Raw genomic sequence first — 57,671 nt, 5'->3', positions numbered from 1 at the left:
AGCTGAATAGTCTTTTGCAGTGACCAAAATGATATTGATGTAGGATCAATATCGACAATAAACCTAATGTCTTAAGTGTTTTATTGTTTTTTATGGGTGGCTTATTTAGCATGCTATACAGCAGCCATACTAGCCTAATCATTTGATAAAATCCCTAATATTTTTTAACGACATGATGGGGGAATAATCATATTAAACAGTACGTTGTTCTTTTGTTGAGATTTTATATAGGCTTGTTTTCATCTTAATGCTTGTTTCTTAAAAGTTATTTTAACATTTGTTTTTCACTGTTCAGCCAAGTGTATTATTTTATTATGTTAATCAATTAGATAGCTATTTTTCTTGCCTCATTTATGTGATCAATATGCTGTATTATGTAAACGAATTTTGGGACAATCTTGCCGCATATTACAAAAAAATAGCATTTTTATTACAAATATGGGGTTTATAAATGAAAGGACTAACTAAACTAACGGTGGTTTCACTCGCCGTTGCCGCAGCATTGCCAATGATGGCTAATGCTGATGCATTGATTTCGTCGGACACAGCAGCATTTACTTGTGATGGTGCCACACTGACCAGTATTTACGATGTTCAAGGCGCTGGTGAGTCAAGCCCGTTGATTGCTGATGGCAGTTTTGCATCGGTTAACGAAGTGACAGTAAAAGGAATCGTTACTGCTAGAAGTGACAGCTTATACAAAGGTTTCTTTATTCAAGATGTTGAAGGCGATAACTCGCCTTATACTTCAGACGGTATTTTTGTCTACCTAAACCAAGCTGCGCCAGATACGATTCAACCAGGTACTGAAGTGTGTGTACAAGGTAAGGTAAATGAGTATTACGGCTCAACTCAGATTGACCTAAAAGCAGATCAAAAGTTTGAAGTAGGTGCATTAGGAGATGTTCCCGCAGGTGTTGAGTTTTATGTAGCAGATGGCGAAACCTTAGCACAAGCATTAGAGCGTGTAGAAGGCATGAAAGTGAAGCTGGATGTCGGTAGCGAGATGAAAGTCACTCGTACTTTTAGTTTCGATTATGATTCATACCGAAACAATATGGTGTTGTCACATAAAGCACCATTAATGAAGCCAACCCAAGTGTTTGAACCCAATTCAGCAGAGGCTATTACCTTGGGTGAAGCTAATGCGGTAAACCATTTATTAGTCGAATCTGATTACAAGGCTAACAACGGCGAAGTACCTTACTTCCCAGATTTTAATGCCGAAACGGGTTACATCCGTGTCGGCGACCAGCTAACAAACCTTGAAGGTGTGATTGGCTATAGTTACAACGCATACCGTCTTTTAGCGACTAACACGATTACCGCAGGTGATTTTATTCGTGAAAATGATCGTACTGATGCGCCTACCGTGGCTGACATGGGCGATATTCGAGTCGCTAGCTTTAACGTATTGAACTTTTTTAATGACGTGGTTGGTGGCGATGCAAATCCTACTGACAGCAATCGTGGTGCGACAACAGAAGATGAGATGGTATTGCAGCGTACTAAGATTGTGACAGCGCTAGTTGCCATGAATGCTGATGTTGTTGGCCTGATGGAAATAGCTAACAATGGTTTTGGTGAGCTCAGTGCTATTCAAAACTTGGTTGATGCTCTTAATGCAGAGCTAACTGATGAGCAAGCGTATCGTTTTGTTGAAGTTGAAGATGCCGACAAGTATGAAGGCAAATATATAGGTAGTGATGCTATTACAGTCGGTATGTTATATCGCCCTGATCGCATTACCTTAGAGGGTGCAGCAAAAGTGATTGCTACGCCAGAGCAACATGCCGCAGAAGGTGCTGAGACTCGTGAGCAAGATGGCGTGGTTGAGCAAAGCCCTAGTTATGATAAGTACCAACGTCACAGTCTATTACAAACTTTTACCATTAATGATGAAAAACTGACTGTTGTGGTTAATCACCTGAAATCGAAAGGTTCAGGTTGTATTGAAGAGTGGGCTGATTTTAACGAAGATTCAGAACCTGCTGACATGCAAGGTAAGTGTAATGCGTTCCGCGTATCTGCTGCCAAAGTATTGGGTGATTCACTCAAAGATGTTGATGGTGATTTACTGGTTATTGGTGACTTAAATGCATACGGTAAAGAAGATCCTGTCGCAGTATTAACTGACTATGATGCGTCAACTACTGACCATGTTATCCGCACCGCGTCTTGGACAACTTTAAACGGTAAAGTATACGAACGTGAAGGCAGTGTGATTGATAAAGGTTATGGGTTAATTAACTTAAATACTCAAGCACATGGTGCAACAACATACTCATATAGCTACAGCGGTGAATTAGGTAACTTAGATCATGCCTTAGCCAATGCTAGCTTAGCAGCTAAGTTAGTTGATATTGACGATTGGCACATCAACTCGGTTGAATCTAATTTATTTGAATATGGCAGCAAGTACACTGGTGACTTGGTTAAATCTGAGAATGCATTTTCTGCCTCAGATCACGACCCTGTGATCATTGCATTAAGCTATCCTGCGCCAGTAACACCTGAGCCAACTCCAGAGCCTGTTCAAGACAGTGATGGTGGTAGTTTGGGTTACTTTGCGTTGATGTTATTAGGTGCATTAGGTTTACGCCGTCGTTAATGTTTACCAGTGATTAAAACACTAATAAAAAAGATGACTGTAAGGTCATCTTTTTTTATTGAGTCAGTGATAAGTGTCATGAACAGGTAAAATTACCGGCTAAATAGCACTTATTAATTCGTGACGCAGTGGCTTACATTTTCCATGTTAGCGTCGCGCTGTAATTGGCTGGCGCACCGTAATAACCTTGGGCCCAATATAAACTGTTGATGTATTTCTCATCGCCGACGTTATTGGCATTAACTGCTAGGCCTAAATTTTCGCTGATTTGATACTTCGCCATTAAATCGATAACTGCATATGCATCTTGTTCAGTAATGATTTCAGCACCTGCATTATCAAAACCGACAGCTACCACGCCTTGATCGCGTGAGATATCGTCTTGCCAACGCATGTTCATACCAACAGAGAATCCTTCAATGGTTTCAAAGTCATAGGTAGCTGCAAATTTGAATAACTTACTCGGAGTATAAGCCGTAACCGTATCATCACCTTCGATATCAAAATCGGTATAACCAATGCTGACATTGAGTCCTGAATAAATCTCACCCGCAATATCGATTTCATAACCTTTGCTGCTAATACCTTCTGAACCATAATAACGCTTCAATTCTATCGGCAGATCCGCTGTGGCAGGATCAGGCAGAGCAATATTGTTTTGAATCACGTCAAAATACGCGAGGCTGGCAATTAGGCGACCATTAAATAGCTCACCTTTAATACCTATTTCGCGGCTTTCACCCGTAATAGGGTCAAGAAACACACCGCTAGTGTCTGGATCTGTTTGTTGAACAAAGGTTTCGGTATAGCTGGTGTAGGCAACTAATTCAGGCGTAAAACGATATACCGCACCTAAATATGGAATAAATTTTTGGTAGTCGGCATCTTGATCAACTTCATAAGAAATCCCTTCGGCTTGCCAGTCGTTGTAGCGACCGCCAACAATGACGTGTAAATCGTCAACAATGCTAAAGCGGCCAGTAAAATAAGCAGCTTGTTGTTTGCGTTCTACATCACTACCACGTAAACCGTCGGTAAAAGTTGGCTTAGGAGTATTACCATCCCAGGTATTGAGATCGGGCATCGCAGGGAAGCCATTACCTGTGGTGTAGTCGTAAAGTGAGCTGTCGGTATAGCTCATTTTTGAGTAATTTACTCCAGCAACAAGCTGATGTTCACGACCAAATAAACTGAAGTTACCATCAATATAAATATCAACTAAGTCGCTTTTGTCATCAAAGTCGTATTCACTTCCATAACCTGTTAAGCCAAGCTCAGTGTCTTTATCTGGTGTGCCATATACATAAAACAACTCGGTGTCTTCATCGGTGCTTTTATGAGAATAAGTGGCACGTAAACGCCAGTCATCATTAAAGTGATGACTAAGCTCTAAAACGGTATTATTTTTGACGACTTGCCAATTTGACCAATCTGCCGAAGTATTGGTTGAACGATCATAATTGGTCGCACTGCCGTCTGAGTAAAATAACGGTAACGCGCCCCAGTTATTACCCGTTGCATCATTATTCATGTAGCTGTGGCTTAATGACAGGCTGGTATCGTCAGAAAGGTTTGCTTCTAAAAACACATAGAAAATATTTTTTTCAGTTTCGTAGCGGTCTAAATACGAATCTTTACTTTGAGTGACCGCAACCGCGCGTGCTGCAAAGGTGTCATTAAGTTGAACTGAACCATCTGCTTCTAAGCGGGTATTATTAAAACTACCATAGGTAGCATTAACTGACAGTTGGTTGTCTGCGGTTGGGCGTTTACGAATAAAGTTGATTGTGGCAGAAGGATTACCTACACCGGTCATTAAGCCGTTTGCACCACGGATCACTTCAATACGGTCATAGATAGCGGTATCTTCGTCGGCATGATTATTACCCGATGTTAGCGGTAAACCAATACCATCGATTTGGAAGTTGGTGATGTCAAAACCACGCGCGGTGTAATAGGTGCGGTCAGTCTCAATGCGCTCAACGTTAACGCCTGTTGCGCTGTCGAGTGCTGAGTTAATGTCGTGCAGTTGGAAGTCTTGTAGTTGGGCATCGGTAATAACTGAAACCGATTGAGGAATATCAATAATATCCAAGTCTAATCGTGATGCGCCACTGGCTGAATGAGCATTATAACCCGCGATATAACTGCCAGTGACTTCGATTGTTTCGATGTTTTCTTTTTTGTTGCTTTCATCAGTGACTGTGTCGGCTGCAACAGCCTGTTGACTGAAGCTAATAGCGCATAATATTGCTAAACTAATTTTATTTAATTTCATGGTGTTATCATCTTTAACTGCTATGAACGAATCCATGTTCTGTGTGTTATGAGTGTTGGTTTTTGAGTTTCAATTATTTAACAGTCAGGATAATACAATCGTTTCAAATGAAAATCATTATCATTTACATTTGTAGGTTTTGTAAATTATCTCAATTGCTGGGAATTTTTTGCTAGGTGATACAGTCGTCGATGATTAATGCGACAAAAAAGATTGTTAAGTTGTGCTGAGGCTATTTTATGGGGAAGGGGATTTTCTCTGCGTTCATGCACATAGCATGTCATTGATCTTGATTAATGAACATAAAAAAAGGCGCCTAAGCGCCTTATTATTAAATCTAATCAGTCTTATACTATTAAATCATACTGTTCACGTAATACGTTAATAATGTCTGCTTTTGGGTTAGTAGGTAATGGAATACTTGCGCCAGTCACTTTTTCTGCAACACCTGTATAAGTCCGCGATACGTTCATCATGGCTTCTAACGGTAAGTCGTTATCACGGGCAAGGACTTCGCGCTCTGGCATTCTGTCTTTGTTTAATAAAATGTCCGCATCGTCGAAATGGTTGAGTAAAAATTGACGGAAACCTTCTTTTGAATTTTCAACAATTTTACCTTCGCGATAAGCTGCGCCATCCCAAATACGCGATGAATCGGGAGTACCCACTTCATCCATGTAAATCAGTTTTGACTGGCCGTTTTTATCGTTAACGTAACCGAACTCAAACTTGGTATCGACAAAGACTTGATCAAGCTTTGCTAGTGCATCTGAAATCACCTTAAAACCTTGCTTGAGCAGTGTTTCATATAGGTCGATATCCTGCGGCTTTTCAAAACCGAAAGCTTGGTAGTTGGCTTCAATGTCGCTGCGGCTAATATTAACGTCATCTTGCGCTGGTACGCCCGGGATACCGGTTAAAATACCTTTAGTTGACGGGGTAATTAGCAACTCAGGCAGTTTTTGATCTTTTTGTAAGCCTTCTGGTAGTGTGATACCGCAAAAAATTCGCTCACCTTTTGAATAAGCGCGCCACATGGAACCAGTAATATACTGACGGCAAATGGCTTCTACTTTTATGGGACGGGCTTTTTGAACTATCCATACAAATGGGTGTGGAATATCTAAAATATGGCTGTCAGCTAAACCATTTTCGGCAAATAAACCAAACCAATGATTTGAAATAGCATTCAGTGCAGCGCCTTTACCAGGAATACCTTGCAAATTACCTTCGCCATGGAAAATACAATCAAAAGCGGAAATTCTGTCGCTGATCACCATAATTGCCAGCGGCGTATTTTCAGGCACATCGTAACCTTTATCACGGATGAGTCGACGGCTATCTGCATCTGTTAACCAATACACACTGCGCACTTTGCCACTGTGGACAGGTTTGTCGGTACGAATAGGTAAATCATTGTTCACGGCAAGAACGGAATCGGCAAGACTCATGCGAGTGTTCCTTAGGTTATATGGCATATAGGTTTTTTATGGCCACTATTTTACCTGCATTAACGGGATTTGCCACGTAAAAAGGAGGTGCTGAAATAGGCTTTTTTGTTCTGCGAACAATCATTGGTTAGTTGAGTAAAATCTTGGTCAAGACTTTGCTCGGTTAATCAGGCAAAATTCAGCCTTAAATAATTATGGACCGATAAAAGTGAATAGTGAACAACAGAGTGCCAATACCCGCATGGGTCTTATCTTTGTATCAATAGCAGTGTTTTTCTGGGGCATTTTGCCTATTGCGCTAAAGTTATCTGGTGGTTTTATTACTCCGGTTACATTAACTTGGTTCCGGTTTGTCATGGCGTTAGGGGTGACGTTATTGATTCAATGGCGACTGGGTGCATTGCGTCAATTTGTTGGGCTTCCGGCATTGATATGGTTGAAGTTACTGTTAGCGGGCGTGTTGCTGATGTGTAACTACGTATCGTTTGTTTATTCGCTGGGGTATTTAGCGCCAGGCACTGCGCAACTCAATTTTCAAACCGCACCATTTTTCTTGGCATTTGGCGGAGTATTGTTTTTTAAAGAGCGCTTTAATGGGTTTCAATTAAGTTGTTTTGCCACCCTTGCATTAGGGATGCTGATGTTTTTCCATCCGCAGCTCGATTTAAATCAAGCAAGTGATCATCAGGTATTGCTTGGTATTATGATTGTGCAGTTTTCGGTGATGTCGTGGACCAGTTATGCTTTATTGCAAAAGTCGGTTAGCCAGTGTTTATCGCCCAGTAATGTGCTGTTGTTTATTTATGCATTAGGGATTGTGGTCATGGCACCATTTAGTCACTTTAGTCAGTTTGAAGCGATGACATTAGATCAATGGTGGATTGTGCTTTTTTGTGGTGCTAACACCTTGATTGCTTATGGCTGCTTTGCTCAAGCTTTACATTATTGGCCTACAGCACAGGTAAGCGCGATGTTATCGTTAACCCCAGTATTGAGTTTTAGTGTGACTGAGCTAGTGGTCTGTTTAGGTTGGTGGAGCGGGGTATTTACCAGCGCTAATATTGATGCGCTGTCATTGATGGGAATAGTGCTGATTGTGTGTGCGGTGTTTGTAGTGCAAATTGTGCCCATGTACCAAAAGCGCAAACAGAAAAAAGCATTCCGAACTGTGTTGTAGTTATTTGAATTGAATGTAAGTTAGTGCAGTGACCGTATGAGTGTTATTGATGCGATTAACTGTGCTGTGCGAGGTAATAAAGCGTTAATCCAAATGTGCCAAAAAATGTGCAGCCAATTATCATCATCCACAGTAATGTTTTATCTTGTTTAGCTGATTGAGCTAGATCCAAAGGTGACGAGCCACCAACTATCTGTAAAATGAAGCCTAAAAAATCCATTTAGGTTGCCTATTGGGTGAGTTAATCCATTAATGGTCAGTGTCGCCAATATTTCCGTAGTAATCAAATTAATTAGTGTTATTTGATTTTATCATTCTTAGCTTATAAATAATGGGTTTAATCAAAAGCGGAAAACAAAAATGGAGCCATTAGGCTCCATTTTTTGTGTCATTCAATTGAATGATTAGCCGTTGTCACGTGGCTTACGTGGACGATCACCTGCAGGGCGATCACCTCGAGGACGGTCACTGCGAGCACGATCGCTACGTGGGCGACGTGGAGCACCTGCGCCACGAGTCGTATCAGCAAATACTTCATCACCAGCTTCACGAATGTTTAAAGGACGACCACATACACGCACTTTTCTTAGGTGCGAAAGGATGTCTTTAGGCATTCCGTCTGGTAAATCAACCGTTGTCACTTGATCGAATAATTGAATTTGACCAATGAAACGGCTATCAATGTTTGCTTCGTTAGCAATTGCGCCAACGATGTTACCTACACCAACACCATTTTCACGACCTACATCGATAACATAACGATTCATTTTCACGTCTGGGTTATCTTTTAAGCCTTCCGCGTCACCAAAACTAGTTGGTGCTGGACGGTTACTACGCTCACTGCGTTCACGACGTGGACGGTCGCTATTACGATCACCTCGGTCACCACGGTCGTTACTACGATCGTCACGAGAATCACGTTGACGCTCGGTAATTGTTGGTAACTGAAGCGGACGCTCTTGTTGTACTTGTTGTAATAATGCAGCAGCCAGTAAGTCAGTATCAACTTCAAGTTGTTGACATAATTCAGCAACGGCATTCTTCATGAAATCTAGATCACCGTTAATGGTTTCTTGGATTTGCTCACCTAAACGAGATAAACGACGCTCTGCAACTGTTTCAGGGCTAGGTACTTTCATTGGCGAAATACGGCTGTTAGTAGCACGTTCGATAGTGCGCAACATACGCATTTCACGATTGGTCACAAACAAGATTGCCATACCAGTACGACCAGCACGACCTGTACGACCTATACGGTGTACATAGGCTTCTGAATCATAAGGAATATCATAGTTTATTACGTGTCCAATACGTTCAACGTCTAGACCACGTGCCGCAACATCAGTTGCGATTAAAATGTCTAATTTACCGCGTTTAAGCTGCTCAACTGCACGCTCACGTGCTTGTTGATTCATGTCACCATGTAATGGTGATGAAGCATAACCACGGGCTTCTAATTTTTCTGCTAATTCAACACAGCTGTTACGAGTACGAACGAAGATGATAATACCTTCAGTATTTTCAACTTCTAAAACACGTACTAACGCTTCTAGTTTATTGTGTTGTGATACTTGCACATAACGTTGGTCGATAGACTCAACAGTTGTCTGGCTAGACGCTATGCTGATATTCACTGGGTTAGTTAAGTGCTTAGCTGCAACGCGCTTAATTTGCTCAGGCATAGTGGCAGAGAATAATGCAAGTTGGCTATCAGAAGGCTTGTGCTCTAATACCCATTCGATATCATCGATGAAGCCCATTTTTAACATTTCATCGGCTTCATCTAATACTAAGGCTTTTAGATTATCTAGCTTTAACGTGCCACGACGCATGTGATCCATTACACGACCTGGAGTACCAACAATCACTTGTGGTCCACGCTTAAGGGCGTTTAATTGTTGTTGCATGCTTTGACCACCGTAAATCGGTAGTACGTGGAAGCCTTTTATGAATTTGGCATAACTGCCAAATGCTTCGGCAACTTGAACCGCTAATTCGCGGGTTGGTGCTAACACTAAAATCTGTGGAGCATTGATTTTCATGTCGATTTTGTTTAGTAAAGGCAGGGCAAACGCGCCTGTTTTACCGGTACCGGTTTGTGCTTGACCGATAATATCTTTACCAGCCATAAGCGGGTCGATACTAGCAGCTTGAATTGGAGTTGGTTTTTCATAACCTAACTCGTCAAGCGAACGCAACAAAGACTCAGACAGGCCGAGTTCGCGGAAAGTTCTTTCAGATGACATTGATTTGTAGCCTTGTGGATGCGCACGAAGTTCGGAAGCTCGTGCTAAAGTTTCACAGACAGAAAATCAACCCCGTGTCGATTTCCCGCGCCGATAAGGGGGCGTATTATAGCAGCAACTCTGTGAGTTGACCACGTAAAAACTGAAAATAAACCTTAATTGGTCTATTCTAGGTTAATATTGGCCTGATTCTTGATTTTTAACATATCTCAATTGATTGAAAAGTGAACATTTGTTGGTGTGGGAAAGGCTATTTAGGAAGCTTGGTCAATTTATCGATACTGAGCATTTGATACACGGTTTCTGCTACTGCGACTATAAAGTCGATATCTAGGGTGTTTATTGTGTCGTCTGGCGTGTGGTATTGCGCATGTGGTGGCACGCCAAAATACACCCAAGCGTAACCCGCTTTATGGAATGGATAATGGTCTGATGCTCTAAGCCAGTCGCTTTTTCTCATTCGTCCACTTAATAAGTTTGTATGATGAGTCTTAATGCATAATTGAGTCTGTTGCATTAATAGAGGCTCAATCGACTCAAAATTTTCAAGATTGTCTTGCCCCTCTAGGTAGATAGCCCTGCGGCGATCAGGATGACCTATCATGTCTAAGTTAACGCTGAGTTCTATGTCCATTTGCGACTGTTGCTGTAATGCTGTCACCAATGCATAGCTACCATATAAACCAGGTTCTTCGGCATCAGTGGCAACAATCATTAAATTAACATCATCTAGTGGCGGAGACTGTTTCCAGCGTTCAGCAATGGCTAGCATGCCAGCAATGCCTGAAGCATTATCATCTGCACCTGGATATATTTTGCTAGCTGTCTGGCCTAAGTGATCATAGTGCGCGGTAATCACTCTCCAGCGATTTGAGTTTTTTTTTGCCGCAATGGTCGCAATGATATTGACCCCAGAAACGGTCGAAAATTGATGTTGAAAACTGAACGGAACTGCAAACGTTGGCTGCCAGGGTTGTAATCCCATCTCTGTAAATCGTTTGATTAAATACTCTCGACTAAGGCGGGCGCCTTCGGTGCCTGTCTTGCGGCCTTGAAATTCAGCGGAACTCAGTGTGGTGATATCTTGAGTGATTTGCTGATGTGCGCTAGACCAATTGGTTATAATATCTGACGAGCATTGGCGAGGTATTTGACTGCAAGCACTGAGTAAGCCGCATACAAAAAACATAACTAACACCTTAAGGTGAGTTTGAGTCGTAAACATAGGGTGTTATCTCCTCTCATTCACCTAAGGTTTGGTATGTGATCTCTGCTTGTTATTTGGCTTTTTTCGCCTTTACCCGTTTGTTGTGTAACGCCAACATCGGCTTTAAGAATCTAGCGGTATGAGACTCTGGGTGCTCTGCTACTTCTTCTGGAGTGCCGGCAGCTAAAATCATCCCGCCACCTGCGCCGCCTTCTGGGCCTAAATCGATAATCCAGTCTGCCGTTTTAATGACATCTAAATTATGCTCAATCACTACCACAGTGTTGCCGTGAGATTTTAAGCGATGTAATACTTCTAACAATAATTGAATGTCAGCAAAGTGCAGCCCGGTTGTTGGTTCATCTAAAATATACAAGGTTTTACCTGTGTCACGTTTAGACAACTCTTTAGCTAATTTCACCCGCTGTGCTTCACCGCCTGATAACGTCGTCGCACTTTGACCTAAACGAATGTACGACAAACCCACATCCATTAAAGTTTGCAGTTTACGGGAAATTGATGGAATCGCATCAAAGTAGCCTCGGGCATCTTCAACCGTCATTTGCAGCACTTCGTGAATGTTTTTACCTTTGTATTTCACTTCTAAGGTTTCGCGGTTATAACGCTTACCTTTACACGAGTCACAAGGCACGTAAACATCTGGCAAAAAGTGCATTTCAACTTTAATTAAGCCATCACCTTGGCAGGCTTCACAACGACCGCCTTTCACGTTAAATGAGAAACGCCCCACTTGGTAACCACGGGTACGCGATTCTTGGGTGCCAGCAAACAGTTCACGTATTGGCGTAAAAATACCTGTATAAGTGGCAGGGTTAGAGCGTGGTGTACGGCCAATAGGGCTTTGGTCAATATCAACCACTTTGTCACAATGATCCATGCCTTCAATACTTTTGTAAGCGGCGGGTTCATCAACTGTGGCGCCATTGAGCATCCGATGGGCTATTTTAAAGAAGGTATCATTAATTAGCGTCGACTTGCCCGAACCAGACACACCAGTCACACAGGTAAACAGTCCAACTGGAATGGTTAAATCAACATCCCTTAAGTTATTGCCTGATGCGCCAAATAATTCAATGACTTTCTTTGGATTAATCGGGGTGCGTTCATCACTAATGTGGATTTGCTTTTTACCAGAAATGTATTGGCCCGTGACCGATTCTTCACAGTTAAGAATATCTTCTAGCGTACCGTCGCAAATCACTTCACCACCATGTACACCAGCACCAGGGCCAATATCAATAATGTGGTCAGCAAGACGGATAGCGTCTTCATCGTGTTCGACCACAATAACGGTATTACCTAAATCACGCAGATGGATTAGGGTTTGTAATAAGCGTTCATTATCGCGTTGATGCAAGCCAATTGATGGCTCATCCAGCACATACATCACGCCCACTAAACCAGCACCAATTTGGCTGGCTAAGCGAATACGTTGCGCCTCGCCACCGGATAAGGTTTCGGCTGAACGCGATAAACTTAAATAATTGAGACCAACATTGACTAAAAAGCCCAAGCGTTGGCTGATTTCTTTTAATATTTTGTCAGCAATTTGTGCGCGTTGGCCTTCAAAGACTACTGTGTCGAAATATTGTTTGGCTTCACCAATCGACCACATTGTTAGCTGCGGTAAATTGAGATCGCCAATAAATACGTTACGGGCTTCTTCTCGTAAGCGCGAGCCACCGCAGCTTTTACAAGGCTGCATATTGATAAATTTAGACAGCTCATCGCGCACCGAGTTACTTTCTGTTTCTCGGTAGCGGCGATCCATATTATTTAAAATGCCTTCAAACGGATGGTTTCGTATCACCACGTCGCCGCGATCATTAATGTATTTAAAGGCGATATTTTGTTTGCCTGATCCATGCATCACAATCTTTTTGATTTTATCGCTAAGTTCTGCAAAAGGTGTTTCTACATCAAACTTATAATGTTCAGCAAGTGAGCTGAGCATTTGGAAATAATAAAAGTTTCGTCTATCCCAGCCTCTAATGGCGCCACCGGCTAATGATAATTCATCATTAGTGACCACTCTTTCTTGGTCAAAAAACTGTTGTACCCCTAAACCGTCACAGGTTTGGCAAGCCCCGGCCGGATTGTTAAACGAAAAAATACGCGGTTCAAGTTCAGCCATTGAATAGCCACAATGCGGACACGCGAAATTAGCCGAGAATATCAGCTCTTCAATACTGTTATCTTCCATGCTGGCAATTTTTGCGATACCACTAGATAGTTCTAATGCGGTTTCAAACGACTCAGCTAAGCGCTGTTTCATGTCTTCGCGTACTTTGAAGCGATCGACAACCACTTCAATAGTATGTTTGATGTGTAAATCTAATGTTGGTGGATCGGTTAAGTCACATACTTCGCCGTCAATTCGAGCGCGGATGTAACCTTGTGCCGATAAGCCTTCAAGCAGTTTAACGTGTTCACCTTTACGGTCATTAACCACTGGCGCAAGCAGCATTTGACGACTGTCTGCCGGTAATGCTAATACTTTATCAACCATTTGGCTGACAGTTTGCGCCGACAACGGCTGATGATGTGTCGGGCAGCGAGGCTCACCCACACGGGCAAACAATAAGCGTAAATAGTCATAAATTTCGGTAATGGTCCCAACCGTAGAACGCGGGTTGTGGGAGGTCGATTTTTGTTCAATAGAAATGGCGGGGCTTAAGCCTTCAATATGATCAACATCGGGTTTTTCCATTAAGCTCAAGAATTGACGCGCATATGCCGACAAGGATTCGACATAGCGACGTTGCCCTTCTGCATACAAGGTATCGAAGGCTAATGATGATTTTCCTGAACCAGATAACCCGGTAATGACAATAAGTTTGTTTCGGGGGATGGTGAGATTGATGTTCTTCAGATTGTGGGTTCGGGCACCGCGTATTTCAATTTTATCCATCTCTTCACTCTATGACTTATGTAAAACAAAACAACAATTAGTATCGCATAGTTTGTTGGGCGACTTCATATCAATTTTGACTATCTTGGCTTTATCCCCAAACTACTTGAACTAAGCATATTCAGCTAGCTTAGGTTTATGATACGCCCAGAACAGGATAAAAGTTTAACATGTGCAGATAAAACATCTTATACCAAAACTGTGATTTCCTTTTGAGCTAATTAATGACGGTGTGGTAATATGCGCAACTTATAATATTGTTGAATAACTTATCAAAGGGCAACAGCATGGCCAGTAATGGACTGTCAGGTATGGAAAAAAAGGTCGCATTTTCGTTAGCCGGTGTGTTTGGTTTACGAATGATGGGACTGTTTATGATAATGCCTGTCTTCGCGCTGTATGGTCAGCATTTAGAAGGCTTTTCACCGTTATGGGTAGGTATTGCTATTGGTGCTTATGGATTAACTCAAGCTTTTTTACAAATTCCTATGGGTATTTTGTCTGACAAATACGGACGTAAACCGATTATTCTCGGTGGCTTAGTCTTATTTGCGATTGGTAGTTTAATTGCCGCATCATCTGATCATATTTACGGCGTAGTATTTGGTCGTGCAGTTCAGGGAATGGGGGCCATTGCCGCGGCTGTATTAGCGCTTGCTGCCGATTTAACCCGAGACGAGCAACGCACTAAAGTCATGGCGATTATCGGCATGTGTATTGGTTTTTCATTTGCATTGTCATTATTGGTCGGGCCGATAGTGGCACAGTATCTGGGGTTAACAGGACTCTTTTTGCTAACCGCAGTATTGGCGGTATTAGGCATGTTGATTGTGCAGTTTTTTGTCCCCAACCCAATTAGCCAAGCGCCTAAAGGCGATACGGTAGCCACACCAACAAAACTAAAACGTATGTTGTTAGACCCACAATTATTTCGCTTAGATGCTGGCATTTTTATTCTGCATTTGGTGTTAACTGCGGTGTTTGTTGCATTGCCGCTAGATTTGGTTGATGCCGGTTTAGCAAAAGAAGAACATTGGATGTTGTATTTCCCAGCTTTTGTAGGCGCGTTTTTCTTAATGGTGCCGCTAATTATCATTGGGGTTAAACGTAACAACACTAAAACCATGTTCCAAATATCATTGGTGATAATGATGCTATCGCTTGGGATGATGGGGTTTTATGCTAATAACATTTGGGTACTCAGTGCTGCCGTAGTGTTATTTTTCACTGGGTTTAACTATCTTGAAGCATCATTGCCGAGTTTGATTGCTAAGTTTTGTCCTGTCGGTGACAAAGGTTCGGCTATGGGTGTGTATTCAACTAGTCAGTTTTTAGGCGCATTCTGTGGCGGCATGTTAGGCGGCGGAGCTTATCAACTCGTCGGCGCATCAGGGGTGTTTTTTGTTGCTCTTGGATTAATGTGTGTGTGGTTACTTTTGACCATCGGCATGCAAAAACCTGTGTTATTAAAAAGCTATACCCTTGAAGCAACTATAAAAGATAAATCCGATGCGCAAAATATGGCCAGCAAACTTTCACAGTTAATTGGTGTCGTTGAAGCCATTGTGGTGCTCGAAGAGAAAGTGGCTTATTTAAAGGTCGATGATAAATTCAATTTAAGCGAAGCGCGAGCTGTGTTAGGCTCTGTGAATTAGATCGTTTTGATCACGCTTAGTATTCAGATAAAGTAAATAGACAAAAATTTCAGGAGATTTCGATGGCCAGTCGTGGTGTGAACAAAGTAATTTTGGTAGGTAATTTAGGTAAAGATCCTGAAGTTCGTTATATGCCAAACGGCAATGCTGTCGCTAACTTTACCGTAGCGACAAGTGAATCGTGGAAAGACCAGCAAGGTCAAACACAAGAGCGTACCGAGTGGCACAATATTGTGATGTATCGTCGCCTTGCAGAAATTGCTGGCGAGTACTTAAAGAAAGGCTCTAAAGTTTATTTAGAAGGCAAATTGCAAACCAGTAAGTGGCAAGATCAGACTACCGGTCAAGACCGTTATAAAACTGAAATCAACGCTATGGAAATGCAAATGTTAGACAGCCGCAACTCAGGCGATAATGCCGGTGGTGGTCAATATCAAGGACAAAATGCAGGGCAACAACAGTCTCGTCCCGCACCAGCTGCTCAAGCTCGTCCGCCGCAAGCGCAATATAATCAAACTGCGCCAGCCGCAGGTAATGCTGCTTACCAAGCACAGCCAAATGCTGGCCAACAAGGTGGTTATCAGCAACAAGCTGCGCCTGCGCAACAAACTGCACCAGCATATGCACCAAAGCCTGCCGCTGCACCACAGGGTAATTTTCAACCACAAAATGCCCCAGCACAGCGTCCAGCACCACAGCCACAACAAAACTTCACTCCAGATTTAGATGAAGGCTGGGATGACGATATTCCTTTCTAATTCACAGTAAAAGTACAAATGTTAATTTTGATGATTTAAATCAATAATAAAAATCACTAAAGCCCTAATTTATTAGGGCTTTTTGTTTTCAAAACGCTAACGAATTATTGCTAGCGGCGTCATATGTTTGGATAGATAATGAGAGCTGAACTAAAATCGAAAATTATTGAAATATGTGATAGAAAAATCGCGCTGAAAGGCGATAACGTTGGTTTATCTTTTTATGCCTTCTTTGCCAATAAAAATGACACTCCAGAACTATTGATGGAAGTGGCGACATGGTGGATTCAAACTCATCAGTTAGATCATTTTGTTAAGGCACATGAAATAAAATAAATGATGATTGATGGTGTGTAATTAACGCTAATGTTCCTTAGGCGGCGAATGAGCTGTGACCAAGCGAGTATTTTAAAATAGATTTAGTCTATTTTTGACGCCACTTCGTATCTACACGTTATTAGTCATATCACCTGGAAATCTGTGACGTCGTATTGAGATCATTTTATGTAAAAATTTAGTTGATTTTATTATGGTATACGTCATTTTTGAACGTTCAATCAAAATTGTGTTAAGGCTTTTCATTGCTTTAATGATATATTTTGACCCTTGGGCACTGTTAAAATAGTAAATGCTAGGTTGAATACCGATATGGCGAGTACAAATTTTTCAAATAGAAGCTGGAGGAAAGGGTGAACATAACTGGTCGACTATTAATTATTGTGGCCACTCTGCTATGTTTTAGTGGATGTGCGAGTACTTCCACGCCAGGTGACCCATTCGAATCTGTTAATCGAAAAAGCTGGGATTTTAATTACAAGATCATGGATAAGCATGTAGTAAAACCCGCAGCAAAAGGTTATGAAAAAATCCCTCAGCCTGTTCGAAAAGGTGTGTCTAATCTGCTATCGAATTTAAGCGAGCCTCTTTACGCGGTAAATAACCTCCTACAGTGGAAAGTCACCGACAGTGGCAGCAGTATTTTACGTTTTGTGGTCAACTCAACAATTGGTCTAGTGGGTATTTTTGATCCTGCTACCGATATGGGGTTACCACAGAAACAAGAGACCTTTGCACAAACCTTTGGTGCTTGGGGTGTCGGTAATGGGCCTTTTGTTATGTGGCCTGTTTATGGTGCCAGTACTGCGCGTAATACGGTGGGGGATTTTGTCGATGTTTTTGTCTATCCTTTGTCACTGCTTACGTTTGAACAAAGGTTAGGTAAATTTACGCTTGAAGGTTTAGATAGCCGGATTGAATTTCAGCAATATGAGCCCATGTTAAATGGTTCGTTAGATCCATATGGTTATGTAAAAGATGTCTATCTGCAAAGAGATGCATACTTGGTCAGTGACGGTAAAGTAAAGAAAACTGAAGCTGATACCTTTGATGAAGAGTTCGATAATGAACTACTAGATGATGAACTCTTAGATGACGAACTCATAGACGCTGAGCCGCTAGACGATCACACTCTAGACGATCAAACTTTAGACGTTAAACCATTAAGTGATAAAAAAAGTGACAACAAAAAAATAGACAATAAAACTGATATCAAGAGAACGGACTAGCCAATGTCAAACATCAAAACGTTTTCATCTTGTACGAGTGAATTAAAAAATATTCGCGGATTTGTAGTAGATGCATGCCACGATTTTCCTTTTAGCGAAGATAAAGTCAATGAAATCGTATTAGCGGTCGATGAAGCTTGTGCCAATGTTATTCGTCATGGTTATCACATGTCGAACAAAGGCTGCTTAGAACTAGAGATAAGCAGTGGTGATGATCATGCGCTATTTGTGATTAAAGATGTGTGTTCGCAGATTACAGGCAAGCAATTAACACCTCCTGAAAACGATTTATGTGAGCCCGGTGGACTAGGCCTTTGCCTCATTTATCATGTGGCTGAAACGGTAAGGTTAATACCCCATAATGGCAAAGGTAATTGGCTAGAACTGATGATAAAATTTGGGTGACATGAAATGAATATTGAAATTGAAAAATATAATAATTACCAAGTGATTAAACTTTATGGCGAAGTTGATTTGAGCAACTCGCGTAATATTAAACTCGACATTATAAAATTAATTAAAAGTAAAAATAACATTATCGTTGATTTTACTCATCTGCAATATATCGACAGCTCTGGTATGGCGTCATTGGTAGAGGCGTTCAACGAAGCCAAAGAAAACGATACTGAATTTCATATTGTTGGCGCTAATGGTTCACCGCTTCAAGTACTGCAATTAACCCGTTTAAACACAGTGTTTAACCTAGCTGACTCAGTTGAAGTTGTGGGTAACAATGGTTAAACCTATTATTACTGTAGAGCATTTATTTGCCCAATATGGTGACACTCATGTACTCAAAGATGTCAATTTAGAGGTCAACACCGGAGAGATTTTGGTGGTAATGGGCGGTTCTGGCTCAGGTAAAAGTACCTTACTCAACCATATGCTTGGGCTTAAAACGCCAAAGTCAGGCACTATCATGATTGATGGTGTGAATATTTTTAAGGCCAAAAATAAGCAATTACGCAACTTGCGTAAAAAAATGGGCGTGGCTTTCCAAGGTGGCGCCCTGCTAAGTTCGTTAAATGTGGCAGATAACGTCAGACTTCCTTTAGAACATAATACGTCATTAGATACCCAAACTATTGATATTATGGTGCGGATGAAGCTTGAACTAATGAATATGGCTGACACGGGTCATCTTATGCCCTCTGAACTATCTGGCGGTATGCTAAAGCGAGCTGGTTTAGCTAGGGCCGTGATTATGGACCCTAAGCTACTGTTCTTTGATGAGCCTTCGGCAGGGCTCGATCCTACTACCGCAGTAGAATTGGATGAGCTTATTTTAACCCTAAGGGATGCCATGAACATGACCATAGTGGTCGTGACTCATGAGCTTGAAAGTGTGTTTAAAATTGCCGATAGAGTGGTGGTTTTATTTGACGGTGAAGTGGTTGCTAACGGCACGGTTGATGAAATTAAAAACTCACCAGATGAACGAATTCAAAACATGATTAATCGTCAACCGAATACCCACAGAGATGATGGTGAGGTTTACTTTAATCGTTTATTAAATAAGGAAAAAAATTAATGGAAACCTTATTTAATTCGATCAGTAAGTTAGGCGCAGCGACGCGGAAAAATATTGATAGCTTAGGCTTAGCGACATTATTTTTATTACGAATTATTAGCAGCTTATTCACTGGGCTGGTGTCATTTAAGCAAGTGATTAAGCAAATATACTTTATTGGTAATCGGTCTTTAATTGTCATTGTTGTGGCTGCATTATTTACCGGTATGGTAGTGGCTTTGCAGTTTTACGATACCTTAGTGCGATTCGGCTCGGTAGATTTATTAGGTTCGGCGGTTGCCTTGAGCCTGATTAAAGAATTAGGTCCGGTGATGACCGCATTAATGGTGATTGCACGAGTAGGCTCTGCCACCTGTTCCGAAATTGGCATTATGCGCAACGAACAACAATTTGATGCGCTTGATTGCATGGCTATTAATAGTTACCGCTATGTCATGTTGCCACGACTACTAGCGGCATTGATTTGTGTGCCTATTTTAACGGCTTTGTTTGACTTGGTGGGTATTGGCGGTGGTTATATTGTTGGTATCCATATCCAAGGCGAAAGTCCTGGTGCATATATTCAAGGGGTATTAGATACGATTAGCTTTAAAGATGTGCTGGTCGGTCAAATAAAGTCGATAGTATTTGGGTTGTTTATTATGTGGATACCTTTATATTACGGCTATTATTTACACCTAAACCAAAAAAATATGGGCGCAGAAGGCGTCAGTAATGGCACCACTCAGGCAGTGGTAATGAGTGCAATTATAATGTTGTTTAGTGACTACATCGTTAGCTCATTAGCGCTATAACTAGAGGTAACAATGAAAAATAATTACGTCAATTTTCTCGTCGGCCTGTTTGTGTTATTCGGGATTGGGGCCTTGGTATTTATGTCTGTTACCATTGGCGGGGCATCGGTTACCAATAGTGGTAAATATACCTTAGTGGCAAAATTTGAAAATTCTTCAGGTTTAAAAGAAGGTGCCTTTGTTGAAATGTCTGGGGTACGCGTTGGATTAATTCAATCAATTAATTACGACCCTAAAGCGTATGAGTCTGTGGTGAAAGTGTCATTAGATAATACGATTACTGTGCCTGATGACTCGGTCGCCTCTATTCGGACATCTGGCATTATCGGTGACAGATTTCTTAAAATATCTAGCGGTGGTTCAGATATTAATATGGAAGATGGTGATGAGTTTATTGATACTGAATCATCTATCAGCATTGAAGAGTTAATTAGCAAATATATGTTTAGTCAGGATAAATAATGAAATCGATAATTTTTTTACTTATGATGTTAGTGATGCCGTCTTTAGCTTTAGCGGCACAAGAACCGACCGAACGCGTTAAATTGGGTGTGGCAGATATCATTGGTATTGCATCAGATAGTGCATTGTCAGTTGAACAGAAAAAACAATCACTCAGTGATGTGATTGAAAAGCATGTAGATATACAAGCCTCGGCACAACGCGTGTTAGGTAAGTACTGGAGACAAGCTAGCGATACTGAAAAACGTCAATTTATGGTGTTATTGAAAGGGGTGTTAGTCGATACTTATATTGTATTGTTAGAACAATATGATCATCAAACGGTTGATTACACCAGCGAAACCATTAAGAAAAAGGTTTATGCATCGGTAGATACTGAAATTCATACCAAAGAAAATATCATTCCGGTTTCTTATCAGCTTTATCAACGTAATAACGAATGGAAAATTTACGATTTTGTTGCTGAAGGTTTATCGATGATCCGCACCTTTAGCAATGATTACCAAAGCACCTTGAAAAAAAGTGGTGTCAGTGGCTTAAACGAAGCCCTTACAGCTAAATTAGCCCAAGGATAAGGTTGCCCTTGAAGATTGATAGAGCGTTAGCTAACAGCATCATTGATGAAACGTTATGGTTTAAAACGAATTTAGCCATCACGTTAAGTGACTATAATTATTACTTAATTAAAAAAAATGGCCAAATAAGCTGTAACTTTTCATCCTTATGCGATGAGCATTACAGCAAGCTCTATAAGCAGTTTCAAACCTTGAGATTACAGCACAACATTGCTGAAATTTTGCCATTAAATGATGATGGCAAGATGTGTTGGGGGCTGCCTTTTGGCACAGAATCGACCTTATATGAGTGTATTATCCTGCTTGATTCACCCTCAGGCCATGAGTCACACCATATTAGCTCACTGTATTTCAAGCTAATGTATCAGTTAAAAAGCTTCCAGTTTTCTGAAGTGTCTTCACAACTCAATGCGGCCCAAGTATGGATCCGCGAAGAGATAGAAGAGATTTCACGCTTGCAACAGTTGATGTTGCCAGACAAAGGTATTGAGCTTAGTTCTGTCAGAATGGCTTATACCTATAAAGCAATGAAAGGTGCGGGTGGTGATTACTTAGACATTGTTGATATTGGCAAAAATCGTCCAGAAGCCCAAGGCGATATAGGAATGATTATTGCCGACGTATCGGGTCATGGCCCTGCTGCTGCAGTAGAAACTGCGATGATTGATGCTATTTTACGTACTTTTGAACCGAAAAATTTAAACAGTAGTTCTTCAGAGGTGCTTAATTATATCAATCAACACTTCTTCACTAAAAAGCCCCGCGGCAGTTTTTTAACCGCCACAGTAATGCGTTATAATTTCAAAGAAAAAGAACTTATTTATGCTAATGCCGGCCATCCTCATGCGTATTTGAAAAAAGCTAATAGGCTTGTAGCCCTAGATCAAGGTGGAATTCCGATTGGGGTGCTGCGTGAGCAAAATTGGGATACTTACCGGGTTAGCGTTGATGTGGGTGATATCTTGTTTGTGTATACAGACGTGGTCATCGAAACACAAAATGCCCACAAAGAATTATTTGGTTTCGATCGCTTAGAAAAAGCAATCAGCGCAGCACCTGATGAACCCGAGGCGATGCTGGAGTTTCTAGAGCAGCAAATGAAACAGTTTTGTGGTTTTTCTGAATTTCAGGATGATTTGACCATGTGCGCTATTCAGTTTATTTAAGATCATTCACTCAATATTTTTTAACGAGTTGAATAGCTAGTGGAATAACGAGTTGGATGATGATATTTCGTTCTGACGAATACGTAATTAAAATGATTGAATAAGATTAATTCTACAGGTTAATAAAAAGCCCTGACCTAATGTTCAGGGCTTTTTTTCTTGAACTATTAAGCGGTTAATGCTTCAGATGGGCCAAAGAATTCATAATGAATTTGGTTTTCTGGTACACCTAAGCTGGTTGCGATGGCCAATGCTGCTTTCATAAAACCAGTAGGACCAAGCAGGTAAAATTCTACATCGCGGTCTGCAGGTAATTGTTCTGCAATGAGTGATGCATCAATAAACCCTGTTGCATGGGGTTGGCAATCTGGTTCTGGTTGGCTGTATATGTACAGTGGCTTAATATGGTTGTGGGCAGTAGCAAGTTGGTCGACATGCTGTTTAAACGCATGGACATCGCTATTAATGGCCGCATGAATAAAGCGAATATCGCGTCCTGAACCAGCTTCAGTATTTAGCATACTAATGGCTGGCGTAATGCCTACACCACCAGTTAATAAAATTAATGGCTTAGTATTTTTACGTAAGATGAAATCACCACTTGGGGCACGTAATTTCACTTTATCGCCTAACTTAATATTGTCATGTAAGTGATTAGATACCACACCATTTGGCTCACGTTTAACGCTAATTCTTAAGTAATCTTTACCGGCAGCATCAGACAAGCTGTAGTTACGACGCATCGATACACCGTCAATATCGTCAAATACTAGGGTTAAAAACTGTCCGGCTTCAAAGCTGGGTAAGCCGTTATCATCAGCGGGTTGGAAGTAAAAAGAGGTAATAACCGAACTTTCATCTACACGTTTCACTAATGTGAAGTCACGCTCGCCGCGCCAGCCACCGGCTTTCTGTTCGTTATCCGTGTAAATTGATTCTTCGGCAGCAATCAAAATGTTGGCTAATTGGCCGTAAGCTTTGGCCCAAGCGTCAATGACTTCGTCTGTTGCTGCATCACCGAGTACGGTTTTAATTGCCTGCAATAAACAGCTGCCAACAGCGTCATATTGTTCAGGCAAAATACCCAATGCCACATGTTTTTGAACAATTTTACTGACAGCTTCACTCAAATTACCTAATTCATCAATATTGGCACCGTAAGCGATAACAGCGTTAGCAAGTGCTTTAGGTTGAGTGCCTTTGCCTTGGTTAGTTTGATTGAAATAAGGCAATACTTCTGGATGCTGTACAAACAGTAATGGGTAAAAATGACTGGTGATATCATTAGCGTAAATTTGCAGTGCTGGCACGGTAGCCTTAATAATTTGAACAGTTGCAGTGTCTAACATTCATGATTTCCTTTTTGAATATAAAATAGCGATAAGCTTCAATCAATTACCTTGTATCTCTAGACATTACACATAACGTGCCAATGTTTATCAACCTGATTTATAAAGGATAAAATCTCTAAAGGTTAATTTGACCTAGATCAATAAGTATGTCAAATTAACCTAAATTAGGTTGATTTGACTTGTTATGAATATTGTTCCCTTTATAGACATTGTAGAAGACTTAAATCGTGACCTGATAAAATCGGAACGATACTTACGGCTGATTTTAGCGATTCAGCGCGCTATCCCATGTGATGTGGTGGCCTTGTTGAAACTTAAACATGACCACTTAGTGCCAGTAGCCGTTGTAGGGTTAAAGCAACAAGCTCTCGCCAGACAGTTTTCGATTAACCACCATCCACGTTTACAGCAGATTTTGGCTAACCCACACATTACCCGCTTTGATGCTGAATCGACACTGCCCGATCCCTACGACGGTTTAGTCGATGATGGTAGTGAACAATTGCACGTGCATGACTGCATGGGCAGTACTATTTTTATTGATGGTAAAGCTTGGGGCGTTTTAACCCTAGACGCGATGAAAGCGGGTAGCTTTGATTCGCTTAACCCAACAGAAACCCGCGCTTATATTGCTGCTGTGGCTGCTGCTATTAAAACCAGTGAACATATTGAAGCGTTAGAGGTTCAAGTTGAGCGCAACCATCAAGTGGCTCAACACATGTTAGCCACAACGGGACCGTCGACTATTATTGGTAATAGTGCCGTCATTACGAATTTATTGTCAGAGATAAATACCGTTGCCGCCAGCGATCTATCGGTATTAATTACTGGTGAAACTGGTGTGGGTAAAGAGCTGGTTGCCAAAAGTATTCATCAGCAATCACGTCGCAGTGAGCAACTGCTAGTGCAAATTAACTGTGCAGCATTGCCAGAAAGCATTGTTGAAAGTGAACTATTTGGCCATGTAAAAGGCGCATATTCTGGTGCGGTAAGCGATCGTCGTGGCCGTTTTGAATTGGCTGATGGTGGTACGTTATTTTTAGATGAGGTGGGTGAGTTACCACTTGCGGTACAGGCTAAGTTATTACGTGCATTGCAAAATGGTGAAATTCAACGTGTCGGTAGCGACAATATTATTGTGGTGGATGTCAGAATTGTGGCCGCAACCAACCGTAATTTACAGCTTGAAGTCAAAGAAGGTCGCTTTAGGGCAGACTTATATCATCGCTTGAGTGTATACCCTCTTCCAGTGCCGCCATTACGTGAACGTGGTAAAGACGTTATTTTGCTGGCGGGCTATTTTTTAGAAAAAAGCCAACATCAGCTTGGGGTCGCTAAACTAAGATTACAACAAACAGCAATTGATCAGTTAACGCAATATCATTGGCCTGGTAATGTGCGCGAGTTAGAGCATGTGTTAAGCCGTGCAGCACTTCGTGCCACTAGTGAGCAAGGGCATCATGCCAGAATTATTAGTATCAGTCGTGTTCATCTCGGGTCAGAGTTCGTTGTGAGCCATTCTGTAGCACCAGCAATAGCCGAGATTGATAATACCAGCAACGCTAATGCCGCTGCCGCATTATCGCAGGTATTAACCCTTGGACTACGAGATTCAACCGATGAGTACCAACGACAAATCATACAAACAGTGTTAGCGAACGAACGAAGTAATTTAGCCGCCGTTGCCAGGAGTTTAAAGCTAGACAGAAGTAATTTAATCCGCACCATGCGCCGCTTAGGACTTGACCCCAATACGGCATATTAAGAGTGAAGTATCCAAAACAGTGGCGTGAGCGGTTAATCACCTCATCTGAAGTCATCTCGTTCAGAAGTCATGACGATTTGAGGTTAATTAGAATATTTTTTATTCAGAAATTAGTTCCAGTAAATCCAGGTCAATATACACTGGGTTAATTAGAGTTACATAAAGGATTGATGTGATGCAAAAAAGTAATATAGGTAATATCGCGCTGATTGTTGCCATAGTCGCTGTATTGGTTGCTGCTTTAATGGTATTTGGCTCTTCACTGGGATTGTGGGAGCCGATAGTCGGCTTTATAGCCAGTCGTAATTACAATAACCTGTTGGGGTATGTGGTAGTGGTTGTCGCACTGGTAGCATTGGTTATCACTCTTGTTACCAACAGTGGTACTAAGGGAAAGGTTAAGTCGATTGTGGCATTATTACTTGGCATGGGCATATTGTCGCCAAGCATTATCGCAATGGTGGGCAACCCTGTTAAATACCCACCTATTCACGATATTACTACCAATATTCAATCGCCACCGCAGTTTGAGTTTTTAACTGACAGCCGGATTGGAGCGAAAAATACTTTGGTTTATGGTGGAGAAGATATCGCCGCGCAGCAACGACAAGCTTTCCCTAATATTCAACCTATTACGTCAGATTTATCGGTTGAAGCGGCTTATCAAAAGGCATTAACTGTCGCGAAAACCATGGGATGGACGATTGTCCATCAAGACCCAAAAGCACTGCGCTTTGAAAGTACGGCAACAACGCCTTTTTTCAATTTTGCTGACGATGTTGTGGTTGTTGTGTCTACATTAGAACGGGGCAGTCGCATTAATTTACGCAGCGTGTCGCGGATTGGCAAAGGCGATGCGGGTGTTAACGCAAAGCGAATTCAAGAATTTAGTCAACGTTTCAGCCAATGATTTAGCGTCTGTGTTTCGCGCTAGAATATACAGATTGTTATCTATAGAGGGAGCGTGAACGCTCCCTTTTGCTTTAATCTGTTGAGGTTTATTAAATCTATTTTGCAGGCTGAATGATGTATACAAAATTATGATTTATCGAGACTAAATGACAAGGCTAAATCATTATTTATTGAATATGTTCCAAAATAATGTGGACTAACTTTTCGTAATCACCCGAAAAATGGTGTCCGCCTGACATTTCGACAATATGAAAGTTTTCAGGGTTTAATTGGCTACATGTGGTGAGTGGTTTCTCATCGATACCGTACACACAAAGAATATTTTGGTCGGTGAGTTTCTGCATTTCTGGTATCACGGCTAACTCAGTATCATGATTATTTGCCATTAGCCAGTCGCTAACATGAAATTGAAAATCGACAGTTTTCGACTGGCCAAGTACCACCATTTCTTTTACCAAGTTTTTCTCGCTTATGGTTAATCCATTTCTCATAAAAGGTAATACATCCGCTCCCCTAGAGTAGCCAATAAGTATCACTTGTTTTCGACTCCATAGGTTTGTGTAGTATTTAATAACATTGCCAAGATCTAAGGCTGCTTGTTCGGGTGATTTGCGATTCCAAAAATACTGTAATGAATTGAAACCAACAACCGGGATCCCTTGTTTATTGAGGCTTTCACCAATTGACTTATCTATACCAGCCCAACCGCCATCACCGGTTAATATAATCGCAAGTGGCTGGTTTTTATTGCTGGTGGTCGGTAATTCAATGAGGGGTAAATCATTTAAGCTGTCTGGCTTAATAGTGGCATCAGTTTTCAATTCTTTAGCCGCTAATTGATTAAATGCTTGCTGAAATTGGGAAAACCAATTTTCTGTAACCGCAAATCCATGGCCAACTTTGGGTAACATCACTATGTTTCCATTACCGACTTTTTCAACGTAATCTTTGGTGATTTGAGCATTACAAACTTGATCATTCTCTCCTTGTAACGCAAACCAAGCACTCGGTAGCTGCTTATTGATATCGAATAAGTAGTTATTCTTAAGTTTAGGGTCCTTGCGCCATGAAAGACTTCCATTGCCTTGACATAGCGGTTTATCCAGCAGTAAGTCAGGGCAGAATCCTAAACTAATTCCGCCTTGAAATGTGTTTGGAGGTGACTGAGCCAGTACAGTATAAACTAATGTTGCACCAGAAGAGTACCCAACTAAAACGGGGAGGGAGTATTGTCTAAACTGATATTTTTGCTGTAAATATTGGCTAAGTGATTCAAAGTCTGCAGCGGGATAAGAGCATTTTCCTTTTTCATTACCAATGACTTTTAAGTAATGGGTAATATCAATCGCTGCAACCATTGCCCCAGTTGTGGCTAACTGTTTTACCATATCGATAAAACCGATATCCCAGCCACCATCGCCAGACACAAATAACACTAACTGGGTTGGTTTTTGATTATGATTGTAAATATGGATGTCGCCAAACCCACCGTAATTAACGATTTCCTGTTGTTCTGCTTGCACCGCACTAGAGATTATTAATATCAGTATGAAAATCAGTTTACTCATTTCTTCAACGCTCCCATGAATGTTCCACCAGAGATTAAGCTTGTTATGCTGAGCATTACCGGCAGTAAACTTAAGCTGTTTGGTAATGCTAAATAGCGAGATTCCCAAGTAGGGTCAAATTTTTCTTTATAACGACGTAATCCTTCAAAGTTATATAATTCACCGCCGCTTTCGAAGATAATATGGCCAACTTTGTGCCATAGCGGTGCTAATTCATGGGTGTCTAATCCAGATAAAGGTGCCATGCCCATATTAAAGTGTTGATAGCCTTGCTCCTTGCCCCATAGCATCAATTTTATGGTTAACCACTCCATCACGCCTGTAGGTGCCTCATCTGTGAAACGCATTAAATCGATGGATAACTCATTTTTATTGTCTGTTTGCCATAAGTTAGCAAAGGCCACAATGAGGTCATCTTTTTTTACAACGGCGCAAGGAGTTTTTACAATGTAACTTTCATTGAAAAATCCCAGCGAAAATTGTTTTTCGTGGGTCGATTTATTTTCTAACCATTGATCAGAAACGTTTTTTAACTCCACTAAATGTTCAGAAACCTGCGAGCAATTTAACACTTCAAAACTGATATTTGACAGTTTTTTCATCTTATTATCGGCTTGGCGTAAACGGCTACGGGAAGAGCCTTCTAAGCTAAATTCAGTAAGATTTACCTTACCTTCTTCTCCTAGTTTGATGATCACTAATCCCATGTCTAAATAAAAAGGTAGGTTAACTTTAGATATTTGATAGCACGCCAACTTAGCCGATTTTTTATCCGCCATATCTCGTAACTGCCATAACAGATCTTGTTGTTGTATTGGGCAACCGACTGGATCACCCATGACGATCCAATATTTAGCCGTCATGCCATACATTAGAAACGATTGGTTATCCTTACCGATTAAAATGAGTTTATCGCCAAGTAAGGCTAAGTGAGGGTTAGTGTCATTGGCGCCTTTTATTAGAGGCAACAATGTTTGAAGCAATTCTGGACGAGGGGCTACATATCTAGCTTTGGGGCTACGCAATAATTTTAAGGCTATATAAGCGATTAAAATAGCAATAATAATAATGCTTGAGCGCAAAAAGCGTGATACGTCGTTACTAAATGCAAACTGCCACCATAATCTATTATGATATTCGACGTGTTTAAATGAAAAAAAACCGATCCAAATAGTTGATACAGCTATCAGTATTATAAGAATAAACCACGAGTTAGAAAAGGCGGAGTCGATAAGTGTAGACTCTCGATAAAAATGTGATCGCGTGGGTAACATCAACAATAACATGGTGCCAATAATGAGTGCTTCTTGCCAATCGCCTCCTTTAGTTAATGACAATATAACGCCGGCGCAAAGTAGTGTAATAGATGCATAGTAAGAGGCATTTACGCGCCGTCTTACAGCCCCAGCCAGCAGTAATAACAACATCCCCACAATACTGTTTAATATGTATGATATTTCAACCACAGAAAGCGGAATAATTTTTCGCAATCCATTCATCACTTGGCTATCACTTGGCGTCGCACCTGAAAATAGCATTATTCCGCCAGCAAGCAGCATCAATAACCCAAAGACTTGTGGAGTATTTTGGGTGATTAGGCGTGATGCATTTCCGACAGCACTATTGATGTTTTTCAAGCGGACAGAAAACTCAAAACAAAGAATGGCAATGCCAGATAATAACAGTGGTATGAAATAATAAGTAATACGATACAAGATCATCGCTGATATTAATTCTTGGGCAGGGAATGCGTGGCCTAATAAAGAGATAAATACCGCTTCAAAAACGCCCAAACCTCCGGGTACTTGGCTATACAAACCTACAGCCTGAGCGATTAGAAAAACCAATAAAAAAGTAATGAAAGAAATATCAATGTGTTGGTGTAGAAAAATAAACAGCACGCTAGAAGCTAAAATCAAATCTACAGCAGCAATAGCTGTTTGAGCGAGTGTCATGTTGATGCTTGGTAAGGTAATTTCAAAACCTTTAAAAGAGAAAGGTGTTTTTTTTGTGAGTATCAGCACCCAATATGCAATGAGACTTACCGCCGCAAGATAAATCACCCAGTTAACCGCATTATTGGTGGTTATTGTAACAATATCTCGATTAATCAGTATTATATAAGCAAGCACTGCGAGTGTTAATGTGCCTAAAAAAAACATGATACTAATAAAAATGGATAGTTTTATGAGTTCAATGCCAGTAATGCCTAATATGCTATAAAAACGATAACGGACTGACGGGCCTGAAATAAGGGCGTGACCAATATTATTACTAATTGAAAAACCAATCATCGACGCTAAAACCACTTTGCCTTTAGGGAGTTGTTTACCTAAGTACTTTAACCCTAAAAAATCGTAACAAGTAAGGGTTAAATAATCGATTAAAGTGATGAAGAGGGCCAATAAAAATGTACTGAGATAGGTGAGGTTAATCGTTGAAACTATGGTGGCATAGCTCACGTTATCAAGCTCATAATGGACAACAAGTATCGCTACAATAAATAAAAACACACCTAAAAATGGCATGATTTTTTTAACCAGTTGTAACATTTTGAGCACCTGTAATAAGTAGTTTGCTACTGCCCTCAAAAGACTTTACCAATTGGCGTATTAGTATCTATTCATACCCAACGGTTGGTATTTTGCTAGCTTATTTAAGCTAGATTCTGTTATTTTGTTAACACTAAATTTTGTTCAAAACTGGTTTCATTTTTTGCATGATATAAGCCAATTTTTACTTCTGCATTTTACGTTACGCCTTAAGTTATTTTTGTGCTAATTAATTTTAATTCAGCAATTATTCTCGTTCAGTACAGGCAAAAATAATGCTAATTAACTTAATGCCATTCGCTTAATAGTGAATGACATTTTATCGTCTGTTTGAGTACCTCCTTCGGATAAAATTTTCTTTTCCTTTGTTCAAGTAAAATTAGCCATTTACCATTTCATCTCATTATCTTGAGATTTTTAGGGATTATTCCTAGGCTTGGGCCATCACTGAAAAATAAACTCATCTGGAATTAAGTACAATGCATTGATAAAGTATATTCACAACGGTTCGACTTTAAGTTCTGTTGCAATGGTTGCCATTTCTAAACGTATTGTGTTGTAGGAAATCAGTATCAATACTAGCAATCTCATTATTGGAATACTGTAGCTTTCAATTATCTATATGGGATGTTTATCGTTTAACTGCAGTAAGTCCCAAAGATTGCCATACAAATCTTCAAATACAGCTACTGTGCCATAGTCTTGTTCTTGAGGCGGGCGCACAAACTTAATCCCTTCAAGTTGCATGCGGTTATAGTCGCGCCAAAAATCGTCAGTATTCAAAAAAAGAAATACCCGTCCGCCAGTTTGGTTACCAATAAAATTATGTTGCTTTGGTGTAGATGCCCGAGCTAACAACAGAGACACCCCGTTTGATCCTGGAGGTGACACCACGACCCATCGCTTGTCTTGTTCTGCTTGATAGGTGTCTTCAATCAAATCAAACTTCAATTTATTGACATAAAAATCGATGGCTTCATCGTAATCATTCACCACTAGCGCGATGTGAACTATAGACTGTTTCATTATTATCCTTAGAAATCGAAACAAGTTAACCAGATCGTTTATTCGAAAACTCACTCTGCCATCGATGGTTAATTAATGCGATAGACATGAGGACATTTATGAATAAAAAAGCCACCACGCTTGGTTGTGGCTTTTGGCTATGTGATTAATCGTACCTTTAATTATCTCCACTTAATCATATGGTTAGCCAGTAAGAATATTTATTAGCAGTATTTTACTGTTTCTTTATTGGCTATTTGCGATGCCTAACGATATTACGCAGCAAGTTTTATAAGTCACTTAACAGCATGGCACTGATGGTATATAGATGCTGCTTGCTGGCGGAGTTCAGTGCAGCACCAACAATGGAGTAAAGCAGCCAGCTGAATATCCTGTTCAAAGAAAAAATAGCAATTGGGATTATGACCAAATTGAACAAGATGTAGCAGCATCCGTTGCAAGCATAATTATTTTTGTAGTCTTATTACATTTTGTCTAAAAAATATTCAGCTATCAGAAAGGCTTATACCAGTAATGCTAATAATATTCACTACGGCCTCTTTCATTGTGAGTTAGTATGAGGCTAATATCCCTGCGCTGTTTCGCAGTAGTGTGTTTTCTCAAATTTAAGGATGTAGAAATGAAAGGCGCTGATACTCGAGTGGTTCCTGGGCTGATCTCAATTGCAATTATCTTATTGCTTTGGTTTATTGTGCCTCCCCCTGAAGGGGTGACAGCAAATGCATGGCATTTACTGGCGTTATTTATTGGTACTGTTGTGGCCATTATTGGCAAGGCTATGCCAATTGGTGCTATTGCCATTTTGGCGATCACTTTAGTAGCACTAACAGGGGTAACAAATGATAACCCTTCTGATGCGATTAAAGATGCGTTAAGTGGTTTTTCTAATTCATTAATTTGGTTGATTGGTATTGCGATTATTATCTCTCGTGGTTTGGTTAAAACCGGTTTAGGAAATCGCATCGGTTATTACTTTATTTCACTATTTGGTCGAAAACCATTGGTATTGGATATGCATTGGCGCTGTCGGAACTCGTCATTGCGCCGGTAACACCCAGTAACACCGCTCGAGGTGGCGGGATTATTCATCCCATTATGAAGTCTATCGCCACCAGTTTTGGTTCATCTCCAGAAGAAGGCACATCGCGTAAAATTGGTCATTATCTTGCTTTGGTTAACTACCATATAAATCCTATTACCTCGGCGATGTTTATTACTGCGACAGCGCCCAATCCATTAATCGTTAAGCTTATTGCAGATGCTACTGGATCTGATATCAGTATTACTTGGGGAACATGGGCGCTTGCAGCACTTTTACCTGGTTTGGTTTGTATTGGGCTAGTGCCATTGATTGTATATGCCGTTTACCCGCCAGAAATCAAAAGCACCCCAAACGCAAGAGACTTTGCTAAGTCTAAATTAACTGAAATGGGGCCTATGTCCTACGGTGAAAAAGTCATGATTAGTGTTTTTTCACTTCTGCTGATTTTGTGGGCGGGTGTGCCAGCAATGATATTGGGCGCTGATTATGCGGTTAATACTACCGCGGTGGCTTTTTTAGGCTTATCTATTTTATTAATCAGTGGTGTTTTAAATTGGCAAGATGTGCTTAAAGAAAAGTCAGCTTGGGATACCGTTGTTTGGTTCTCAGCATTGGTAATGATGGCGACCTTTTTGAGTAAGTTAGGCTTAGTGGCATGGTTTTCTGGGGTTGTTGAGAGCAATATTGATCAACTTGGTGTTGGCTGGATGGTGTCTGCGATTATATTAGTGGTGGTTTACTTTTACGCGCATTACTTCTTTGCTAGTACAACGGCTCATATTACTGCAATGTTTGCTGCCTTTTATGCTGCTGGTTTAGCGCTAGGCGCGCCGCCATTATATCTTGGTTTACTATTAGCGGGTGCCTCATCGTTAATGATGTCATTAACCCATTATGCTACAGGTACTTCACCGATTATTTTTGGCTCTGGTTATGTGTCGATGGAAAATTGGTGGGTAATGGGCTTCATTATGAGTATTGTTAACTTAACCGTTTGGGGTGTGGTTGGCGGGCTTTGGTGGAAGGTGTTGGGATACTGGTAATTTACCTATCAATTTATAGCATTATATAAACAGTTAAAAATGAAAAGGTCACCATAGCGTGACCTTTTTTATATTCCATTTCCGCATGGAATTAACGAAAAGGAGAGTAACCTTTCTGGTATGTTAATACGCTTTGAATTGTAAAACCTCAGATGTTCTGAGCTGCTCAAATCAGTAATGTGATAGCGACAAGACTTATTTATAAATTATGAAGTATAAAAAAGCCACAGCGCTTGGCTGTGGCTTTTAGTGGTGTTAGTGATAACACCTTTGAGGAACTTATCTACACTACTTTACACATAATATGTTACTAGTCAGTAAGTTAGTCTATAAAAAAGATTAGTTCTTTTTAGAGTATTTAGCTGCTTCTTCACCCGCTAAGCGACCAAAGGTGATGATATCTGAAATGGCATTACCACCTAAGCGGTTAGCACCATGAACACCACCAGTAACTTCACCAGCACCATATAAACCAGGTATAACCTGCTTCTTAGCATTCATCACTTCTGCTTTAGTGTCGATCATCACGCCACCCATAGTGTGGTGAACACCAGGAGTCACTTCGATAGCATAGTAGTTACCTTCGTTTAGTGCACGAGGTAGGTTAGGACGCTCAAAATCAGTGTCTTTACCACTAGCAACTAAGGTGTTGTAACGCGCAACGGTTTCAGTCAATGCTTTACCGTCAATGCCTTCCATTTTGCCTAATTTAACTAAACTATCAGCAGTTGGTGCAACACCTAAACCAATATACTTATCAATTTTAGACAATGATTTACGGACAGAATCATCGAAGATTAAGAACGCTGATTTACCAGTTTGTCCTAAGATTGCTGCAGATGCTTTATCGCGAGTAGTGATTTCGTTAACGAAACGCTTACCTTCACGGTTAACCAAAATGGCACCATTACCACGTACCGCTTCAGTGACCATTACGCCACCTTTAACAGATAGAGTTGGGTGAGCTTGGATATACTGCATGTCTTTCAATGCGCCACCGGCATTTTCAGCAACATCTAGACCATCACCTACCGCACCAGGTTGGTTAGTAGAGATAAAGCCTTTCAATTTAGGATCAAGCTTAGATACCCGTTCGTTATTTTTAGCGAAACCACCTGTTGCTAATACAACAGCATCGGCTTTCACCCAGTAATAACCTTTGTACATACCTTTAACGAGGAGACCTTTAACTTTACCGTTATCATCTTTAAGGACTTCAATACCACGAGTGTTCATGCGTAAGTCGATATTGCGTTTAACAGCATTATCATAAAGCACTTGAACAAGATGAGCACCAACGCCAGCACCACCAGTTGGACGGTGTGCACGGTTAACTGATGCGCCACCCATACGGCCAACATCATTTAAATCGGCGCCCATTCCAGTCATCCAATCAACAGAAGCTTTAGAATGTGAACTTAAAATTTCAACCAATGCTGGATCGTTTAAGTCGCGACCACCTTTCATGGTGTCTTTGTACATTAACTCTGGGCTATCTTTAATGTCTTTCGCTTTTTGTTGGTCAGTCCAAGCCGCGTTCATACCGCCAGCGGCCAATTTAGCATTACCACCAATAACTGGCTCTTTCTCAATAAGAATAACTTTAGCGCCATTATCAGTTGCAGATATTGCAGCAGAGAAACCTGCGCCGCCAGAACCGACAATCACTACGTCAACAGTATCGTGAGGTGCGCTAGCAAGAGCAGCCTGACGTTCTGATTTATCTTTGGCCAATTCAGCAATTGTAGGTTCGTTACGTTCCCACTTCTTAGCATATGGCATGTTGAAATCGAAGCTATGGCAAGAATCACAGTAAACCATAGATTTTTCGTGAGCGCTGTGGCATGTAGTACATGCTGGCTCGGCAGGGAAATGGGATGCATGAGCATTATAATGTTCATGTTTGGTAGACTCTGCTACTTCAGCCAATGTGCCATGACAAGAAACACACTGTGCATTCTCATAGGTTAAGCTATCATTTGATAATTCACCATCTGGCTGGTGACAGCTATCACACTCTTGGTTTTGTTCATGGAATTCGGCTAAATTATCAGCCGCAACAGCATTGCCCATTAGGCCTGCTGTGCCCATTAATGTGGCAAGACAGACTGCAAGTTTCATCTTTTTCATTTTTGCTCCCCCTTCTATAGTTAGTGACGCTTAGTGCATTAACTATAGAAGCACTCTCGTTGTTATACCAAGGTGAAATGACAATCACTTCACTTTAAATAAGGTGCTGTCCAAATTAAGTATCGATTTGATCAGCTATTACTTTTGCTCACAAGCAGTTTTACCTATGGTGTTCATACTCGCAATAAGATAACCACAAAGAGGTGCGGAAATGGCGTCTCAATCACAAGCATATAAACAGTCCATGCAAAGATGCATAACTCTAAGGGGGTATATGCAATTTTGCATAGCGTAGGTGGAGCTAGATCACATTAAGTTAGTGTTATAGGCAAAACGTACTTAACGATTTGCTAATTAGAGCAATGCAGCACAGTTTCACCTGAGGCTGGTGTGTATCATCTCGCCATGAGATTTTTATTCCTTTTACTTATCACGATATCCTTACCGGTGCTGGCTCAAGAAAGCATCGTATTTGGCGTGCATTCAAATACCGCACCATTAGAGTGGCGCAACAACGGCGTGGACCAAGGCTTTAACGTTGAGTTGATGAATAGAATTGGTCAACTTACTGATAAGCGGATCATTGTTCGGCGCAAAAGTTTTCAGCAGTTAGTAAAAGATGTTCATAATCCTAATAGTGATATTGACGTTATTGCCGTTGTTAGCCCTGTCAATATAGACCGCCAATTAGCGCAGTCAGATCCCATTTATGCCACCCATGCTAAAGCGTATACCTTACAAGGTAAGGCACTCATTAATAATTGGGCAGATCTGGTGGGTAAGCGGGTTGCCATTAAAAAAGGGGCTTTTGTTGAGGTTTTTTTATCAGATCATCTGCAAAATTTTGATCGTGTAGATGTAGACTTATATGAAACGGGCTTTAAATTACTCACTAAAAACCAAGTCGATGTGGTTATTGCCGAAAGCTTTGTTGCACGACGTTTACTTCCGCTTTATCCGTCAGTTCGTAGTTCAAGTGATGCATTAATTTATGGTGCATTTAACTTTGTCGCTAATGGTACAAAAGCCAAACAGATGTACCAAATTAATGAAGCGCTTAGACAACTAAAAATATCAGGTGAATACGACCAATTGGTTAACAAATGGTTTGGCACTGGGCGTGAAAAAGTGGATTTAACATCTACCGATAATCGCTTGTTTGCTTTCGTGATATTGGTCGCCATTATTTCGGCTGTAGGCTTGGTATACACAGGATTTATTAGCGCCAGTTTACGTCGCCATACAAAAGCGCTCGATGCTGAATTAATTCAACGTAAGCGTATTGAAGCTGAGATATCCGAATTGTCGAAGCAGTTCCAATCTGTGCTTGATGGTATCCCCGACGGAGTAACCATAGTCAATAAAGAGCTCCAGCATTTGTGGAGTAATGATAACAATATCCATTTGTTAGTTTCTGATGAATTTTACTATATCGATCATGATGTTTTTATACTTAGAATGGCAGTGCTTGATGTGTTAACTAGCCAAAAATCTCTTACTGCTGATATGGTGTATCAACAACAATTTTGGCAATTACAAATTCACCCTATTGCTCAAGAGCAGGTAGTTATTCTACTTGCCGAGTCAACAGAGCAGCATCGATTGCGACAAGCCAATGAAGAAGCCAGCCGTTTAGCCTCGTTAGGTGAGTTGTCTGCGGGTATTGCCCACGAAATCAATAATCCAACCGGCTTAATTGTACACGCGGTATCTCTTTTTACCGCCGCAATAAAAGATTTAACCCCAGCCGCATCTCATTACCAGAAACAAAATCCTTTCTGGCTGATTGCAGGCTTACCTCCAGATGTCGCTATAGATGAGCTGCAACATAGTTGCGGTACTATCGAAGAGGGCTCTAAACGCATCAGCCGAATAGTTAATGATTTAAAGCGTTATGCCATGCCTCATATTGCTGATGAATATACTCAAGTTTGTCTTAATGATGTGGTTCAAGTCGCCCAGCGTCTTACCGCTAATCAAACCAAATATCATCAAATCACCTTAAAGCTAAGTGAATCCAGCCCTATGATTAAAGGCGACGCTCAACAATTACATCAGGTGTTAATTAATCTTATTCAAAATGCCTGTAATGCCTGTCTTGCAGAGCAAGGCGCGATAGTAATCGAGACAAGTATAGAAGACGATATTACCATATTGAGTATTAAAGATAATGGTTGCGGGATGAACAGTGCAACGTTAAAACGTATAACTGAACCCTTCTTTACCACTCGGCGAAACGAAGGTGGCAGTGGCTTAGGTTTATCAGTATCCAGTAAAATAATTAAAGAACACCATGGAGAAATGCAGATACAGTCGAGTATTGGCAAAGGTACACAAATTCGCCTGACTTTCGCATTGGCACAATAGGATAATAAATGAAACTCGCTAGAAATATTCTCTTAGTCGACGATGAAGCCCCTTGGTTACGTACGTTAGCCGTCACTCTTAATCGTCTAGTACCCGAAGCCGAAATTGATACCTGTGTTGACAGTCGCCAGGTGGAAAGTCGCTTACAAGTGGGTGACTATGCGTTAGTGCTAGTCGATCTGACGATGCCGTTTCACTCAGGTGAAGACATTTTAGCAATGATCCGCAATGACTTTCCTAATACTCGCGTCATTATTGTCACTGGTGTTAACGAAATTGATACCGCAGTACGTTGCATTAAAAATGGTGCCTATGACTACTTTATCAAAACAGACAATGTCGATGATCTTGCCCGTACTGTCCGCCGAGCACTGGAAGTGGTTGGACTTGAAAGAAACTACCTTTATATAAAAGAGAAGTTTTTAAGTCGTACTTTAGATAATCCGCAAGCGTTTAATAATATTTTAACCTGCGAGCCACACTTATTAGATCAATTTCGCTATCTTGAAGCCGTGTCATGTAGCCCAGAACCTTTATTAATATTTGGTGCCAGCGGGACAGGCAAAAGTGAATTTGCAAAATCTTGCCATGCACTTTATAGCCCGAATGAACCCTTTATTAGTATTAATTTAGCGGGCATTAGTAGCGAGGTGTTTGAACAAAAAATGTGTGGCCAACTGTATCACCATAATAATGGTGAATTAGAAGCCGTTGCGGGGTTATTACATCAAGTGGGTAGCGGAGTGCTTTATCTTAACGAAATTGGCGCCTTGTCACTTGATGCCCAAGTTAAGCTTTTAGATGTGTTTGAAACTAGAAAATATTATCCTCTAGGTAGCGACACTGCTTACCCAGTAAAATGTAAGTTTGTCGTATCGACTCAAGATGATTTACTAAAACTTCATCAAGCCGGTGAGTTTAGAAGCGATTTACTCTACCGTTTACGCGCCCATAAAATTAAATTACCGCCATTAGCTGAGCGCAAGTTAGATATCTCTATGTTGATCAATCATTTTATCGCTTTAGCAGCAGCTGAAATGAATCTACCTGCGCCAATTCAACCGGCAGATTTAGCCTCTAAATTAGCTAACTATGACTTCCCCGGCAATCTACACGAGCTAAAAGGAATGGTATTTGATGCCGTCAGTCGCAGCGATGGCATAGCACTTAATACCTCAGCTTTTATGGAAGCCATCAACGAACACAAGTCATTGACTGAACCCCCACAAGACAGAATTATCTTTCCTAAATCCTTACCCACAATTGCACAAATGAATCAGGCTTTAATGGACGAGGCAATGAGTCGAACAGCCAATAACCAAACCGCAGCAGCGCAGATACTCGGTATCAGTCAAAGTGCATTGAGTCGGCGGTTGAAGGGGCATTAGAGCAAAAATGCCCTTTATTAAGAATTAACGCCGTTTTTTGCGGTTCTTTAGTGTATTCAATAGAGAACTGCTCAGTGATCTTTGCTGAGTTGTTCTAAGGTGATCCGTTCGAGTTGATGAACATACCACTAGAAAGTGGTCCATGTTGCAAACGCTTATTCAAGAGAAAGCCTATCCCCACCTTAACCTCGTCTTAACCCACTCATCTGTATGCTGTAGCCATTATTGTGCAAGACACAAGTTTGGAGAGGTATTTGATGAAAGCAAAACCCGCAGTACAACAAGCAATGCTTGCACTATTCGTGGCGAGCCTATTGGGCTGCAGCGCTGTCGATAATGTCAATTACGCCGACCAAGCCAGTCAAAATCAAACCGATATTAGTCAACGCTTAATTGAACAATTATTGGCGACATCAAATGCTAACGAGGTACCTGAGCAATCGGTAGCACGACTAACAGACTTGGTTAACGTACCTGAATTACAACAATTTATGACTGCCGCGCTAGAGAATAATCCCAGCCTACAACAAAGTGTGGTGGCGCTAAATATGGCCTATGCTCAGCACGGTATTACCTCTGCAAGCCGCTTACCAACAGTGGATGCTAGCTTTAGTGGATCGTCAACAGAAGATAGTGATGACAGTTACACTACTGATATTACCGTGAGCTGGGAGCTGGATTTATGGCAAAAAATAGCTGACAGCAGCAACGCTGCATTAAAAGACATTGCCAGTACGCAAGCTAGTCTACAAAGTGCGCAAGACTTAGTGGCTGCCAACGTGATGCGCAGCTGGTTAGACATTAGCCTTAAGCAACAACTTGTGGCGATTGAAACCCAGCGTTTAGCGGTATTAGAAAACAACCAAGCACTGATTTTGGCGCGTTACCGTGTTGGCTTAGGCAGTTTAGAAGACCTTGATAATGCCAATACCAGTGCTGCCAGCACAAAAGCAACGTTAGCGGACTATCAAGAACAACTCGCCCAAAGTAAGCGTGATTTAACCTTACTTACCGGACAATGGACCGGTAACGATTTAGCCGTAAATATTGCCGCAGCATTTCCTACTGTATTAAATCCTATTAGCTCGCTGGGGCAACAAAACCTGAGTCAACGTCCTGACATTAAAACCGCATTTTACAATATTGAAGCCGAAGCATTACGTACTGATGCCGCCTATAAAGCCATGTTGCCTTCGATCAGTTTGTCGGCCAGTTTAACCGACATGGCCGAGTCGCCAAGTGATGCTTTATTAACGGGACCATTATGGAGCGTACTTGGACAGTTATCTGCACCTTTGTTTCAAGGGGGAAAGTTAACATCACAAGCGGAGTTAGCGCAGTTAACTACTGAGCAGCGTTATTGGGTATACCAAGAAACCTTATTAAATGCGGTTAACGAAGTTGAAAACACCGTTGGCCAAGAGTACTCCCTTGCTAAACAACAACAGCATTTAACCGACGCTCGACTCAGTGCTCAACGTAGCTTTGTGAGTTATGAGCAAAAGTATCGCCAAGGCTTAGTTGATATTTTTGATTTACTTACGGTACAGCAACAAACCTTTGATGTTGAAGCACAGCTTGCCAACACTATTTATAACCGTCTTATAAACCGCATTGATTTAGGCCTAGCGTTGGGCTTAGGGGTATCGCATGAAGCTTAATCGTCTAAACGTTATTGTCACTGTATTATCATTGGGCAGTATTTTTGTTGCAGTAGGGTATACCGCATCGCACTTACCGCCGTCACCTAATCAAAAAGCGCCAGAGGTAGAGAAAATTGAAAAGCCAGTAGCCACAACTACAGCGGTATCATTATTACCACAAGTGGGTGTAGTGGCTGTAAGTGGACAAGAATATCAAGCTGAAGTGATTGGTTTTGGTGAAGCAACACCGCGCTATGAGCTAACCTTGAGTGCCGAAATAAGTGGCAAGATTGACAGTGTTGCACGTCAGTTTGAATCCGGTCAGGTTATTAAAAAAGGCACTGTATTAGGCCAGATTAATGACATCAGTTACCAGCAAGCTTTAACCCAAGCGCAAACCGATGTTGCTCAAGCTGAACTTGATTTATTAGAAGAACAACGTGAAGGTGAGCAAGCTAAATCAGAATGGTTACGTTCAGGTTTGTCTGGCGAGCCAGCATCTCCACTAGTACTAAGAACTCCGCAACTGGCCCAAGCCACCGCAGCATTAGAAAATGCCAAGTTAGCGCTTAAAAAAGCCAAGCAAGACGTGGCGTACACCAACATTACCGCACCGTTTGATGCGCTGGTGGTGAGCCGTGATATTCAACCAGGCAGTTATGTACAAGCAGGCACTCAACTTGGCACCTTATACAGTGTTGCAGAAGTGGAAATTAATGTCCCATTGTCTGATTTACAATGGCAAAATCTACCCGATTTTGATAATGCTGAACTGGCTAAAACCCCTTGGAATGTCACCTTGTACAGTGCTAATGGGCATAACCAGTGGCAAGGTTATATTGAGCGTGTAGAGCAACATTTAACCCAAACCAGTCGTCAACGGTCATTAATTGTGGTGGTTGATAATCCACTTGCACAACAAGCTGACTTATACCCTGGCACCTTTGTAAAAGCACAAATCAACGGTAAAACATTAAGCAATTTATGGCAATTACCTTCATCGGCTATTTCGCAACAAGGTGATATTTGGTTTGTCGATGATAATGGACTTCTTGCTAAATCAGCGGCCGCCATTGCATTTGAGAAAGAGGGTTTTGTGTATGTGTCACCTATCGCTAACGAACAGCAAACCCAGTCTGGCTTAATGCAGATTATTAAGCGCCCTTTAAGCAGTTTTAAAGTGGGCATTAAGGTGCTTGCTAAGGTTGAGGTGTAAGTTATGTTGGACGAGCAATCAACACATACTGGGGCAATATCTTGGTTTGCTAGAAACTCAGTTGCGGCTAACTTGCTGTTAATAGGCATGATAATAGTAGGCTTGTTTTCGTTAACCAGCTTGCGCAAAGAAGCATTTCCTAGCTTAGAGCCCGACAGAGTTACCGTGTCAGTCACTTACGACAGTGGTGATCCTGTGCTGGCAGAAGAAGGCATTGCGATTAAAATTGAAGATGCATTAGAAACTGTCCCAGGTATTAAACGTATTACATCAACATCTAATGCCGGTGGCAGTAGTGTGATGATTGAGAAAACCAGTTCTTATGATTTAGACACCTTGTTAACCGACATTAAAACCAATGTTGACGCTATCTATAACTTTCCAACCGAAGCGGAAAATCCCGTTATCGATAAAATGCGCATGCAAGATCATGCCTTATGGATTGAAATATACGGTGATGCCGATCGTGCAACTTTGCAAGCGTTAGCCGAACAGCTTAAATCAGACTTATTAAGTCAGTCTGCTATTCATGATTTAGAAATTAAGGCCAAAGCTGAGCCAATGATTTCTATCGAAGTTGACGAAGCTAAGTTGCAAGCCTACGGACTCACATTAACCTCAGTGTCTGATGCTGTGAATGCCGAATCGTCAGCATCAATTTCGACCAGTTTATATAACGACGACAAAACCGTACGCTTAAAAGTATCAGAACAAGCCTATGAATTAGAAGATTTTATGGCTATTCCGATTATCAGCAACAGCCAAGGTTCGCTTATTACCCTGGGCGATATTGCCACCGTTAAAGACGAATTTGCCGACGACACCTTTGTATTGTCGCGATACAACAAAGCTAATTCCAGTGCGATTGAAATTGTTATGGATGAAAACGGCGATATTGTTGATATTGTCGATCAAGCAAAACAAGTTATCGAAAAATGGCGTAATTCAACAATGTTGCCCGCTAATGTGAGCATCGCTTCTTGGCATGACAAAAGTACTCTTATTACCGAACGGTTAAGCTTATTGGTTAAAAATGCCCTAAGCGGTATCGCGCTAGTGTTTATCATTTTAGCGTTATTCTTAAACTTACGAGTGGCATTTTGGGTTGCAGCAGGGCTACCGTTTGTATTTTTTGGCACCTTATTTTTTATGACCAACAACTTTGCCGGCTTAACCCTAAATGAAATGACCACCTTTGGCTTTATTATGGCGCTGGGTATTGTGGTCGACGATGCCGTGGTGGTGGGAGAGAGTGTTTACAGCACCAGACAAAAATACGGCGATAACATCAATAACACCATTAAAGGCACGTTAAAGGTGGCCACGCCGACTATATTTGGTGTGCTAACGACGGTAGTGGCTTTTGTGGCTTTGGCTAATGTTGAAGGTCGTTTAGGGCAGATTTATGCCCAGTTTGGTACTGTTGTTGCCATTTGTTTAATGTTGTCATTGATTGAGTCGAAATTTATTTTACCGTCGCATTTAGCCCATATTGATACCAAAAAACGGTTTGAAAAGTCATGGTTTAATCATATTCAACATGCTGCCGACAGTGGCTTAAAGTGGTTTAGTCGAGAGATTTATCAACCATCAATTGAACTTGCACTGCGTTTCCGTTACGCAGTCGTCATGCTGTTTATTACGGTATTTATTGTCGTTGCCAGTATGCCGATTACGGGTGGTGTGCGGGTAGCGTTTTTCCCTGATATTGCTGGTGATACTGTGGTGGCAGATTTTTCGATGCAAAACGACGCCAGCTTTGGTCAAACCTATAAAAATTTAATGACCTTAGAAAATGCCGCTAAGCAAGTTGATGCTCAGCTTTCAGCACTATCATTGGCGCAATCATTAGCACAGCCATCGGCACAACAAAATGATGATGACAACAAAGACAGCTATTTAACCAGTTTACATGTGATGGCAAGTAGTAGTGACTCAGGCCAAGTTCAAGTTGAGCTTGCCAGTAATAGTCCGTATACCCTTAAAGAATTCACCACAAAATGGACCGAGCTAGTGGGTCAAATGGAAGGCATTAAAAAACTTAAAATCTTGTCGAAAAAAGAGATGCTCGATAACTTTAAAGTGGAAATTAAAGCGAGAGACAGTGAATCTGTTTTTGCTGCTGGAACCGAGTTAAAAGCTGTATTAGAAGCAATGGATGGTGTTAGCGGCATTGACGATAACTTAGATTTTGGCGAACCACAGTATCGTTTTGAATTAACTAAGCAGGGCCGCGCGTTAGGTTTTGATACTGAAACTTTATCTGCTCAAGTATTGCAATCATTTGGTGGCGGCGTTGTGCAACGTTTTCAACGCGGCAAAGATGAAGTGAAAGTTCGGGTGCGTTACCCAGATGCAGATCGTCAAACCATAGAAGATATTCTGCTTGCCAATGTAAGAACCAGCGACGGCACCATAGTGCCATTAAGTCACGTTGCGGACATTTTTAATGATTATCAACCGTCGAGTATTACGCGCATAGACAGCCAACGAGCTGTGTATATTAGTGCAGTATTAGACAAAGACAAAATTGCTTCAAACGAGCTTGTTAGTCAACTTCAGCGCACAGTAGTGTCACAGTTAGAGGTGCAATATCCTAGTGTGAGCTTTAACTTTGCTGGTGAAGCAGAGCAACAAGCGGAAACCACAAGCTCAATTGAATCAATGTTTGTGTTAGCGTTAATTGCCATATACGCCTTGTTGGCAATCCCGTTAAAGTCGTATGTGCAACCTATGATCATTATGACCGCCATTCCGTTTGGTATTGTTGGGGCTATTTTAGGCCATTGGTGGAATGACTTAACCATTAGTATTTTATCGTTAAACGGTATTTTGGCGTTAAGTGGTGTCGTGGTAAACGACAGCTTGTTGTTAGTATCGCGCTTTAACGAGTTAATTAAAGAAGAAGGATTATCTGTACACGATGCCATTGTAGAATCATGCACAGGGCGACTTAGAGCGGTATTGCTTACCTCGGTGACTACCTTTGCTGGCTTAGCTCCATTATTAGGTGAAACCTCACTACAAGCGCAGTTTTTAATTCCTGCCGCAGCGGCGCTGGGGTATGGTATTTTATTTGCCACAGTTATTACCTTGTTGCTAACACCGTCATTGTTATTGATTCAATGTGAAACAAAAGACTTTATGACTAAAGTTATGAATAAATTACGCCCAAATCACGACGCGACAGCGCCAGTATAAAATAAGGAGCCCGCTCGATGACAACCGATAAATTTCAGTTACTACTGGTTGAAGATGATCTCGATTTAGCGACGGCGGTGATTGAGTATTTAGAACTAGAAGATATTCTTTGCGATCACAGCGCCAATGGACTGGCAGGGCTTGGCTTAATTCAGAAAAATTATTACGACGTGGTCATTTTGGATTTAAATTTACCCAAGATGAATGGCTTGCAAGTGTGCAAATCTTTACGCGCCGACGGCATTGATGTGCCAGTATTAATGCTCACAGCCCGCGATACGCTAGATGATAAACTTAATGGTTTTGCCAATGGCACTGACGACTACTTAATTAAACCGTTTGCCATGGAAGAATTGATTGTGCGTATTAAAGTGTTGGCAAAGCGCCGTAGTGGCCAAGTGCAAAAGCTTACCGTCGCCGACTTATCAATCGACTTACAGCAAAAACAGGTTTATCGGGCCAATGTGGAGTTAAAATTGTCGCCAACAGCGTTGAAAATTTTAACCGTGTTAATGAATGCTAGCCCTAATCCAGTATCGCGCGAAAAATTAATGCAAACCGTGTGGGGCGACGAACAACCAGACAGTAACAGCTTAAAGGTGCATATTTTTAATTTACGTAAACAAATTGATGCCGAGCATGAACATAAATTGATGCACACTATTAGCGGTTATGGTTTTGCGATAAAGGAATCTGATCTGTAATGAAAATAATCCCCAGTATTCGGCTTTATATATTGTTGGCTATGTTGATCACCGGTATCAGCACTATTTTGATCCTGTCGATTTTAAGCCTACATTATTTTATATCTGGCATGGATTCGTCAATGCGGGTTGCTATGTATGCCCAAGGACAGCAACAGGTTACAGATGGTAAGCCTTATCAGTTTGAAGTCTTTACGGTGGCTTCTCGTTGGCAAGATCTACCCGAAAGCGTAAAGCAAATAATGGTTGAGCCGCCAAACGAGTTAAATGTGCTGAATAAAAAAATTGTTGGCGGTAATTTTATAACACCACCAGACGCTGGTTATTTCGTTATGAAAATGAAAGTTGGAGATGAAATACGTTTTGTATCAACGGTATTCGATCGCAATAGCCACAGTATGTTTAAGGGTGATGGGCCGCCGTATTTTCTCGTCATAGTGTTAACTGGCTTGCTAGGTATTTTGGCGTTTGCAGTTGTACTCATTTTAGTGATGCGCCGAGTGACGGTTCCGGTTGAGAGATTGAAGAACTGGGCTAAAGGACTCAATACTCAACAACTTGAGCAACCAATGCCAGACTTTCATTACAGTGAATTAAATATCTTAGGCAATATTATTAAAACCAGTTTACGTTCTGTCCAAGACAGTTTAGCCCGCGAGCAACAGTTTTTAAGTTATGCCAGCCATGAGCTGCGTACACCGATTGCGGTTATTCGAACGAATACAGAATTATTGCAAAAACTGATAAGCAAAGGGGCAAGTGCAGAAAAACAAGCTCAAGTTGTTCATCGCATTGAGCGTGCAGGCCTGACCATGACAGATCTTACTGAAACCTTACTATGGTTAACAAGACATGAAGATCAAAGCTTACCTATGGAAGAAGTCAATTTAGGCCAGCTTATCCGTCAATTGGTTCAAGAGTTGAGCTATTTAACCAAGGGAAAAGATATTGAATTAAGTATCGAAACAGATGACTCAATTCATCAATTACCAATAACGTTATGTCGAATTGTGTTGAATAATTTAATCCGTAATGCGTTGCAACACACCATTGAAGGTCGTGTCATTATTAAGCAATCGACAACATCTGTTAGCATGATTAATGAGTCTGATTCTGGTCATCATCACAGTGAAGAATTAGGGTTTGGTTTAGGGCTTGAGCTAACCACTCGTTTAATTAACCACTATGATTGGGATTACCAAAATATAGAAACTAATAGCGGCCGTAAAGTGACCATTAACTTTAGCCGTTAAATTAGGATAACGATAGTAGCCACCTATTATTAGGTGGCTTTTTTGTAGGTAGAGTTTGGTGCCAATATTGGGTTATTGAAATGCAGAAAAACATTATAATATGATGATAATTAAATTATCACTTAATGCTAATTTAATTTGATTGTACTGTGAGGCAATCGGCCTATAATGAGGGGTATCTTTTCGACCTACTTGGTTATGGGATCGCCTCAATGAAATACCGCTCACATTTATTTTCACTTCGTATTGGCAATGCGCTTAGAGAGTCTTTTAAAGACGCCCCTTACAAAGCCAGTACTTTTTCTAAAGATTTATTAGCTGGCTTAACGGTTGGCATTATTGCTATTCCCTTGTCGATGGCGTTGGCCATTGCCATTGGTGTTGCACCTCAATATGGGTTATATACCGCTATTATTGCCGGGTTTATTATTCCATTATCTGGTGGTTCTCGTTATAGCGTATCGGGTCCTACTGCCGCGTTTGTGGTGATTCTATATCCCATTGTTCACCAATATGGCCTGTCTGGTTTATTGCTTGCCAGTATTTTATCTGGAATTATCTTGATCATCATGGCGCTGTTTCGGCTAGGGCGATATATTCAATATATTCCAGAGCCAGTCACCTTAGGCTTTACCGGCGGTATTGGTGTGGTGATTGCGGTGTTGCAAGTAAAAGACTTTTTTGGACTAAGTATTGAGGAAATGCCCGAAAGCTTTGTGGGTAAAGTGGTGGCATTATCCCAAGCGTTACCTGAATTGTCGTTACCAACAGTGGTTGTGGGGGTAAGCACATTATTGGTGTTTATCATATGGCCTAAATTTAAGTTGCCCGTTCCAGCCCATCTTCCTGCCGTTATTGTTGCTAGTCTTGTCGCCTTGGTATTGAATCAGCAAGGCTTTAATGTGGCCACCATAGGTTCCACTTTTAGCTTTACCTTGGCCGATGGCACCACTGGGGCGGGTATTCCATCAATGTTACCCGATTTTCAATGGCCTTGGTTACGTACTCAAGTCGACGACGTGCCATTGGTGTTCAGTTGGCAATTAGCCAGTGATTTATTGTCTGCAGCGTTTGCCATAGCCATGTTAGGCGCCATTGAATCATTATTATGTGCAGTAGTGCTAGATGGTATGTCGGGGCAGAAACACAGCGCTAATAGCGAATTGCTCGGCCAAGGTATTGGTAATATTATTGCACCGTTTTTTGGTGGTATTACAGCTACGGCGGCTATTGCTCGTTCGGCTGCTAACTATAAAGCCGGTGCGGTCACGCCATTTGCTGCAATGATCCATGCCATTGTGGTATTAGTGTCATTGTTATCTCTTACTACTATTTTGGCTTATATTCCCATGGCTGGTATGTCAGCATTGTTGCTTATGGTGGCATGGAACATGAGCGAAGCACCTAAAATTGTTCATTTAATTAAAAAAGCCCCTTCAAGTGAAATACTTGTTTTAATGGTGTGCTTGTTATTAACGATTTTCTTCGACATGGTCATCGCGATAAGCTTTGGGATTATTTTGGCGTCATTATTGTTTATGAAGCAAGTGGCCGATATGACTCAGGTGCGTGATATTAGCGAACATAAAAAGTTGGTTAATGTCACCTTACCACCACGCTGGAAAGTATTTAAAATTAATGGTCCATTATTTTTTGCCGCAGCAGATAGTGCTTTTGGCGAATTAGGCTATTTAAGTACCGACGAAGATGGGGTGATTTTATATCTTGATGGGGTGTCTATACTCGACTCTGGTGGCGTGTCTGCTTTATATAAATTTATCAATAAATGTCAGCACCATAACACTCGGGTATTGCTGGCCGACTTTCAATTTCAACCGCTTAAAACCTTAGCTAAAGCAGGCTTTAAGCCCGATGGTGTACAATGTGTGACTTATTCTACCTTGGCTGACGCCCTCGATGCTGTGGCGGTACCTGAGCCCAAATAGTTTACCCCATAAGGTTAGATAATCGGTGGATAACAGCAGGACATAAGTCTGTTTGATAGCCGTTTATTATCACTAGTGGAATTGGTACGGATGACTAGGGCCTGTTGATCTTTGCTGGTTGAATTTTGTTCGAGTTAAAAACGTTTTAATCGAGGCGAATGGATTGATGCCTAGTCATCTAAGCAAAATCCATTCAACAAAGAGTAAAACGTTTTTAGCAGAACCCTTCGGGCAGCGTTTGTTGGCCATTTTTACGGCGTTATCGACTTTTTATGTAGAATAACTACACCTCAAAGTCTCTGCCTTGTACAAATGGCCAGCAATTCGCTGCAAAAACAACCTTGAAAGATCAACAGGCCCGAACTTACAAACTCACACGCAGCCATGCGTGTGAGTTTAAATGGATAGAGTCTTTCAGCCATGCAACGTTAAGAGTTACTTTGCCACTTCAACGTAATGCCAATTTTCGCCAACATGTAACCTGACAGAATTCACTTTTTTGTCGCGCTCAACATTGATGTGATTAACTTGCTTTGACCACAATTCTTGCAAGGTGGTCATTTTTAAATAAAACCCTTCCATGTCAGCCGTTATCGGTGTTTCTTGATAAACCCATAAATACTTACCTTGTAATTCCGTACCTACATAGGTCAAGGTTAATGGGTGTTGCTGTTGATCCTGCATCGAAAACGTTGAAATAGCATAGTAAGCAAAAGCTTCGCGGCTAACGGGATCGCTAATAATATCGGTATTTTTATCAATCACCTGTTGCGCCGCATGTTCAGCATCATGCAGATAAAATCGATGCTGAATTTCAAGCATTCCACTGTGCTGATTAAACACGATACTGGTATAAGCTTCTTTTTGCTGGTGGGCATTAGCCGCACCAGCGAAACATAATAAACCCACCAGACTGAGCCAAAATAATATTGAAATACGCATTATTTTTTCTTCACTTTAATGTCAGGGTCTTTTAACGCTTCTTTGTTATCGTGCATGATATCGCGATACTTATTCCCTTTACGCTCCTCTTCTTTAAAGGCTTCAATGCGCGATGGAATAATTTGTCTAGGATAATAGTTGTTTTCAATGTCTACATCGGCGGTTTCACCACGACGATCGACTACCGCAGACACCAATATCTTATCTTTGTCAGTCACAATCAGTTTGTTGACTTCAAACGGTGAACGACGCCAAATTTCAGCCGGAATCATCATTGACTCAGTATCACCATTTTCAAAAGTGAGATCGAGTAATATTGGCATCACCAAACCGCCAAGATTACTAAAGTTGAACACGTAATAATTTTTATCTTCTGTTAATGCTCGTGCCAGAGCTTGTTGCTCCCATGGATCGAGTTCCGCGTGCTTCTTGTTGTACTTATTACGTTGTTTATTGGTGACACTAAATTGATCATGCTGATCATGATAATCGGTATTGTCAGCATTTAATTCAACCCAAGTTTTTTGACCACTTTGCTGATTATGCTCAACAGACAATGGCATCGGTTTTTCTTGGTATGCCTGACGACGGCGTTCAAAATCAATATCAGGATTATTCGTGTCTAAACGTAATTTGTATATACGGTCGAGTGAAATATCCACATGATCTGTGGTGTAAAACCAGCCACGGAAAAACCAATCTAAGTCGACTCCTGAGGCTTCTTCCATGGTGCGGAAAAAGTCGCTTGGTGTTGGACGCTTATTCATCCAGCGGCGGCTGTATTCTTGAAAGGCAAAATCAAATAGCTCACGGCCTAAAACCACTTCGCGTAAAATGTTTAATGCCACAGCAGGCTTAATATAAGCATTCGGCCCAAGCTGTAACACACTGTCTGACTGGGTCATCACTGGCACTTGTACGTTAGACTTCATGTACTCAAGTACATCACTTGGCTCTCGTCCCCACGATAAATTCGGGTCCCATTCGCGGGTGGCTATACCATCTAAAAAGCTGTTTAAACCTTCGTCCATCCAGGTCCATTGGCGTTCGTCTGAGTTTACAATCATCGGAAAGTAATTATGGCCGACTTCATGGATCACTACGCCAATTAAGAATTGTTTTTCCGATAAGGTATACGTGCGGCTTTCATCGTCATGCCAAATGGTGCGCGGCCCATTAAAACTGATCATTGGGTATTCCATACCGCCTACTGGGCCATTGACGCTATTGGCGGTTGGATAAGGATAATCAAAGGTAAAGCGTGAATAGACCTTTAACGTGTGGATTATTGATGCGGTTGAATAACGTTGCCACAGTTCGCCACCTTCTTTGGGATAGAAAGACATTGCCATTACTTGCGGATTACTGCCACCTTGCTGATAACCCTGTGCATCCCAAATAAATTTACGTGATGATGCCCAAGCAAAGTCACGGACATTTTCGGCTTTAAAATGCCAGGTTTTAGTGCCTTTTTCAGTACTCGATTCATTGGCGAGTGCTTCGTCTTCCGAGACAATAAATACTGGTTTGTCGGCGGTTTTCGCTTTATCTAAACGCTGTAATTGTTGAAATGACAACACGTTTTTGCTGTTTTGCAATACGCCCGTGGCGGTGACGATATGGTCACTGGGCACCGTCATGCTGACATCGTAATTACCAAACTCTAAGGTAAATTCTCCGCTGCCTAAAAACTCTTTGTTGTGCCACGCTTCATAGTCGGAATAACTGGCAACACGAGGAAACCATTGCGCCAATAAGAAGATGTCATTGCCGCCTTCGCGCTTGTCATCAGGGAAATGCTCATAACCAGAACGAGCACCAACGGCATCTTCTTCTAAAATGTTGTATGCGTAATTAATTTTTAATTTTGTGGTGTTGTTGGCTTTTAGTGGCTGCGGTAAATCAACCCGCATTTGCGCACCCACTATGGTGTATTTAAGCGGTTTATTATTAACATCAGTGACATTCTGAATGTTATAGCCCATCTGATGGTCGGCTAAAAATTGTTGGCGACGCAAATCATGTAAGTCGATTTTAGCAAAGGCGTTATCACCATAGGTGTTAGTGGCATTAACGCTATCATCTACACCTGTAAAGGTGGCACTGCGCTCTGCTATTGAGTCTGACTTAAAGCGATTTTGTTCTAGTTGAAACCACAAGTATTTTAGCGTGTAAGGTGAATTGTTGTGATAAGTAATCACTTGTTCGCCATTAATGCTGCGTTTTTGTTCATCAAGAGTGACCTTGATTTGGTAATCAACTTGTTGTTGCCAATAGTCTTTACCGGGCTCACCAGCGGCGTTGCGGTAATCGTTTGGGGTTGGGAGGCTTTCTTCAAGTTGGCGGAACTTATCTTCAAAATTACCTTTGCTTTGGACTATTTCTGAAGCTGAACTTGAAAAGGTAACTGAACTGGCTAATGCCAATAACAGCAGCTGTCGATATACGCGCATAAACACTCCTTTGATACCAGAAGACTGATATCAATAAACCCAAAATGATGATGGTTATCTTTTTTAGGGCAGTGTAACTAACTTGCTAAGGTTATGCAGTTAGAAGAGTGTTACTAAGTTTTACATGGTGCGGACGTAAGTGCTGTATGACATAAAATAGTTCGTAAGATTATTTGAAATTAGGCAGAAATTTTTGTAAATTTTTATGACGAACTTCATTAGGCACTACTTTAGGTAGAATTTTGTATTTATTGATAATCTGTTGATATTCGCCATTGGCTTTTAGCATGTCGATGCCATTGGTAAAGGTGATTGAACTGTCCTTATTTTGCTGATTAAAAGCAACATATAAGGGGGTTGGTTTACCTATGGTGCCTGCATAGCGAAGTTGCTGATTTAAGTTTAATTGACTTGCGGTGTACTCAATGACATTTTTGTTGCCGACGATCACCGAATGACGACCTTTTACTAGGCGAATAATGTTCATTGCTAATGGATCGCGACCTGAAGCAAAATAAGTATTTGTATGAACATTAAACCAAGCGTCGAGTTCTACGCCATAGTGATAACCGCTTACTACTGCAACTTGTTGAGATTGATTGAGATCAGTAATGTGCTCAAATGTTTCATTACTACCGACAAGGGTATAAAAGTCGATGCTGTTATATCCTACAATCACATCAGGATTAATTAATTGATTTTTGGTAATGGTGTGTGGCATCAATGCCAATACAGCGTCAATGTTATTCTTTTGCAGTTCAACTAAGGCACGTTTATAAGGAATCGTTTGGAATTCAACTGATTGACCTTGAATCTCAAAGGCTCGACGAGTGAGCTCTACTACGTAGCCGGTTTGATTTTCGCAGATGTATGGGCACCAAATATCTGAGGCGATGCGGATAGGCGTAGCATGGGCTTGAAAACAGAAAATGGACAGTATAACCAACAGGTACTTTAACAACTCTTTTGCTCCATGTTTTGAACGGGCGGGTATAGTAATTGTTTAAAGTGTATAGGCAACCTTTTTTGGTTAAAAAACGCCCTACTTTAGGCATTGCTAACAAACACACTCGTTATGTGAATGGGAATCGCTAAAAACAAACATACTGTTAACACTGATTTCTCATCATTAACAATTAACCGAGATAATATTTTATGGCGACGTTAAATAGACAATTTACCCATGTGGTTGTTGAACAACCTGGTGAACCGACTGCTATGACCATGGCACAATCAACTCTTGCGATGCCAACAGCGGGTCAAGTAACGATTAAGGTCTATGCAGCAGGCGTTAATGGTCCTGATATTAAACAGCGTGCAGGGGCTTATCCACCGCCGGCAGACGCCAGTCCGATCCTTGGTTTAGAAGTAGCGGGTGAGATTGTTGATGTGGCAGATGATGTTACCCAGTGGCAAGTTGGCGATAAAGTCTGTGCCTTAGTGCCAGGTGGTGGCTATGCCGAGTTAGTAAACACTTACGCAGCCCATTGCTTACCTATCCCTACTGGTTACAGTTATGTGCAAGCAGCCGCTCTACCTGAAACTTTTTTTACTGTGTGGGGGAATTTGTTTATTCGTGGTGGACTTAAAGAAGGCGAAACAGTTCTTATCCATGGGGGCTCTGGCGGCATAGGCACTACCGCTATTCAAATGGCGAGTCGTTTAGGGGCAACGGTATTAGCAACCTCTGGGACTGCAGAGAAATGCCAATACTGTCTTGCTCAAGGTGCTAGCGTAGCGATTAACTATAACGAGCAGCACTTTGTTGAACCAATCTTAGCGGCGACAAATGGTTTAGGCGTTAACGTCATTATGGATATCGCAGGTGGCGACTTTATTAACGAAAACCTTAAAGCCATCGCCATAGATGGGCGCATGGTATCGGTTTCCACAGCACGAGGTGCCCAAGCCACTGTGGATATTTTTCGGATTATGGCTAAACGTGTTATTTGGACTGGTTCAACCCTACGTCCGCAAAGTGTAACCAATAAAGCGCAAATTGCTCATGGTTTAGCGCAGTATGTATGGCCATTACTTAATAGTGGTGAAATGAGTATCCCTGTCGATAGCGTATTTGCTTTTTCTCAGGTGGTTGAAGCACATAAACGAATGGAGTCGGGGCAGCATAAGGGCAAGATTGTATTAGATCTGCAAGCTTAAACGATGAATAGTTTTTTCTATGTTAGATAACACCCAGATGTGAAACGCGATATATTTTGATAAAAAACTTGAAGCTTAATTTTTTTAAGCTAGAGTCTGGATTATACAATTTTGAAGATAAAGTTTTGAAGATAAAGTCTTGAAGATAAAGTCATTGGCTAAAGTCTTGATGACACAGTCATTGGCTAAAGTCTTGATGACACAGTCATTGGCTAAAGACGGCCAATGACTGTTGTTAGGACATTATTTTGTAAAACAAATGGCACTAAGTCGTTAAAAAGTGCCTATAAAAGACACTTTTATGCAATTTCGCAAAATTTTCATCATTTTAGGCATTGATTCTCAGAAATATTCTGTTTAAATACTCACAGAAATACAGAACAGATATCGTGATGCGGTATGAAGGTATTATCTTCAATAAACCTGCATTTTTTAGAATATGTGTTGATTTAAGGGCGTTAGCATATATGTATAACACAGCAAAAAAACAACTTTGGTTTGGTGAATTAAGAACATCAAAAGGCAACACAATTGTTGTTCATGATAACCAGCTGCCAGACGCGTCACCAGGACGTATTTTTATGTACAACACCATCCGTAATACGATAGTGGAGTATGTAGAAGACATCGTTAAAGTTAACTTACATGACTTGGATGATGAACAAACAAAAGCAGCAATAGCTGAATATAGCGATGCGTGGCAAGCGGCACGTGCTGAATTTATGTTAAAGCACCAAGCGCGTATCGATTTGTCTGCTGTACCTGATACGGCACCGCCACGTAAAGCGAAACCCGTGCCAGAGCCAGATGACATCGTTGACTCAGATGATGACGACATTCCAGAATTAGATGATTCAGATGATGACGAAAGCTTTGATGATATGGGTGAAAACGAAGATGATTAATGGTGTCAATAATATTAAGTCACCAACTTAATATTCACTGTACACACTTCATCTATTAACCTAGTTTGTCGAGCTTAATGTTAGTCGAGCTTAATTAATCGTCTATCAGTATTGATGTTAATGACATAAAGAATCATTCGGAATTCTTTATGTCGTTTATTCTTTATCGAAACTGTCGACGATAATCGCACCCATAGACGCGGGCATCGCGATTAAAATAATCCGCTTTAATGCTAAAATGGGATCGTCCCATAACGGTAATTTATTTAACGCCAACAGCACAACTCCCACCACTAATAATGTCAATATGTATGCCGCTATTACCCGTAACAAAAACGCTTGTTTACGCTTAACGATATTTGCCTGAAATACACTTTGGTAAGCAAATAAGGTAATAAACGCCAACGACAATAGCACTACAAGTACTAAGTTTACTGTCGGCAAACTGGCAGATAAACGCCATGCTTCTTCAGAAAACGCAATCGGCACCGACATGGCAAAAGCCCCGACGGCAATTTGACCAATATCTTCAGCATTAAAAGTGGTTTGTTCTGGCTTATTATTTAGCATCAAAATGGTATCGAGTTATGTGGTGATACAACTTACCAGGTGTTAGCCATACATCGCCGGGTAAATCCGGCTGATTAGGCGAGTCTGGTAACATTTGAGGTTCTATACATACAGCTTGATGGTCGTTTAATACTCGTTGCTTTTTGCCTATAGTGCCTTGTAAAAAGTTAGCGCCGTAAACTTGAACCCCAGGTTGATTGGTGTAAATCGTCATACTGCGACCACTTTGTTCACTGGCTAAACAACCAAACCTCTGTAAATCAGCCCCCGGATTATCGAGCACATAGCAATGGTCAAAACCTTTGGTGGCAGCTAATGCCGCGCGTGAAGTTTGCACCGACATAGGTGTGGGCACTTTCATGTCTAAATCACTGCCAGCAGTGGGTTGCATTGCGGTTGGTATGCCAACATCATTCATGCAGAGGTAGGTTTTTGCATCGACTTGTAAGGTATGTTTAGCATTGGTGTCACTGCGATTACCGTCTAAATTAAAGTAGCTGTGTTGGGTTAAACTAATTGGGCAAGCTTTGTCTGTACTGGCGAGCATTTCAATATACAAATTGTTGCCCACTAAACGGTAGTCTAATTGCACGGTGCAATTACCTGGGAATCCCATGTCACCATCTGGACTTTTTAAGGTTAAGCGTACGCCGTCACTTAAGGTCCCTAGCTGCCATAATTTTCGATTAAAACCTTCTGTGCCACCATGTAAACAATTGGTCGCTTGGTTAACACTAAGTTGGTATTGCTCGCCATTATATTGCATTTTACCATTAGCAATTCGATTACTATAACGTCCGGCAATGGCACCTAAATGGGCTTTTTGGGCTAAATAATCTTCGGCGCTGTCGCAACCTAAGACAATATTTTTGCGTTCACCATTACGATCTGGAGTCCATAACGAGCGAATAATCCCGCCTAAACTTAATACTTCAAGTGCGATGATGCCATTATCAATTCTAACCCGTTCAATCTCACCACCACGGGGATCTTGCCAAGGTTCCAACACACTAAAACGTACCATTTATGCCTCTCTAATCTGTAACGTATTAACCAATGCGACCGGCACCGCCACTGGCTGCACACAAGTGAATAGCTGCTTCGATACCCGTTTGTTTAAAAAAT

42 protein-coding genes and 2 pseudogenes (1 of these 44 only partly in view) are annotated in these 57,671 nt (G+C 41.2%); 27 read left to right on the top strand and 17 right to left on the bottom strand.

From position 1 onward, the window contains the following. Window positions 1-511 precede the first annotated feature (511 nt). A pseudogene (gene exeM, locus ABIS04_RS17845) lies at window positions 512-2,611 on the top strand (extracellular exonuclease ExeM); the annotation flags it as partial. A gap of 133 nt (window positions 2,612-2,744) precedes the next feature. Here the strand turns inward: exeM and ABIS04_RS17840 are convergent. Beyond that, on the bottom strand, window positions 2,745-4,889 hold the full coding sequence (locus ABIS04_RS17840; protein ID WP_350431948.1) for a TonB-dependent siderophore receptor: 2,145 nt from the start codon (window positions 4,887-4,889) through the stop codon (window positions 2,745-2,747). A 347-nt stretch (window positions 4,890-5,236) separates the two neighbouring features. Continuing rightward, complete coding sequence (locus ABIS04_RS17835) at window positions 5,237-6,340, bottom strand: phosphoribosylaminoimidazolesuccinocarboxamide synthase (protein WP_350431947.1); 1,104 nt, start codon at window positions 6,338-6,340, stop codon at window positions 5,237-5,239. 241 nt (window positions 6,341-6,581) lie between these two features. Between ABIS04_RS17835 and ABIS04_RS17830 the strand changes: the two genes are divergently transcribed. Continuing rightward, entirely contained in the window at window positions 6,582-7,517 is a 936-nt protein-coding gene (locus tag ABIS04_RS17830; protein WP_350433470.1) for a DMT family transporter, read from the top strand. Between the two features lie 55 nt (window positions 7,518-7,572). Here ABIS04_RS17830 and ABIS04_RS17825 read toward each other — a convergent pair whose 3' ends face one another. The 4 genes from ABIS04_RS17825 to uvrA form a co-directional block, all read right to left on the bottom strand. Continuing rightward, the gene (locus tag ABIS04_RS17825; protein ID WP_350431946.1) at window positions 7,573-7,737 is read right to left on the bottom strand and encodes a hypothetical protein; all 165 of its coding nucleotides are present in this window, start codon (window positions 7,735-7,737) and stop codon (window positions 7,573-7,575) included. Between the two features lie 184 nt (window positions 7,738-7,921). Further along, a complete protein-coding gene (locus ABIS04_RS17820) occupies window positions 7,922-9,763 on the bottom strand; it encodes a DEAD/DEAH box helicase (RefSeq protein WP_137224841.1) in 1,842 nt (613 codons plus the stop codon). Window positions 9,764-10,013: 250 nt separating this feature from the next. Beyond that, a complete protein-coding gene (locus ABIS04_RS17815) occupies window positions 10,014-10,952 on the bottom strand; it encodes a M20/M25/M40 family metallo-hydrolase (protein WP_350431945.1) in 939 nt (312 codons plus the stop codon). 88 nt (window positions 10,953-11,040) lie between these two features. Further along, window positions 11,041-13,902, bottom strand: coding sequence for an excinuclease ABC subunit UvrA (uvrA, locus tag ABIS04_RS17810; protein WP_350431944.1), 2,862 nt, complete (start codon window positions 13,900-13,902; stop codon window positions 11,041-11,043). A gap of 287 nt (window positions 13,903-14,189) precedes the next feature. Between uvrA and ABIS04_RS17805 the strand changes: the two genes are divergently transcribed. The 11 genes from ABIS04_RS17805 to ABIS04_RS17755 all read left to right on the top strand — a co-directional run bounded on the left by ABIS04_RS17805 (window position 14,190) and on the right by ABIS04_RS17755 (window position 22,408). Further along, a complete protein-coding gene (locus ABIS04_RS17805; RefSeq protein ID WP_350431943.1) occupies window positions 14,190-15,557 on the top strand; it encodes an MFS transporter in 1,368 nt (455 codons plus the stop codon). Between the two features lie 62 nt (window positions 15,558-15,619). Continuing rightward, entirely contained in the window at window positions 15,620-16,315 is a 696-nt protein-coding gene (locus tag ABIS04_RS17800) for a single-stranded DNA-binding protein (protein WP_350431942.1), read from the top strand. 138 nt (window positions 16,316-16,453) lie between these two features. Then, window positions 16,454-16,651, top strand: coding sequence for a DUF6500 family protein (locus tag ABIS04_RS17795; protein WP_350431941.1), 198 nt, complete (start codon window positions 16,454-16,456; stop codon window positions 16,649-16,651). Between the two features lie 353 nt (window positions 16,652-17,004). Further along, the gene (locus tag ABIS04_RS17790) at window positions 17,005-17,880 is read left to right on the top strand and encodes a VacJ family lipoprotein (RefSeq protein WP_350431940.1); all 876 of its coding nucleotides are present in this window, start codon (window positions 17,005-17,007) and stop codon (window positions 17,878-17,880) included. Between the two features lie 3 nt (window positions 17,881-17,883). Continuing rightward, on the top strand, window positions 17,884-18,285 hold the full coding sequence (locus tag ABIS04_RS17785) for an ATP-binding protein (protein WP_350431939.1): 402 nt from the start codon (window positions 17,884-17,886) through the stop codon (window positions 18,283-18,285). A 6-nt stretch (window positions 18,286-18,291) separates the two neighbouring features. After that, on the top strand, window positions 18,292-18,621 hold the full coding sequence (locus ABIS04_RS17780) for an STAS domain-containing protein (protein ID WP_350431938.1): 330 nt from the start codon (window positions 18,292-18,294) through the stop codon (window positions 18,619-18,621). Beyond that, complete coding sequence (locus ABIS04_RS17775) at window positions 18,614-19,411, top strand: ATP-binding cassette domain-containing protein (protein ID WP_350431937.1); 798 nt, start codon at window positions 18,614-18,616, stop codon at window positions 19,409-19,411. The genes ABIS04_RS17780 and ABIS04_RS17775 overlap by 8 nt, the downstream gene beginning before the upstream one ends. After that, window positions 19,411-20,205, top strand: a complete 795-nt coding sequence (locus tag ABIS04_RS17770) for an ABC transporter permease (RefSeq protein WP_350431935.1) — start codon at window positions 19,411-19,413, stop codon at window positions 20,203-20,205. The genes ABIS04_RS17775 and ABIS04_RS17770 overlap by 1 nt, the downstream gene beginning before the upstream one ends. Window positions 20,206-20,217: 12 nt before the next feature. Continuing rightward, window positions 20,218-20,667, top strand: coding sequence for an outer membrane lipid asymmetry maintenance protein MlaD (mlaD, locus tag ABIS04_RS17765; protein ID WP_137224863.1), 450 nt, complete (start codon window positions 20,218-20,220; stop codon window positions 20,665-20,667). Further along, window positions 20,667-21,242, top strand: a complete 576-nt coding sequence (locus tag ABIS04_RS17760) for a phospholipid-binding protein MlaC (protein ID WP_140235278.1) — start codon at window positions 20,667-20,669, stop codon at window positions 21,240-21,242. The genes mlaD and ABIS04_RS17760 overlap by 1 nt, the downstream gene beginning before the upstream one ends. Before the next feature lie 8 nt (window positions 21,243-21,250). Then, complete coding sequence (locus tag ABIS04_RS17755) at window positions 21,251-22,408, top strand: PP2C family protein-serine/threonine phosphatase (protein ID WP_140235277.1); 1,158 nt, start codon at window positions 21,251-21,253, stop codon at window positions 22,406-22,408. 167 nt (window positions 22,409-22,575) lie between these two features. Here the strand turns inward: ABIS04_RS17755 and hmpA are convergent, their stop codons facing one another. Then, a complete protein-coding gene (hmpA, locus tag ABIS04_RS17750; RefSeq protein ID WP_350431934.1) occupies window positions 22,576-23,757 on the bottom strand; it encodes an NO-inducible flavohemoprotein in 1,182 nt (393 codons plus the stop codon). Window positions 23,758-23,944: 187 nt separating this feature from the next. Between hmpA and norR the strand changes: the two genes are divergently transcribed. Both norR and ABIS04_RS17740 read left to right on the top strand, forming a co-directional pair. After that, window positions 23,945-25,525 (top strand): nitric oxide reductase transcriptional regulator NorR, encoded by a 1,581-nt coding sequence (norR, locus tag ABIS04_RS17745; protein ID WP_350431933.1) that lies wholly within the window; start codon window positions 23,945-23,947, stop codon window positions 25,523-25,525. Between the two features lie 175 nt (window positions 25,526-25,700). After that, window positions 25,701-26,435 carry a DUF1499 domain-containing protein gene (locus ABIS04_RS17740; RefSeq protein WP_350431932.1) on the top strand — a complete coding sequence of 245 codons (735 nt, stop codon included), beginning with the start codon at window positions 25,701-25,703 and terminating at the stop codon, window positions 26,433-26,435. Between the two features lie 169 nt (window positions 26,436-26,604). Here ABIS04_RS17740 and ABIS04_RS17735 read toward each other — a convergent pair whose 3' ends face one another. From ABIS04_RS17735 to ABIS04_RS17725, 3 genes are all read right to left on the bottom strand, one after another. Beyond that, window positions 26,605-28,005, bottom strand: coding sequence for an AcvB/VirJ family lysyl-phosphatidylglycerol hydrolase (locus ABIS04_RS17735; RefSeq protein WP_137224875.1), 1,401 nt, complete (start codon window positions 28,003-28,005; stop codon window positions 26,605-26,607). Then, window positions 28,002-30,557 (bottom strand): bifunctional lysylphosphatidylglycerol flippase/synthetase MprF, encoded by a 2,556-nt coding sequence (mprF, locus tag ABIS04_RS17730; protein WP_350431931.1) that lies wholly within the window; start codon window positions 30,555-30,557, stop codon window positions 28,002-28,004. The genes ABIS04_RS17735 and mprF overlap by 4 nt, the downstream gene beginning before the upstream one ends. 618 nt (window positions 30,558-31,175) lie before the next feature. After that, window positions 31,176-31,583, bottom strand: a complete 408-nt coding sequence (locus ABIS04_RS17725) for a VOC family protein (protein WP_137224879.1) — start codon at window positions 31,581-31,583, stop codon at window positions 31,176-31,178. Window positions 31,584-31,890: 307 nt separating this feature from the next. Between ABIS04_RS17725 and ABIS04_RS17720 the strand changes: the two genes are divergently transcribed. Next, window positions 31,891-32,061, top strand: coding sequence for a hypothetical protein (locus ABIS04_RS17720; RefSeq protein WP_350431930.1), 171 nt, complete (start codon window positions 31,891-31,893; stop codon window positions 32,059-32,061). A gap of 78 nt (window positions 32,062-32,139) precedes the next feature. Next, window positions 32,140-33,668, top strand: a pseudogene (locus ABIS04_RS17715) (DASS family sodium-coupled anion symporter). A gap of 339 nt (window positions 33,669-34,007) precedes the next feature. Here ABIS04_RS17715 and ABIS04_RS17710 read toward each other — a convergent pair. Continuing rightward, window positions 34,008-35,798, bottom strand: a complete 1,791-nt coding sequence (locus ABIS04_RS17710; protein ID WP_140235269.1) for a flavocytochrome c — start codon at window positions 35,796-35,798, stop codon at window positions 34,008-34,010. Window positions 35,799-36,203: 405 nt separating this feature from the next. Between ABIS04_RS17710 and ABIS04_RS17705 the strand changes: the two genes are divergently transcribed. The 8 genes from ABIS04_RS17705 (at window position 36,204) to dauA (ending at window position 49,516) form a co-directional block, all read left to right on the top strand. Next, on the top strand, window positions 36,204-38,165 hold the full coding sequence (locus tag ABIS04_RS17705) for an ATP-binding protein (RefSeq protein WP_350431929.1): 1,962 nt from the start codon (window positions 36,204-36,206) through the stop codon (window positions 38,163-38,165). Between the two features lie 8 nt (window positions 38,166-38,173). After that, window positions 38,174-39,553, top strand: coding sequence for a sigma 54-interacting transcriptional regulator (locus tag ABIS04_RS17700; protein WP_350431928.1), 1,380 nt, complete (start codon window positions 38,174-38,176; stop codon window positions 39,551-39,553). 257 nt (window positions 39,554-39,810) lie between these two features. Then, complete coding sequence (locus tag ABIS04_RS17695; protein ID WP_350431927.1) at window positions 39,811-41,214, top strand: TolC family protein; 1,404 nt, start codon at window positions 39,811-39,813, stop codon at window positions 41,212-41,214. Beyond that, window positions 41,204-42,412 (top strand): efflux RND transporter periplasmic adaptor subunit, encoded by a 1,209-nt coding sequence (locus ABIS04_RS17690; RefSeq protein WP_350431926.1) that lies wholly within the window; start codon window positions 41,204-41,206, stop codon window positions 42,410-42,412. The genes ABIS04_RS17695 and ABIS04_RS17690 overlap by 11 nt, the downstream gene beginning before the upstream one ends. A 3-nt stretch (window positions 42,413-42,415) precedes the next feature. Continuing rightward, window positions 42,416-45,613, top strand: a complete 3,198-nt coding sequence (locus tag ABIS04_RS17685; RefSeq protein ID WP_350431925.1) for an efflux RND transporter permease subunit — start codon at window positions 42,416-42,418, stop codon at window positions 45,611-45,613. 17 nt (window positions 45,614-45,630) lie between these two features. Continuing rightward, window positions 45,631-46,317, top strand: coding sequence for a response regulator transcription factor (locus tag ABIS04_RS17680; protein WP_140235264.1), 687 nt, complete (start codon window positions 45,631-45,633; stop codon window positions 46,315-46,317). Then, window positions 46,317-47,570 (top strand): HAMP domain-containing sensor histidine kinase, encoded by a 1,254-nt coding sequence (locus ABIS04_RS17675; RefSeq protein ID WP_350431924.1) that lies wholly within the window; start codon window positions 46,317-46,319, stop codon window positions 47,568-47,570. Before ABIS04_RS17680 ends, ABIS04_RS17675 begins: the two co-directional genes overlap by 1 nt. Window positions 47,571-47,782: 212 nt before the next feature. Further along, window positions 47,783-49,516, top strand: a complete 1,734-nt coding sequence (gene dauA / locus ABIS04_RS17670; RefSeq protein ID WP_137224898.1) for a C4-dicarboxylic acid transporter DauA — start codon at window positions 47,783-47,785, stop codon at window positions 49,514-49,516. A 435-nt stretch (window positions 49,517-49,951) separates the two neighbouring features. On the opposite strand, the gene ABIS04_RS17665 is transcribed toward dauA, so the two are convergent. The 3 genes from ABIS04_RS17665 to ABIS04_RS17655 all read right to left on the bottom strand — a co-directional run bounded on the left by ABIS04_RS17665 (window position 49,952) and on the right by ABIS04_RS17655 (window position 53,872). Then, window positions 49,952-50,458 carry a DUF6702 family protein gene (locus tag ABIS04_RS17665; protein WP_137224900.1) on the bottom strand — a complete coding sequence of 169 codons (507 nt, stop codon included), beginning with the start codon at window positions 50,456-50,458 and terminating at the stop codon, window positions 49,952-49,954. Beyond that, window positions 50,458-52,911, bottom strand: a complete 2,454-nt coding sequence (locus ABIS04_RS17660; RefSeq protein WP_350431923.1) for a M1 family metallopeptidase — start codon at window positions 52,909-52,911, stop codon at window positions 50,458-50,460. The genes ABIS04_RS17665 and ABIS04_RS17660 overlap by 1 nt, the downstream gene beginning before the upstream one ends. A 169-nt stretch (window positions 52,912-53,080) precedes the next feature. Beyond that, window positions 53,081-53,872, bottom strand: a complete 792-nt coding sequence (locus ABIS04_RS17655) for a transporter substrate-binding domain-containing protein (RefSeq protein ID WP_350431922.1) — start codon at window positions 53,870-53,872, stop codon at window positions 53,081-53,083. Window positions 53,873-54,066: 194 nt separating this feature from the next. Between ABIS04_RS17655 and ABIS04_RS17650 the strand changes: the two genes are divergently transcribed. Both ABIS04_RS17650 and ABIS04_RS17645 read left to right on the top strand, forming a co-directional pair. Next, window positions 54,067-55,071: an NAD(P)H-quinone oxidoreductase gene (locus ABIS04_RS17650; protein WP_350431921.1), complete on the top strand. Its 1,005-nt coding sequence runs from the start codon at window positions 54,067-54,069 to the stop codon at window positions 55,069-55,071. 467 nt (window positions 55,072-55,538) lie between these two features. Further along, window positions 55,539-55,976, top strand: coding sequence for a hypothetical protein (locus ABIS04_RS17645; RefSeq protein WP_350431919.1), 438 nt, complete (start codon window positions 55,539-55,541; stop codon window positions 55,974-55,976). Between the two features lie 156 nt (window positions 55,977-56,132). Here ABIS04_RS17645 and ABIS04_RS17640 read toward each other — a convergent pair whose 3' ends face one another. The 3 genes in view from ABIS04_RS17640 to galK are tightly spaced (at most 25 nt apart) and all read right to left on the bottom strand, a layout consistent with a single transcriptional unit that may run on beyond the window. Further along, a complete protein-coding gene (locus ABIS04_RS17640; RefSeq protein ID WP_137224910.1) occupies window positions 56,133-56,546 on the bottom strand; it encodes a DUF2391 family protein in 414 nt (137 codons plus the stop codon). Further along, window positions 56,536-57,570, bottom strand: a complete 1,035-nt coding sequence (locus ABIS04_RS17635; protein ID WP_350431918.1) for an aldose epimerase family protein — start codon at window positions 57,568-57,570, stop codon at window positions 56,536-56,538. The genes ABIS04_RS17640 and ABIS04_RS17635 overlap by 11 nt, the downstream gene beginning before the upstream one ends. 25 nt (window positions 57,571-57,595) lie before the next feature. Beyond that, a protein-coding gene (gene galK, locus ABIS04_RS17630; RefSeq protein WP_350431917.1) for a galactokinase crosses the window boundary here: on the bottom strand, window positions 57,596-57,671 show its 3' portion. 1,067 nt of this gene lie beyond the right edge of the window; 76 of the gene's 1,143 nt are visible here — the last part of the coding sequence; its start codon lies beyond the right edge, outside the window; its stop codon occupies window positions 57,596-57,598.

This window comes from Shewanella sp. H8, assembly GCF_040285065.1.
GTDB classification, from domain to species: Bacteria; Pseudomonadota; Gammaproteobacteria; order Enterobacterales; family Shewanellaceae; genus Shewanella; species Shewanella polaris.
The sequence above is the reverse complement of the archived record's forward strand: the minus strand, read 5'-3'. Positions and strand labels throughout refer to the sequence as shown.

Excerpts from the sequence above, each read along its gene's own strand:
- ABIS04_RS17695 (WP_350431927.1), top strand. The coding sequence starts at position 39,811 with ATGAAAGCAAAACCCGCAGTACAACAAGCAATGCTTGCACTATTCGTG.
- ABIS04_RS17825 (WP_350431946.1), bottom strand. The coding sequence starts at position 7,737 with ATGGATTTTTTAGGCTTCATTTTACAGATAGTTGGTGGCTCGTCACCT.
- ABIS04_RS17675 (WP_350431924.1), top strand. The coding sequence starts at position 46,317 with ATGAAAATAATCCCCAGTATTCGGCTTTATATATTGTTGGCTATGTTG.
- ABIS04_RS17800 (WP_350431942.1), top strand. The coding sequence starts at position 15,620 with ATGGCCAGTCGTGGTGTGAACAAAGTAATTTTGGTAGGTAATTTAGGT.
- ABIS04_RS17735 (WP_137224875.1), bottom strand. The coding sequence starts at position 28,005 with ATGAGTAAACTGATTTTCATACTGATATTAATAATCTCTAGTGCGGTG.
- ABIS04_RS17685 (WP_350431925.1), top strand. The coding sequence starts at position 42,416 with ATGTTGGACGAGCAATCAACACATACTGGGGCAATATCTTGGTTTGCT.
- ABIS04_RS17700 (WP_350431928.1), top strand. The coding sequence starts at position 38,174 with ATGAAACTCGCTAGAAATATTCTCTTAGTCGACGATGAAGCCCCTTGG.
- ABIS04_RS17660 (WP_350431923.1), bottom strand. The coding sequence starts at position 52,911 with ATGCGCGTATATCGACAGCTGCTGTTATTGGCATTAGCCAGTTCAGTT.
- ABIS04_RS17650 (WP_350431921.1), top strand. The coding sequence starts at position 54,067 with ATGGCGACGTTAAATAGACAATTTACCCATGTGGTTGTTGAACAACCT.
- ABIS04_RS17705 (WP_350431929.1), top strand. The coding sequence starts at position 36,204 with ATGAGATTTTTATTCCTTTTACTTATCACGATATCCTTACCGGTGCTG.
- ABIS04_RS17775 (WP_350431937.1), top strand. The coding sequence starts at position 18,614 with ATGGTTAAACCTATTATTACTGTAGAGCATTTATTTGCCCAATATGGT.
- ABIS04_RS17840 (WP_350431948.1), bottom strand. The coding sequence starts at position 4,889 with ATGAAATTAAATAAAATTAGTTTAGCAATATTATGCGCTATTAGCTTC.
- ABIS04_RS17690 (WP_350431926.1), top strand. The coding sequence starts at position 41,204 with ATGAAGCTTAATCGTCTAAACGTTATTGTCACTGTATTATCATTGGGC.
- ABIS04_RS17805 (WP_350431943.1), top strand. The coding sequence starts at position 14,190 with ATGGCCAGTAATGGACTGTCAGGTATGGAAAAAAAGGTCGCATTTTCG.
- ABIS04_RS17710 (WP_140235269.1), bottom strand. The coding sequence starts at position 35,798 with ATGAAAAAGATGAAACTTGCAGTCTGTCTTGCCACATTAATGGGCACA.
- uvrA (WP_350431944.1), bottom strand. The coding sequence starts at position 13,902 with ATGGATAAAATTGAAATACGCGGTGCCCGAACCCACAATCTGAAGAAC.
- ABIS04_RS17725 (WP_137224879.1), bottom strand. The coding sequence starts at position 31,583 with ATGAAACAGTCTATAGTTCACATCGCGCTAGTGGTGAATGATTACGAT.
- ABIS04_RS17780 (WP_350431938.1), top strand. The coding sequence starts at position 18,292 with ATGAATATTGAAATTGAAAAATATAATAATTACCAAGTGATTAAACTT.
- ABIS04_RS17795 (WP_350431941.1), top strand. The coding sequence starts at position 16,454 with ATGAGAGCTGAACTAAAATCGAAAATTATTGAAATATGTGATAGAAAA.
- ABIS04_RS17815 (WP_350431945.1), bottom strand. The coding sequence starts at position 10,952 with ATGTTTTTTGTATGCGGCTTACTCAGTGCTTGCAGTCAAATACCTCGC.
- ABIS04_RS17740 (WP_350431932.1), top strand. The coding sequence starts at position 25,701 with ATGCAAAAAAGTAATATAGGTAATATCGCGCTGATTGTTGCCATAGTC.
- ABIS04_RS17820 (WP_137224841.1), bottom strand. The coding sequence starts at position 9,763 with ATGTCATCTGAAAGAACTTTCCGCGAACTCGGCCTGTCTGAGTCTTTG.
- mlaD (WP_137224863.1), top strand. The coding sequence starts at position 20,218 with ATGAAAAATAATTACGTCAATTTTCTCGTCGGCCTGTTTGTGTTATTC.
- ABIS04_RS17835 (WP_350431947.1), bottom strand. The coding sequence starts at position 6,340 with ATGAGTCTTGCCGATTCCGTTCTTGCCGTGAACAATGATTTACCTATT.
- ABIS04_RS17640 (WP_137224910.1), bottom strand. The coding sequence starts at position 56,546 with ATGCTAAATAATAAGCCAGAACAAACCACTTTTAATGCTGAAGATATT.
- ABIS04_RS17760 (WP_140235278.1), top strand. The coding sequence starts at position 20,667 with ATGAAATCGATAATTTTTTTACTTATGATGTTAGTGATGCCGTCTTTA.
- mprF (WP_350431931.1), bottom strand. The coding sequence starts at position 30,557 with ATGTTACAACTGGTTAAAAAAATCATGCCATTTTTAGGTGTGTTTTTA.
- ABIS04_RS17635 (WP_350431918.1), bottom strand. The coding sequence starts at position 57,570 with ATGGTACGTTTTAGTGTGTTGGAACCTTGGCAAGATCCCCGTGGTGGT.
- ABIS04_RS17665 (WP_137224900.1), bottom strand. The coding sequence starts at position 50,458 with ATGCGTATTTCAATATTATTTTGGCTCAGTCTGGTGGGTTTATTATGT.
- ABIS04_RS17720 (WP_350431930.1), top strand. The coding sequence starts at position 31,891 with ATGCTGCTTGCTGGCGGAGTTCAGTGCAGCACCAACAATGGAGTAAAG.
- hmpA (WP_350431934.1), bottom strand. The coding sequence starts at position 23,757 with ATGTTAGACACTGCAACTGTTCAAATTATTAAGGCTACCGTGCCAGCA.
- ABIS04_RS17680 (WP_140235264.1), top strand. The coding sequence starts at position 45,631 with ATGACAACCGATAAATTTCAGTTACTACTGGTTGAAGATGATCTCGAT.
- dauA (WP_137224898.1), top strand. The coding sequence starts at position 47,783 with ATGAAATACCGCTCACATTTATTTTCACTTCGTATTGGCAATGCGCTT.
- norR (WP_350431933.1), top strand. The coding sequence starts at position 23,945 with ATGAATATTGTTCCCTTTATAGACATTGTAGAAGACTTAAATCGTGAC.
- ABIS04_RS17830 (WP_350433470.1), top strand. The coding sequence starts at position 6,582 with ATGGGTCTTATCTTTGTATCAATAGCAGTGTTTTTCTGGGGCATTTTG.
- ABIS04_RS17645 (WP_350431919.1), top strand. The coding sequence starts at position 55,539 with ATGTATAACACAGCAAAAAAACAACTTTGGTTTGGTGAATTAAGAACA.
- ABIS04_RS17785 (WP_350431939.1), top strand. The coding sequence starts at position 17,884 with ATGTCAAACATCAAAACGTTTTCATCTTGTACGAGTGAATTAAAAAAT.
- ABIS04_RS17770 (WP_350431935.1), top strand. The coding sequence starts at position 19,411 with ATGGAAACCTTATTTAATTCGATCAGTAAGTTAGGCGCAGCGACGCGG.